Source organism: uncultured Stenotrophomonas sp., assembly GCF_913778665.1.
Lineage (GTDB): Bacteria > Pseudomonadota > Gammaproteobacteria > Xanthomonadales > Xanthomonadaceae > Stenotrophomonas.
The window spans coordinates 113686-168995 of record NZ_CAJYVQ010000008.1; the positions used below are offsets into that span (position 1 = coordinate 113686).

The 55310-nt window shown below is 67.6% G+C and carries 52 protein-coding genes and 1 pseudogene (2 of these 53 only partly in view); 25 read left to right on the top strand and 28 right to left on the bottom strand.

From position 1 onward, the window contains the following. From fhuE to QZ853_RS09285, 3 genes are all read right to left on the bottom strand, one after another. On the bottom strand, positions 1 to 1249 hold the 5' portion of the coding sequence (gene fhuE, locus QZ853_RS09275; protein ID WP_295572236.1) for a ferric-rhodotorulic acid/ferric-coprogen receptor FhuE. The gene continues 893 nt to the left of window position 1, outside the view; 1249 of the gene's 2142 nt are visible here — the first part of the coding sequence; it begins with the start codon at positions 1247 to 1249; the stop codon falls past the left edge of the window. 174 nt (positions 1250 to 1423) lie between these two features. Beyond that, positions 1424 to 1975 (bottom strand): M23 family metallopeptidase, encoded by a 552-nt coding sequence (locus tag QZ853_RS09280; RefSeq protein ID WP_295572238.1) that lies wholly within the window; start codon positions 1973 to 1975, stop codon positions 1424 to 1426. A 77-nt stretch (positions 1976 to 2052) separates the two neighbouring features. Next, complete coding sequence (locus QZ853_RS09285) at positions 2053 to 2535, bottom strand: Lrp/AsnC family transcriptional regulator (protein WP_295573462.1); 483 nt, start codon at positions 2533 to 2535, stop codon at positions 2053 to 2055. A gap of 72 nt (positions 2536 to 2607) precedes the next feature. Between QZ853_RS09285 and QZ853_RS09290 the strand changes: the two are divergent. Further along, positions 2608 to 3483, top strand: a pseudogene (locus tag QZ853_RS09290) (EamA family transporter). Positions 3484 to 3540: 57 nt separating this feature from the next. Here QZ853_RS09290 and QZ853_RS09295 read toward each other — a convergent pair. The 4 genes from QZ853_RS09295 to QZ853_RS09310 all read right to left on the bottom strand — a co-directional run bounded on the left by QZ853_RS09295 (position 3541) and on the right by QZ853_RS09310 (position 6828). Further along, positions 3541 to 4278 carry an endonuclease/exonuclease/phosphatase family protein gene (locus QZ853_RS09295; RefSeq protein WP_295573467.1) on the bottom strand — a complete coding sequence of 246 codons (738 nt, stop codon included), beginning with the start codon at positions 4276 to 4278 and terminating at the stop codon, positions 3541 to 3543. Between the two features lie 53 nt (positions 4279 to 4331). Beyond that, entirely contained in the window at positions 4332 to 5165 is an 834-nt protein-coding gene (locus QZ853_RS09300; RefSeq protein WP_295572240.1) for a thiol:disulfide interchange protein DsbA/DsbL, read from the bottom strand. 106 nt (positions 5166 to 5271) lie between these two features. After that, the gene (locus QZ853_RS09305; RefSeq protein WP_295572242.1) at positions 5272 to 5922 is read right to left on the bottom strand and encodes a thiol:disulfide interchange protein DsbA/DsbL; all 651 of its coding nucleotides are present in this window, start codon (positions 5920 to 5922) and stop codon (positions 5272 to 5274) included. A gap of 105 nt (positions 5923 to 6027) precedes the next feature. Beyond that, a complete protein-coding gene (locus QZ853_RS09310; RefSeq protein ID WP_295572244.1) occupies positions 6028 to 6828 on the bottom strand; it encodes a c-type cytochrome in 801 nt (266 codons plus the stop codon). Positions 6829 to 6984: 156 nt separating this feature from the next. On the opposite strand from QZ853_RS09310, the gene yihA reads away from it, so the two are divergent. Further along, positions 6985 to 7587 carry a ribosome biogenesis GTP-binding protein YihA/YsxC gene (yihA, locus tag QZ853_RS09315; RefSeq protein ID WP_295572246.1) on the top strand — a complete coding sequence of 201 codons (603 nt, stop codon included), beginning with the start codon at positions 6985 to 6987 and terminating at the stop codon, positions 7585 to 7587. A gap of 97 nt (positions 7588 to 7684) precedes the next feature. On the opposite strand, the gene QZ853_RS09320 is transcribed toward yihA, so the two are convergent. The 3 genes from QZ853_RS09320 to QZ853_RS09330 form a co-directional block, all read right to left on the bottom strand. Then, on the bottom strand, positions 7685 to 8659 hold the full coding sequence (locus tag QZ853_RS09320; protein WP_295572248.1) for an MBL fold metallo-hydrolase: 975 nt from the start codon (positions 8657 to 8659) through the stop codon (positions 7685 to 7687). 537 nt (positions 8660 to 9196) lie between these two features. Next, entirely contained in the window at positions 9197 to 10021 is an 825-nt protein-coding gene (locus QZ853_RS09325) for a helix-turn-helix transcriptional regulator (RefSeq protein WP_295572250.1), read from the bottom strand. Continuing rightward, positions 10018 to 10722 (bottom strand): VIT family protein, encoded by a 705-nt coding sequence (locus tag QZ853_RS09330; RefSeq protein ID WP_295572252.1) that lies wholly within the window; start codon positions 10720 to 10722, stop codon positions 10018 to 10020. Before QZ853_RS09330 ends, QZ853_RS09325 begins: the two co-directional genes overlap by 4 nt. Before the next feature lie 152 nt (positions 10723 to 10874). Here QZ853_RS09330 and QZ853_RS09335 point away from each other — a divergent pair, with 152 nt between their 5' ends. Then, positions 10875 to 12239, top strand: a complete 1365-nt coding sequence (locus tag QZ853_RS09335) for a glutamate--cysteine ligase (RefSeq protein WP_295572254.1) — start codon at positions 10875 to 10877, stop codon at positions 12237 to 12239. A 91-nt stretch (positions 12240 to 12330) separates the two neighbouring features. Here QZ853_RS09335 and QZ853_RS09340 read toward each other — a convergent pair whose 3' ends face one another. Then, a complete protein-coding gene (locus QZ853_RS09340) occupies positions 12331 to 13389 on the bottom strand; it encodes an NAD(P)-dependent alcohol dehydrogenase (RefSeq protein ID WP_295572256.1) in 1059 nt (352 codons plus the stop codon). A 107-nt stretch (positions 13390 to 13496) separates the two neighbouring features. On the opposite strand from QZ853_RS09340, the gene QZ853_RS09345 reads away from it, so the two are divergent. Beyond that, entirely contained in the window at positions 13497 to 14381 is an 885-nt protein-coding gene (locus tag QZ853_RS09345) for a LysR family transcriptional regulator (protein WP_295572258.1), read from the top strand. 91 nt (positions 14382 to 14472) lie between these two features. On the opposite strand, the gene QZ853_RS09350 is transcribed toward QZ853_RS09345, so the two are convergent. Further along, on the bottom strand, positions 14473 to 14889 hold the full coding sequence (locus QZ853_RS09350; RefSeq protein WP_295572260.1) for a VOC family protein: 417 nt from the start codon (positions 14887 to 14889) through the stop codon (positions 14473 to 14475). A 114-nt stretch (positions 14890 to 15003) separates the two neighbouring features. Between QZ853_RS09350 and QZ853_RS09355 the strand changes: the two genes are divergently transcribed. Continuing rightward, complete coding sequence (locus QZ853_RS09355; protein WP_295572261.1) at positions 15004 to 15681, top strand: SMI1/KNR4 family protein; 678 nt, start codon at positions 15004 to 15006, stop codon at positions 15679 to 15681. Between the two features lie 50 nt (positions 15682 to 15731). Here the strand turns inward: QZ853_RS09355 and QZ853_RS09360 are convergent, their stop codons facing one another. Then, positions 15732 to 16835, bottom strand: coding sequence for an alkene reductase (locus tag QZ853_RS09360; protein WP_295572263.1), 1104 nt, complete (start codon positions 16833 to 16835; stop codon positions 15732 to 15734). A gap of 129 nt (positions 16836 to 16964) precedes the next feature. On the opposite strand from QZ853_RS09360, the gene QZ853_RS09365 reads away from it, so the two are divergent. From QZ853_RS09365 to QZ853_RS09390, 6 genes are all read left to right on the top strand, one after another. Further along, a complete protein-coding gene (locus tag QZ853_RS09365; protein ID WP_295572265.1) occupies positions 16965 to 17870 on the top strand; it encodes a LysR family transcriptional regulator in 906 nt (301 codons plus the stop codon). 69 nt (positions 17871 to 17939) lie between these two features. Next, the gene (frmR, locus tag QZ853_RS09370) at positions 17940 to 18215 is read left to right on the top strand and encodes a formaldehyde-responsive transcriptional repressor FrmR (protein WP_005411009.1); all 276 of its coding nucleotides are present in this window, start codon (positions 17940 to 17942) and stop codon (positions 18213 to 18215) included. A 58-nt stretch (positions 18216 to 18273) separates the two neighbouring features. Then, positions 18274 to 19383, top strand: a complete 1110-nt coding sequence (locus tag QZ853_RS09375; protein ID WP_295572267.1) for an S-(hydroxymethyl)glutathione dehydrogenase/class III alcohol dehydrogenase — start codon at positions 18274 to 18276, stop codon at positions 19381 to 19383. A gap of 8 nt (positions 19384 to 19391) precedes the next feature. Next, positions 19392 to 19736 carry a YqcC family protein gene (locus QZ853_RS09380; protein WP_295572270.1) on the top strand — a complete coding sequence of 115 codons (345 nt, stop codon included), beginning with the start codon at positions 19392 to 19394 and terminating at the stop codon, positions 19734 to 19736. Between the two features lie 22 nt (positions 19737 to 19758). Beyond that, positions 19759 to 20589 (top strand): S-formylglutathione hydrolase, encoded by an 831-nt coding sequence (fghA, locus tag QZ853_RS09385; protein ID WP_295572273.1) that lies wholly within the window; start codon positions 19759 to 19761, stop codon positions 20587 to 20589. 94 nt (positions 20590 to 20683) lie between these two features. Continuing rightward, the gene (locus QZ853_RS09390) at positions 20684 to 22129 is read left to right on the top strand and encodes a GGDEF domain-containing protein (protein WP_295572275.1); all 1446 of its coding nucleotides are present in this window, start codon (positions 20684 to 20686) and stop codon (positions 22127 to 22129) included. Between the two features lie 59 nt (positions 22130 to 22188). Here the strand turns inward: QZ853_RS09390 and QZ853_RS09395 are convergent, their stop codons facing one another. Further along, positions 22189 to 22629, bottom strand: coding sequence for a universal stress protein (locus QZ853_RS09395; RefSeq protein ID WP_295572278.1), 441 nt, complete (start codon positions 22627 to 22629; stop codon positions 22189 to 22191). 141 nt (positions 22630 to 22770) lie between these two features. Between QZ853_RS09395 and QZ853_RS09400 the strand changes: the two genes are divergently transcribed. The 4 genes from QZ853_RS09400 (at position 22771) to QZ853_RS09415 (ending at position 27940) form a co-directional block, all read left to right on the top strand. Beyond that, a complete protein-coding gene (locus QZ853_RS09400; RefSeq protein ID WP_295572280.1) occupies positions 22771 to 23679 on the top strand; it encodes a LysR family transcriptional regulator in 909 nt (302 codons plus the stop codon). Between the two features lie 231 nt (positions 23680 to 23910). Next, positions 23911 to 25425 (top strand): MFS transporter, encoded by a 1515-nt coding sequence (locus QZ853_RS09405; RefSeq protein ID WP_295572282.1) that lies wholly within the window; start codon positions 23911 to 23913, stop codon positions 25423 to 25425. Positions 25426 to 25448: 23 nt separating this feature from the next. Beyond that, entirely contained in the window at positions 25449 to 26531 is a 1083-nt protein-coding gene (locus tag QZ853_RS09410) for an HlyD family secretion protein (RefSeq protein ID WP_295572285.1), read from the top strand. Then, entirely contained in the window at positions 26528 to 27940 is a 1413-nt protein-coding gene (locus QZ853_RS09415) for an efflux transporter outer membrane subunit (RefSeq protein ID WP_295572288.1), read from the top strand. The genes QZ853_RS09410 and QZ853_RS09415 overlap by 4 nt, the downstream gene beginning before the upstream one ends. 36 nt (positions 27941 to 27976) lie before the next feature. Here QZ853_RS09415 and QZ853_RS09420 read toward each other — a convergent pair whose 3' ends face one another. The 5 genes from QZ853_RS09420 to QZ853_RS09440 form a co-directional block, all read right to left on the bottom strand. Then, positions 27977 to 28315, bottom strand: coding sequence for a hypothetical protein (locus QZ853_RS09420; RefSeq protein WP_005414449.1), 339 nt, complete (start codon positions 28313 to 28315; stop codon positions 27977 to 27979). 77 nt (positions 28316 to 28392) lie between these two features. Continuing rightward, positions 28393 to 29334 (bottom strand): DegV family protein, encoded by a 942-nt coding sequence (locus tag QZ853_RS09425; RefSeq protein ID WP_295572290.1) that lies wholly within the window; start codon positions 29332 to 29334, stop codon positions 28393 to 28395. A gap of 94 nt (positions 29335 to 29428) precedes the next feature. After that, positions 29429 to 30061, bottom strand: a complete 633-nt coding sequence (locus tag QZ853_RS09430; RefSeq protein WP_295572292.1) for a 2-hydroxychromene-2-carboxylate isomerase — start codon at positions 30059 to 30061, stop codon at positions 29429 to 29431. Between the two features lie 19 nt (positions 30062 to 30080). Then, complete coding sequence (locus tag QZ853_RS09435; protein ID WP_295572294.1) at positions 30081 to 31343, bottom strand: amidohydrolase family protein; 1263 nt, start codon at positions 31341 to 31343, stop codon at positions 30081 to 30083. Next, a complete protein-coding gene (locus tag QZ853_RS09440; protein WP_295572296.1) occupies positions 31343 to 32752 on the bottom strand; it encodes an amidohydrolase in 1410 nt (469 codons plus the stop codon). Before QZ853_RS09440 ends, QZ853_RS09435 begins: the two co-directional genes overlap by 1 nt. 248 nt (positions 32753 to 33000) lie before the next feature. On the opposite strand from QZ853_RS09440, the gene QZ853_RS09445 reads away from it, so the two are divergent. From QZ853_RS09445 to QZ853_RS09455, 3 genes are all read left to right on the top strand, one after another. Next, positions 33001 to 36390, top strand: coding sequence for an autotransporter serine protease (locus tag QZ853_RS09445; protein WP_295572298.1), 3390 nt, complete (start codon positions 33001 to 33003; stop codon positions 36388 to 36390). Positions 36391 to 36513: 123 nt separating this feature from the next. Further along, positions 36514 to 37290 (top strand): AMP nucleosidase, encoded by a 777-nt coding sequence (locus tag QZ853_RS09450; protein WP_049415280.1) that lies wholly within the window; start codon positions 36514 to 36516, stop codon positions 37288 to 37290. A gap of 43 nt (positions 37291 to 37333) precedes the next feature. Continuing rightward, the gene (locus tag QZ853_RS09455; RefSeq protein WP_295572301.1) at positions 37334 to 37873 is read left to right on the top strand and encodes a DUF924 family protein; all 540 of its coding nucleotides are present in this window, start codon (positions 37334 to 37336) and stop codon (positions 37871 to 37873) included. 108 nt (positions 37874 to 37981) lie between these two features. On the opposite strand, the gene grxD is transcribed toward QZ853_RS09455, so the two are convergent. Further along, complete coding sequence (gene grxD / locus QZ853_RS09460; RefSeq protein ID WP_295572303.1) at positions 37982 to 38908, bottom strand: Grx4 family monothiol glutaredoxin; 927 nt, start codon at positions 38906 to 38908, stop codon at positions 37982 to 37984. A gap of 59 nt (positions 38909 to 38967) precedes the next feature. On the opposite strand from grxD, the gene QZ853_RS09465 reads away from it, so the two are divergent. Further along, a complete protein-coding gene (locus QZ853_RS09465; protein WP_295572306.1) occupies positions 38968 to 39747 on the top strand; it encodes a polysaccharide deacetylase family protein in 780 nt (259 codons plus the stop codon). Between the two features lie 153 nt (positions 39748 to 39900). Here the strand turns inward: QZ853_RS09465 and QZ853_RS09470 are convergent, their stop codons facing one another. The 3 genes from QZ853_RS09470 to QZ853_RS09480 are packed head-to-tail and all read right to left on the bottom strand — an operon-like array spanning position 39901 to position 42514. Beyond that, positions 39901 to 40614 carry a class I SAM-dependent methyltransferase gene (locus tag QZ853_RS09470; protein WP_295572309.1) on the bottom strand — a complete coding sequence of 238 codons (714 nt, stop codon included), beginning with the start codon at positions 40612 to 40614 and terminating at the stop codon, positions 39901 to 39903. A gap of 4 nt (positions 40615 to 40618) precedes the next feature. Then, entirely contained in the window at positions 40619 to 41236 is a 618-nt protein-coding gene (locus QZ853_RS09475; protein ID WP_295572312.1) for an SGNH/GDSL hydrolase family protein, read from the bottom strand. A gap of 3 nt (positions 41237 to 41239) precedes the next feature. After that, positions 41240 to 42514 carry a pyridoxal phosphate-dependent aminotransferase gene (locus tag QZ853_RS09480; RefSeq protein WP_295572315.1) on the bottom strand — a complete coding sequence of 425 codons (1275 nt, stop codon included), beginning with the start codon at positions 42512 to 42514 and terminating at the stop codon, positions 41240 to 41242. 123 nt (positions 42515 to 42637) lie between these two features. Here QZ853_RS09480 and rsgA point away from each other — a divergent pair, with 123 nt between their 5' ends. Together rsgA and QZ853_RS09490 are read left to right on the top strand one after the other, a co-directional pair. Beyond that, complete coding sequence (rsgA, locus tag QZ853_RS09485; RefSeq protein ID WP_295572317.1) at positions 42638 to 43738, top strand: ribosome small subunit-dependent GTPase A; 1101 nt, start codon at positions 42638 to 42640, stop codon at positions 43736 to 43738. Positions 43739 to 43861: 123 nt separating this feature from the next. Beyond that, a complete protein-coding gene (locus tag QZ853_RS09490; protein WP_295572319.1) occupies positions 43862 to 45115 on the top strand; it encodes a flavohemoglobin expression-modulating QEGLA motif protein in 1254 nt (417 codons plus the stop codon). A gap of 449 nt (positions 45116 to 45564) precedes the next feature. Here QZ853_RS09490 and QZ853_RS09495 read toward each other — a convergent pair whose 3' ends face one another. The 5 genes from QZ853_RS09495 to QZ853_RS09515 form a co-directional block, all read right to left on the bottom strand. Next, the gene (locus QZ853_RS09495) at positions 45565 to 47868 is read right to left on the bottom strand and encodes a TonB-dependent receptor (protein ID WP_295572322.1); all 2304 of its coding nucleotides are present in this window, start codon (positions 47866 to 47868) and stop codon (positions 45565 to 45567) included. Between the two features lie 144 nt (positions 47869 to 48012). Further along, positions 48013 to 48141, bottom strand: coding sequence for a hypothetical protein (locus QZ853_RS09500; protein WP_295572325.1), 129 nt, complete (start codon positions 48139 to 48141; stop codon positions 48013 to 48015). Between the two features lie 125 nt (positions 48142 to 48266). Beyond that, a complete protein-coding gene (gene phbB, locus QZ853_RS09505; RefSeq protein ID WP_012481221.1) occupies positions 48267 to 49007 on the bottom strand; it encodes an acetoacetyl-CoA reductase in 741 nt (246 codons plus the stop codon). A gap of 24 nt (positions 49008 to 49031) precedes the next feature. Continuing rightward, on the bottom strand, positions 49032 to 50360 hold the full coding sequence (locus tag QZ853_RS09510) for a CitMHS family transporter (protein WP_295573469.1): 1329 nt from the start codon (positions 50358 to 50360) through the stop codon (positions 49032 to 49034). Positions 50361 to 50435: 75 nt separating this feature from the next. Then, on the bottom strand, positions 50436 to 51575 hold the full coding sequence (locus tag QZ853_RS09515; RefSeq protein WP_295572328.1) for a porin: 1140 nt from the start codon (positions 51573 to 51575) through the stop codon (positions 50436 to 50438). 222 nt (positions 51576 to 51797) lie between these two features. Here QZ853_RS09515 and QZ853_RS09520 point away from each other — a divergent pair, with 222 nt between their 5' ends. The 4 genes in view from QZ853_RS09520 to QZ853_RS09535 are tightly spaced (at most 60 nt apart) and all read left to right on the top strand, a layout consistent with a single transcriptional unit that may run on beyond the window. After that, a complete protein-coding gene (locus QZ853_RS09520) occupies positions 51798 to 52487 on the top strand; it encodes a response regulator transcription factor (RefSeq protein ID WP_295572331.1) in 690 nt (229 codons plus the stop codon). Next, the gene (locus QZ853_RS09525) at positions 52480 to 53871 is read left to right on the top strand and encodes a sensor histidine kinase (protein ID WP_295572333.1); all 1392 of its coding nucleotides are present in this window, start codon (positions 52480 to 52482) and stop codon (positions 53869 to 53871) included. The genes QZ853_RS09520 and QZ853_RS09525 overlap by 8 nt, the downstream gene beginning before the upstream one ends. Then, entirely contained in the window at positions 53868 to 54923 is a 1056-nt protein-coding gene (locus QZ853_RS09530; protein ID WP_295572336.1) for an ABC transporter substrate-binding protein, read from the top strand. Before QZ853_RS09525 ends, QZ853_RS09530 begins: the two co-directional genes overlap by 4 nt. Before the next feature lie 60 nt (positions 54924 to 54983). After that, positions 54984 to 55310 carry the 5' portion of a response regulator transcription factor gene (locus QZ853_RS09535; protein ID WP_099820992.1) on the top strand. It continues 330 nt past the right edge of the window, so the window shows 327 of its 657 coding nt (coding positions 1-327); the start codon lies at positions 54984 to 54986; the stop codon falls past the right edge of the window.

Consider the following 55310-nt stretch of genomic DNA (forward strand, 5'->3'; position numbering starts at 1 on the left):
GGAAGCTGCCGGTCCAGGTGAGGTAGTTGTCCAGCGGCGCCCAGGCCGACTGGAAGTCGCCGGTGTTCACGTACTCGCGCTTGTTGTAGCTCAGGCCGGCCATGAACTGGTGCTCGCGGCCAAACAGCTGGAACGGGCCATCAACGTAACCATCGACGCCATCCACCTTGCGGTGGGTCTTGTAGTAGCCGGCCATCGGCAGCACGCCGGCGCCGGTGGTCTTGTTGAAGCCGCCGCCGTAGAACGGATAGAACAGCTTGTCGTCGGCATCGGTGCGGTCGTGGGTGGCGCCGATCTTGAACTTCCAGCCGTTGCCGAAGGCGTGCTGCAGGGTGGCGAAGGCACGCTTGCTGGTGGTGTCCCAGAAGGTCCAGTCCGGCGACGGATTGAACGAGGTCGGGTAGTTGGTTTCGGTGCCGTCGGAGAACCACATCGGGAAGCCGCCCCAGGTGGGGGCGGCGGCCTTCTTGTGCTGGTAGTCGTAGCCCACGCTCAGCTGCGTGTCCGGGGTCAGGTCGGCGTCGATGACCGCATAGCCCAGGGTTTTGCGCTGGTTGTAGCGGTCGACCTGCGAATCGGTATCCAGATAGCTGCCGATCACGCGGCCGCGCACGGTGCCGCTGGCGTTGAGCGCGCTGCCCACGTCCACGGTGGTGCGGGTGCGGCCCCAGCTGCCGACGTTCACCGACACGCTGCCGGCCAGCTGGGCGCTGTCGGCGTGCTTGCGGATCAGGTTCACCGATGCGGACGGATTGCCGGCACCACTGAGCAGGCCGGTGGCGCCACGCACTACTTCCACGCGGTCGTACAGCGCCAGGTCCAGGCCGGAGTCACCATAGCTCCAGTTCTGCACCATCTGCGTGGGCAGGCCATCGAACTGGTAGGCATCGATGTAGAAACCACGCGCGTAGAACTCGGTACGCTCGCTGTCGGACTGGGTGCTGGTCACGCCGGTGGTGTTGGCCAGCACGTCGATGATGTCGTCCAGGTTCTGATCTTCGATGCGCTGGTGGCTGATGATGCTGATCGACTGCGGGATCTCGCGCGGCGCCAGGTCGAAGCGGGTACCGGCCGAGGTGCGGCGCACCGAATAGCCTTCGGCGCGCTCGCCCTTCACCACGACCTTGTCGAGGGTGGTCGGGTCGGCAGCGGTCTCGGCGGAGACGGCCGGGGCCACGGCGCAGAGGGCAACGAGCACGGCAACGGACAGCCGCTGCGGCTGCAGGTGACGGGAAGCGGAACGGGTCATGGGAGTCCTGGACGGGCACGCGCTCCGCCGGTATCCAGGAGGCGAGGCGCTACGGAGTGGGGATAGGACAGGCAGGCCGTCCTGGCGCTACCGGAAACGAAAGAATCGTAATACGAACTATTCCCATTTACAAATCATGAACGCGCCGACCGGCTGTTCACCGAGCCGGGTGGGTCAGTGCAGCAGCGGCAGCGGGTCGCGTGCGCCATCGGCGCCGTAGATGCCCCAGTGCAGGTGGGGCGGGGTGCCCTTGGCGTTGCCGCTGTCGCCGACATGGCCGAGCAGGTCGCCGGGCTGCACCACCTGGCCGCGTGCCAGTCCTTCGGCCCAGTCGTCCAGATGGGCGTAGTAGTAACGCTCGCGGGCCGGCCCGATCACCCAGACCTGGCGCCCGCCCAGTCCGCCTTCACGGACGTCGGCGATGACGCCAACCGTGGCGCTGCGCACGGGGGTGCCACGGCTGGCGAAGATATCGATGCCGGCGTGCGAGCGATCACGGCCGCGTGGTGCGCCGAACGTATCGGCGATCTGCCGTGGGCGCACGCCCTCCACCGGTACCGGCAGCTGCGTGGCCGGCGGCATCCGTGCCAGTGACCAGAGCATTCGCGGCGCGGCCGCCCACGGGCTGTTCCACAATGCCATCGCCGCAACGATAGCGATGGCCAGGAACAAGCCACGCAGCAACCAGCGGCGCAGGCGATGGGCGGGGGACGGTGTTGTGCTCATGGTTTTCGATTGTAGAGTCGAGCCATGCTCGATGCCGGTCGCATTGCGATCAGAAGGCAGTCGAGCACGGCTCGACTCTACAGGCCTGGCAGCAGCGGCACCTCAAAGCTCCGCTTCAATGTGCCCAGTGCCACCGACGTGCGGAAGCGCTCGATGTTGTCATCGCCGCCGAACAGGCGCTCGGTGATTGTTTCGTACTCCTCCATCGACGCGGCCGAAAGCAGCAGCAGGAAATCGCCGTCGCCGGTGATCGAGTAGCACTGCTGCACAGCGGGGTCGTCCTGCACGCGGCGCTTGAACGGCGCAAGGCGCTCGCGCTGTTCACTGACCACGCGCACTTCGACGATGATGGTCAGTGGCCGCCCGACCATCGCGGCAGCAACCACCGCCACGTTGGCGGCGATCACGCCGCTGTCCTGCAGACGCTTGATCCGGCGCTGCACGGCCGGGGTGGACAGGTGCACGGCCTCGGCGATTTCGCGTTGCGGCAGGGTGTTGTTCCGCTGCAGCAGCTCCAGGATGGCGCGGTCGAAACTGTCGAGCACGGGGGCGGTGGCCATGGCGAGCAGAAGTTTCACAAACGGGCCCTCAATTGAGCCAAGTGCTCGGCGCCGGCGCAATAGACTTCGCCCATGCAGACCTCACGATTCGCGCCGATGTTGCCGGCGCTGGCGGTGCTCGGCTCGGTCACTTCGCTGGCCATCGGCACGTCCTACGCAAAACAGTTGTTTCCGCTGATCGGCGCGCAGGGCACCAGCGCGCTGCGCGTGGGCTTCTCGGCGCTGTTGCTGCTGCTGTTCTGGCGGCCGTGACGCTGGAAGACCAGCCGCCCGGATGCGATCACCATTCTGCGCTACGGCCTGACCCTGGGCCTGATGAACCTGCTGTTCTACATGGCGCTGCGCACGATTCCCTTCGGCATTGCGGTGGCCATCGAGTTCACCGGGCCGTTGACGGTGGCGATGCTGTCGTCGCGGCGGCCGATCGATTTCCTCTGGGTGGGCTGCGCGGCAGCGGGGCTGCTGTTGCTGCTGCCGATCGGCGGTGGCCCGGCGCTGGATCCTGCGGGCGTGCTGTACGCGTTGGGTGCGGCGGCGTGCTGGGGCCTGTACATCGTGTTCGGCAAGCGCGCCGGCCACCTGCATGCGGGGCATTCGGTGTCGCTGGGCCTTCTGGCCGCATCACTGGTGGTGGTGCCGGTGGGTGTGGCGCATGCCGGTGCCGCGCTGCTCGATCCGAAGATCCTGGCGGCCGGCCTGCTGGTGGCGCTGGTGTCCAGTGCGATCCCGATGTCGCTGGAGATGATGGCGCTCAAGCGCCTGCCGAAGGAGACCTTCGGCATTCTGATCAGCATGGAACCGGCAGTGGCCGCGCTGTGGGCGATGCTGCTGCTGCACGAGCACCTGCATGGGCTGCAGTGGCTGGCGATCGGATGCACGGTGCTGGCCTCGGTGGGCAGCACGATGACCGCGCGGCGGTTGAAGGTGCCGGCGGTTCAGGCAGGGTAGCGCCGGGCCATGCCCGGCAAAGGCATGCCAACCCAGGTTGGCACCCACCAGGCGCGGTCAGCGCAGGGCGTCAGCCGGGACGTCGATCTGCATTGCCAGGGCGAGGTGATCGGAGAACGCGGCCGGTACGGCTTCCACCGTGCGGGTCTGCAGGCCGCTGCTGACCAGGATGTGGTCGATGGCGCGGTCCGGGCGCCAGCTGGGGAAGGTCGGCACGACGCAACCTGGCGGCTGCAGCCGGGTCTTCTGGTACAGCACCTGCATTTCCGGGCGCTCGGCCAGGCAGTTGAAATCGCCCATCAATACCGCGTTCGGGTGGTCGGACAGCAACTCGGCGATGAAGCCCAGCTGCGACATCCGCGAGCCCGCTCCCAGCGACAGATGCGCCACCGCCACCGCCAGGCCATCGGCCCCATCGCCGAACTTGGCCAGCAGCACGCCGCGGCCGCCGATGCGGCCGGGCAGGGCGTGGTCCTGCACTTCCACCGGTTCCAGCTTGCTCAGCAAGCCGTTGGCGCTGGAGGCGACCCCGCCCATGCGCCGGTTCGGCTGGTGGCTCCAGTAATTGAAGCCGGCGCGCTGGGCCAGGTAATGGGTCTGGTTGGTGAAGCCCGAGCGCAGGCTGCCCGGGTCGGCCTCCTGCAGGCCGACGATGTCGTGTTCGCGTGCCAGGCTGGCGATCGCGTCAAGGCTGCTGCGCTTGCGTCCCGCCGGCAGCGCATGTGACCAGCTGCGGGTCACATAGTCGCTGTAGCGGCGGGTACTCGAGCCGGCCTGGATGTTGGCCGTCAGCAAGCGCAGGGTCCGTGTACGGGGGGAATTCACGGCCGGGAACAACGTCCTTTGGATCAGTGAGCCTGGGCGGCACCGCGTTCGCGGGCGATCAGGTGGTCGGCAATGCGCAGCATGTCCGGGAAGCTCTTGCCCTTCACCAGGTACTTGCCGTTGACGATGATCGACGGCGTGCCACTGATCTGGCTGCGCTGGGCGAACTGCTTGGCCGAGTTGGTCTTGGCGTTCACCGCGAAGCTGCCCATGGTGGCGGCGAACTGCTTCGGGTCCACGCCGTAGGCGCTGTAGAACTTGGCGATGTCCTCCACCGAGTCACGGCCACGCTCGCCCTTCAGGGTCTTCTGCGAGTGGATGGCGGCGTACAGCGCTTCGTGGGTCTTCTCCTGCACGCCCAGGGTCTGCGCGGCGTAGAAGGCACGGGCGTAGTCATCCCAGGTGCCGCCGAACATGGCCGGCACGTAGACGAAGTTCACGTCGCTGGGCAGGCCGGCCTTCCACGGGCCGACCAGCGGCTGGAACGCGGCGCAGGCCGGGCAGACGTAGCCGAAGATCTCGGTCACTTCGATCTTGCCGGCGGCCGGCTGGAACGGCTGGCCGTTCGGGATCACCTGGTAGTCGGCGCCTTCCACCGGGGCCGGGCCAGTCAGGGCGGCGGTCGTCGGCGCCGGCGCGGCGGCCGGAGCGGCTTCAGCCGCGGCCTTCTCGCCTTCGGCAGCAGCCGGTGCAGCGCCTTCGGCGCCCGCGGCAGCCGCCGCCGGTTCGGTGCTGGCCGGCGCAGCGGCCGGTTCGGACGGAGCCGCAGTGGTGTTGGCGGTGCCGTCGTCGGCCTTGCAGGCCGCCAGGATCGGCAGCAGCGCTGCAAGGGCGAGGGCGGCGAAACGGGTCTTCATGGAAACGTCTCCAGCATCTGGAAAGGTGGGGCCGGCACCGGAGGCCGGCCAGAGGGAAATGATGACACGTGGCGGCGACAGCGCCGTGTCGAGGGTGGGTGTTGGTTCAGCGGCCGCGGGCGGCGCGGGCTTGGGCGATCAGCGCCGAGGCGATGCGCAGCTGGTCGTCGAAGCTGTTGCCACGCACCAGGTACTGGCCGTTGATGATGATGGCCGGGGTGCCCGGCACCTTTGTGCGCTGGGCGAAGGCCCGTGCGGCATCGACCTTTTTCTGTACCGCGTCGCCACGCAGGGCCTGCAGGTAGCGGTCCGGGGTCACCCCGTAGGCCTTGTAGAAGGTGGCGAGCTCATCGGCCGAGACGTTCTGCATCGGCAGCGTTCCCTGTTCATGCAGGGCCTTGAACACGGCCGCGTGGCTGCGCTTGGCCACGCCCACCTCGTCGGCGGCGTAGTAGGCCAGCGCCCAGGCATCCCAGGCACCGCCAAAGGCGGCCGGGACCGGGGTGAAACGCACGTCGGCCGGCAACTTGGCCGCCCAGGCTTCCAGCTGCGGTTCGAAATGAGCGCAGTGCGGGCAGGTGTAGCCGAAGACTTCAACCACCTCGATCTTGCCGGCCAGCGGCTGGAACGGGCCCGGCTGGGCGATGCGTTCGTAGTCTTTGCCTTCCACCAGCGGCGCGTTGGCGGGGGCGGCGGCGCTGGCAGCCAGCGGCAGCAGGACCAGCAGGGACAACAGCAGGCGGGAAATCAACCTCATCGACACGCATCTCCGTTGAAAAAACAACGCCGGCGCAGTCGCCGGCGTGAAGGAAACATACCGCAGCCGCGGGCCGTCGTCGCGGCCCGGGCCGACCAGTGGTGGTCAGGGGGCGGCAGCCGGTTGTACCGGCGTGGCCGCAACGGCGACGTCGTCGGCCTTGTTGTGCAGGCCCTGCAGGTAGCTCGACAGCGCCTGTACTTCCTGCTCGCTCAGCTTCTGCGCGACGCTGGCCATGATCTGGAAGTGGGTCTTGTCGGTCTCATGGGTCTGACCGGCCTGGTACTCCTGCAGGCGGCGCGCGACATAGCTGGCGTGCTGACCGCCGATGTGCGGATAGGCCGGCCCCGGATTGCCCGCGCCGCTGGGCCCGTGGCAGGCCATGCAGGCGGGCAGGCCGCGCTTGGCATCGCCGCCGCGGTACAGCTGCTGGCCGATCTCGTAGAACTTCATGCCCTTGTAGGGGCCGTCGGCGACCGCCGTATCGTCGGCGATGCCGGCCGTGGCCTTCTGCGTGGCGAAGAACGCGCCGATGTCGCGCATGTCCTGCGGGGTAAGGTTCTGCACGAACGGCACCATTGCCACGGCGGCGCCGGAGCTGCGCTGGCCGTTGGCGATCAGGGCCATCTGCTGGGCCACGTAGCGCTCGCTCTGGCCGGCGATGGACGGGTACATCTCGACCGTGGAGTTGCCGTCGGCGCCATGGCAGGCCGCGCAGGCCGAGGCCTTGGCCTGCCCAGCCTTGGCATCGCCCCAGTGGGTCTTGCTGAAGTCCACCTCCAATGAGGCGGTGTTGATCGGCCCGTTGTCGGGCAGCGGGGTCAACGTGGTCTGCGCGAACGCAGCAGCGGCAACGACAACAGCAGTGGCAAGGGCGGATACGGCAAGAACGCGAGCGTGGCGCATGCTAAAGCTCCGTATGGACCGGGCCGGGCGGTGGCCGCCGGCATCGCCTGGATTATCAACGGCGTTTCCGCGCACGGTCAACGCAGCAGTGCAGCAAAATGCCCGCAGCGGCTGCCGGAACGGGCGCGCGGCGCCGCAACATGCGATCCTAGGCACATGTCATTGCTCATCGAACGCGCCCGTTACCACCTCTCGGCCCACAACGTGCGGCAGCTGCCGCCCGATGAAGGCGCCGAAGTGGCCTTCGCCGGCCGCTCCAACGCCGGCAAGTCCAGTGCGCTCAACGCGCTGACCCGCCAGAATTCGCTGGCCCGTGTCTCCAAGACTCCGGGCCGTACCCAGCAGCTGGTGTTCTTCCAGATCACCCCGGACGCGCATCTGGTCGACCTGCCCGGTTATGGCTACGCCAAGGTGCCGCTGGACCTGCAGGCCCACTGGCAGGCCTTCATCGACCGCTATTTCCGCACCCGCGAGGCCCTGAAGGGGCTGGTAGTGGTGATGGACATCCGCCATCCGTTGAAGGACTACGACCGGCAGATGCTGTCCTACGCCGTACAGCGCGGCATGCCGGCGCATGCGTTGCTGACCAAGGCCGACAAGCTCAGCCGCAGCCAGCAGATGCAGACCCTGCAGAAGGTGCGCAAGGAACTGCATTCGGCCTACGGCGACAGCGTCAGCGTCCAGGTGTTCTCCGGCGAGGACCGCACCGGCGTGGACGAAGCCCGCGGCGTGATCGGCGGCTGGCTGGGTCTGGCGTAAGGCGTCTCCGGTCGCCCGCCTGGCAGCCGGGCGCTACCCCTCTGCGGCCGCGCAGTAGCGGCCGCTGGCCGGCAACGACACCATGCCCGGCGACATTTCATTTCAACGGCGAATACTCCGCCGGCACCCACGCATAGGCCTCGCCTTCGCTGCGCAGATGGCCCAGGCCGGGGAACGGCAGGTGCGCACCGGCCACCCACCAACCCTCGGCGGTTGCCCGCTGCAGCACGCTGCGACGGCTGGCGGTGGCCGCCTTGCGGTCCGAATCCGCCTCAAATGCCGCCTCGGGGTGCGCAAACTGCACCGCATGGAAATGCAGGACGTCGCCCCACACCAGCAACGACTGGCCCTGGCTGTCGAACCGATAGGAGACGTGGCCGGGGGTATGGCCGTGGGTATCCATCGCCACGGCGCCGCCGGGCAAGGCATCGCCGGGGCGGAAGGTGCGCAGATGACCGCTGGCCCGATACGGCGCCACCGCATTGCGCGCCAACGGGAAAGCGAAGCGTACGCCCTGCGGCGCGCCGGCCTCGCTGGTGGGATCGAGCCAGTAGTCGGCATCGGCCTTGGACAGCCACACGGTGGCGTTGGGGTAGGCCGGCTTGCCCTGGGCGTCGAGCACGCCGCACAGGTGGTCCGGATGGGCATGGGTGAGCAGCACGTCGTCCACCTCGGACGGGTCCACGCCGGCGGCACGCAGGTTGCCCAGCACCTGGCCCAGGCCGGGGCCGAAGCACTGCGCGGTGCCGGTATCGACCAGGGTCAGGTGGTTGCCCTGGCGCACCAGGAAGGCGTTGACGGCGGTCTGCAGCCCCTTCCTGTCCTCCGGTACGTAGCGGCCGTCGAGCAGGCGGCTGACCAGGGTGGGGGACACATCGACCACTTCCTGCCGGCCCAGCGCGACCACGCCATCGAACAGGGCAGTGACCTGCAGGGCGCCAATGTGCTGGTGGTAGACACCGGGCACCTGCTGGGTGGGGGCGGGCGAGGTGGCTTCGGCCAGTGCGGCCAAGGGCAGGGAGGACAAGGCCAGCAGCAGGGTGGAGCGCAGCGGCAGGTGACGCAGGGTCATGGCGGTTCTCGGTGGATGACGGGGGTTCCGTTGGCCTAGCGTGCCGTGGCCGGCGTGCGCACGGCGCTCAAACCACTGCGCGGAATGCTCAGAGAGGGGGGGGCTGCAGGGCTGCGCCCTCACCCATGGGGGCTTGGCCGCGGCATTCATGCCGCGGACACTCCCGCGACCGGACCCATCCCGCCTTCGACAGATCTCCGCGATCTGTCGGAACAGCTCGTGGGGTCAGATCCGTTTTCCTACGGGAAACGGATCTGACCCCCGGAATTTCATTCGATATCTGAGAGATGTGTCGACCAAGGTCGACACCTACCAACAGCCGCCGGAATCTGTCAAAGGCGGGGCGGTGTGGGTGGGCAGGACCGTTGGCGCCATGGATGGCGCCATCGAGCCCCCATGGATGGCTTCACGGCGTGTCCTGCCCACCCACACCGCCCCGCCATCCCGCGGAATGCACGCTGTTGCTGTTGCTGTTGCTGTTGCTCCGGCTCTTGCACTCGCTTCGGCGGGTGCAGGGCGCAGCCCTGCCGAACCCCCTCAGATGTCTGTGGGAGCCAGTCCGTACTGCTCGGCGAAGCGCTTGCTGAAACTCGCCGTAGACCGGTAGCCCGCGCGTGCTGCGACAGTCTTCAGCGGCAGGTCGGTGGTGTACAGCAGCTGCATGCCATGTGCCAGGCGCGCCTCGGTCAGCAGTTGGCGCAGGCTGGTGGCCTCGGCGGCGAGGCGACGGCGCAGGGTCGCGCCGCTCAGCGCGAACTGTTCTTCCACATCGCGCGATTGCCAGTCCCGTGCCGGCTCGGCGGCGATGCGGTCGCGGATCAGTTCGCCCAGGCTCGGTGCGTGTGGCAACAGCAGGTTGCCGTGGCCTTGGCGGCACAAGGTCAGCACCAGCGTGGCCAGTGCCAGCCGCGCTTCACTGTAGCGGCCGTCCTGCAGCGACTGCCGCCACTGGCGCAGCACGGTGCCATGTTCGGCCAGTGGCAGCCGTGCCATCGCAAGGCCGGCGCTGGGCAGTTCCTCGCTCCACAGCGTGCGTGCAGCGGCCAGTACTTCGGCACACAGCGGCACGATCGCGCTGAGGTAACGGCCGCTGCGCGGATCAGGGCGGTTGACCACATCGATGCGGCAGCGCTGGGTCAGCAGCAGGATGTCGCCGGGCACGAATTCCAGTGATTGGTGCGCGGTGCGCACCTGCTTGCGGCCTTCCAGCAGGATCGCGAACTGCGGTTGCGGAATTTCCACCGAGCTGGCGCCATGCTCGCGGCGTGCGGTGATGCAGGCATAGCCTTCGGCGCGTTCGCAGCCGGCCAGGCTGGCCATTTCAGCCAGCAGCGCGGAGGCGGGCGGCAGCATGACGGTCATGACACGTGGGCGCCGAGCAGGTGGCCGACGCCGGCGGCGGCCGCCATCGCCAACGCGCCCCAGAACATCACCCGGATCGCGCCACGCACGGGCGGCGCGCCGCCGGCCTGCGCCGCCATCGCGCCGGTCAGGCACAGGCCGAGCAAGGTGCTGGCGGTGGTCATCGCCGCGACCCTGTCCACGGGTGCGAGCAGTGCGGTCACCACCGGCAGCGCGGCACCGCAGGTGAACGCGCCGGCCGAGGCCAGCGCCGCCTGCAGGGGACGCGCGCGCAGGGTATCGGTGATGCCCAGTTCGTCGCGCGCGTGCGCACCCAGCGCGTCGTGTGCGGTGAGCTGCTCGGCGACTTGTCGCGCCAGCGCCGGATCCAGGCCACGATGGCGGTAGATCGCACTCAGCTCTTCCAGCTCACTGTGCGGGTCGTCGTGCAGCTCGCGCTTTTCCATTGCCAGGTCGGCGTCTTCGGTGTCGGCCTGGGTCTGTACCGAGACATACTCGCCGGCCGCCATCGACATCGCGCCGGCCACGGTACCGGCGACCCCGGTGGCCAGGATGGTGCTGGCGGCGGCGCCGCTGGCGGCAACGCCGACCACCAGGCCGGCCACTGAGACGATGCCATCGTTGGCCCCCAGCACGGCGGCGCGCAGCCAGCCGACGCGCTCGGAGCGGTGCAGTTCGGGGTGTCGTGAATGGCGGCTCATGACCCAGAGTGTACGAGGGTCAAGAGGGCGTCGGTAGGATGCTGAAACCCGTCACCGTCGCATGACGCGGCGGAGTGCCACGCTATAGTGCGCCCTTGCGATGGAAGGCCCTGGGCCCCACATCCCCTGCCACTGTCCAGCGAGTTCTCCCCTTGTCGAGCCCCAGCCACGTCGCCGATACGCCCATTACCGACCGCTCGCAGCTGGTTGCGGAGATCGCCTCCGGCGAGAAGCCGCGTGCGCAGTGGCGCATCGGTACCGAGCACGAGAAGTTCGGATTCCGCCTGGATGACCTGCGCCCGCCGACCTTCGAAGGCGAGCGCGGTATCGAAGCGCTGCTCAAGGGCCTGGTCCGCTTTGGCTGGCAGCCGGTGCAGGAGAACGGCAACACCATCGCACTGCTGCGCGACGGCGCCTCGGTGACGCTGGAACCGGCCGGCCAGCTGGAACTGTCCGGCGCGGCGCTGGAAACCATCCACCAGACCTGTGTGGAGACCGGTACCCATCTGAACGAAGTGGCGCAGGTGGCCGGCGAGTTGCAGCTGGGCTTCCTCGGCATGGGCTTCCAGCCGAAGTGGTCGCGCGATGAGATGCCGTGGATGCCGAAGGGCCGCTACAAGATCATGCGCGCCTACATGCCCAAGGTCGGTTCGCTCGGCCTGGACATGATGACCCGCACCTGCACCGTGCAGGTGAACCTGGATTACGGCAGCGAAGCGGACATGGTGAAGAAGTTCCGCGTGTCGCTGGCGCTGCAGCCGATCGCTACCGCGCTGTTTGCCGATTCGCCGTTCACCGAAGGCAAGCCGAACGGCTACCTGAGCTACCGCTCGCATATCTGGACCGACACCGATGCCGACCGTACCGGCATGCTCGACTTCGTATTCGAGGATGGCTTCGGTTACGAGCGCTATGTCGATTATTTGCTCGACGTGCCGATGTACTTCTCGTACCGCGATGGCATCTACCACGATGCCAGCGGGCAGAGCTTCCGCGATTTCATGCAGGGCAAGCTGCCGGTGCTGCCGGGCGCATTGCCGACCCTGCGCGACTGGTCGGACCACACCACCACTGCATTCCCGGAAGTACGCCTGAAGAAGTACCTGGAAATGCGCGGCGCCGACGGTGGCCCGTGGAGCCGGCTGTGTGCGCTGCCGGCGTTCTGGGTCGGCCTGCTGTACGACGACACCGCGCTGGATGCGGCGTGGGATCTGGTGCGTGACTTCAGCCTGGCCGAGCGTCATGCGCTGCGCGACGGTGTACCAAAGCATGCGATGAACCTGCCGTTCCGCAGCGGCACGGTGCGCGACCTGGCCCGCGAGGCGGTGAAGATTTCGGTGGAGGGCCTCAAGCGCCGGGCCGCGCGCAATGCCGATGGCCAGGACGAGAGCAAGTTCCTGGACGTGCTGCAGGAAATCGTTGAATCCGGGCTGACCCCGGCCGAGCGCAAGCTGGCGCTGTTCCATGGCCGCTGGCATGGCGATGTCGATCCGGTGTTCCGCGAGTTCGCGTACTGACCGCCCTGCGGGGTTTCCGGCCAGCGGCCGGCACTACCAGAAGAAAAACCCCGGCATTGCCGGGGTTTTTCTTTTTCACACCTGCCTTGGATCAGGCCGCGTGCTTCATCGTCGCCATGTCGATCACGAAGCGGTAGCGCACATCGTTCTTCGCCATGCGCTCCCAGGCTTCGTTGACGTTCTTGATGTCAATCATCTCGACGTCGCTGACGATGCCGTGCTCGGCACAGAAGTCCATCATTTCCTGGGTTTCGGCCATGCCGCCGATCGCCGAGCCGGTCAGGTGCTTGCGGCCGAAGATCACGCTGCCACCGGTCAGCGGCGGGTCCAGCTCAGTCAGCACGCCGACCAGGCACATGGTCGCCTCGCGCTTGAGCAGGCCCATGTACGGGTTGGTGTCATGGCCGACCGGGATGGTGTTGAGCAGGAAATCGAAGCTGCCGGCATGTGCCTTCATCTGCGCGGCGTCGCGCGAGACCAGCACTTCGTCGGCGCCCAGGCGCTTGGCGTCGGCACCCTTTTCCGGTGTGGTGGTGATCATCACCACGTGCGCGCCGAGCGCCTTGGCGAACTTCACGCCCATGTGGCCGAGGCCACCCAGGCCGATCACGCCGACCTTCTGGCCCGGGCCGACCTTCCAGTGGCGCAGCGGCGACCAGGTGGTGATGCCGGCGCACAGCAGCGGCGCGGCGGCCTTCAGGTCGAGTGTGTCGGACACCTTCACCACGAAGCGCTGCTCGACCACCACGTGGTCCGAATAGCCGCCGTAGGTCGGCGCACCGCTCTCACGCTCGCGGCCGTTGTAGGTCCAGGTCGCCCCCTCGGCGCAGTACTGCTCCAGATCGTGCTCGCAGGCGTCGCAGTGGCGGCAGGAGTCGACCATGCAGCCGACGCCGGCGTGGTCGCCCACCTTGAAGCGGGTGACGTTGCTGCCGACCTCGGTCACGCGGCCGATGATCTCGTGGCCCGGCACCATCGGGTAGATCGAGCCACCCCAGTCGTCGCGGGCCTGGTGCAGGTCGGAGTGGCAGATGCCGCTGTAGAGGATCTCGATGCGCACATCGTCCGGGCCGACTGCGCGGCGTTCGAACTCGTACGGAATGAGCGGGTCGGTATGTGAATGGGCGGCGTAACCACGGGCGAGGGACATGGGGAATCCTTGGCAGGGTTTGTCGAAAGGCGTTTTACAATACGCGCCGCACCCAGCGGCAAGAAGCCCGGATATCGGCATGATTCATCAAGTGAAACTGCACAATCATGGCCACTGACAATCTCGCCCATCTGGCCGCCTTTGCCGCGGTAGCCCGCCATCGCAGCTTCCGCCGCGCCGGCGCCGAGCTGGCGCTGTCGACCTCTGCGGTGAGCTATGCGATCCGCGCGCTGGAGGAACGGCTGGGGGTGGGCCTGTTCCATCGCACCACTCGCAGCGTGGCCCTGACCGAGGCCGGGCAGCGCTTGCTGGAACGGCTGCAGCCGGCCTTGGGCCAGGTGCATGACGCACTGGAGGAGATGAACCAGTTCCGCGCCGCGCCGGCCGGCCTGCTGCGCATCAATGCCACCCGCGCGGCGGTGTCGACCCAGTTGGGGCCGCGGCTGGCGCGTTTCCTGCACGCGCATCCGGATGTGCGGGTGGAGCTGACCGAGAACGATGGCCTGGTCGATATCGTTGCCGAAGGCTACGACGCCGGCGTGCGCCTGCACGAGTTCGTGCCCGAGGACATGGTGGCAGTGCCGATGGGTCCGCCGCTGCGCGGGTTGATCGTCGGTTCGCCAGCGTATCTGCAGCGACGTCCGGCTCCCCAGCATCCGCGTGATCTGGCCGCCCACGAGTGCATCCGCTTCCGCTTTGCCAGCGGGCATCTGTACAAGTGGCAGTTCGAGCGTGACGGGCAGGCGCTGGAAATCGATGTGCCGGGACGGCTGACGCTGGGCGAGCAGGGCACCGTGGTCGGCGCGGTGCTTGATGGCATCGGCCTGGCCTATGTGCTGGAAGACACCGCGCGGCCGTACATTGAATCGGGGCAGATGGTAGCGGTGCTGGAAGACTGGAGTGAACCGTTCGCCGGCTTTGCACTGTATTACCCGAAGCAGCGGCAGATGCCCGGCGCGCTGCGCGCGTTCGTGGATATGCTGCGCGAGTGAATCACGCCAGGTGATGCAGGGCCGACCAACGGTCGGTGCCCACCACATTCGGGCCGGTTGATCCACGCCATGCGTGGATGAGGTTGGCTGTTCACTCCACCAGCGCGTCATACCCCAGGCCCACAAACTGGATCAGGCAGAAGCCATGCCCGAACGGATCGGCCAGCACCGCGATGCGTCCCCAGCGACGCTCGCGCACCGGATGCTCGACTGTTGCCCCGGCCGCGACCGCACGCGCCAGGGCGACTTCGATGTCATCCACCACCCAGTCCAGGTGCAGCGGTGTCCAGTGCCGCTCGTAGTCGCGCACATCGCCGTCTTCGGTGGCAGGCCTGCCGTGGTCGTTCTGCAGCAGGTACAGCGGGGTGGGGCCGCCCAGCAGTTCCACCACACCGGGCCCGAGGCGGCGGCCGATGCGCAGCCCGAAGGCTCGGATATAGAAGTCTTCGGCGGCGGCCAGGTCGGGCACGTCGAGGTTGACGATGAAGCTGTGGGCAGGGGCGTTCATGGCAGCGATGGGCGGCATCTGGGGGTCGCAGTCTAGTCCTGCCGCGTGCTGCTGCCGGTTCATCTGCTGCGCGCATTCGGGCAAGCTGGGCGGTCTCAATCGACAAGGACATCCATGAGCACGCTATCTGGCATCGAACAGGCCACCGGCCAGTCCTTCCCGCCGTTGTTCAGGCAACTGCAGGCAGCAGGCCGGTTGAGCTGGGGCAGTCCCCATCCGGAATGGTCCAAGGTGGTGTTTCCGACGCTGCAGGCGGATCCGCCGGTGCTGCTGTACGCCCAGGAATACGAACCACTGGAACACGATGCGCTGCTCGAGGCGTGGCAGGAACTGACCGCCGAGGATCATTACAACCCCCTGCGCGCGGACCTGCAGCTGCTGCCGTTTGCGCGGACGGGTGGCGGCGACAGCTACTGCTTCTGGAGCAACGCGCCCGGTTTTGCCGAGCCTCCCGTGGTGCTGGTGTGGCATGACGATGATCGTGCCGATGTGCTGGCCGCCAGCTACCAGGATTTCCTGTTCCGCAAGATGGTCGAAGCCGTTGCCGACTACCAAGCGCCGTATACGCTGCTTTCGCATGGCGAGCTGGCCAGCAACCTGCAGCGCTGGCTGCAGAGCCACCAGCCGTTCCTGCGTGATGACCAGTACGCAGCCTTGCAGCGGCTGTTCGCCCGTGTTGACGAGATCGCTGAAGGAAACATCAGCGAAGACGACGTACAGGCCATCGTCGCTGAGGTGATCGGCTTTGCGCGGCTGGACGAGTCGTTTGCCTACGTGCGCGAGGGCGCCTGAGGGCATGGGTCGGAGTCCCGCCACCGGCGGGGCTCCGACCACGCACGGCATCAGCCTGCGGCCGGGTAATCCAGGTAACCGGCTTCACCGCCGCCGTAATACGTGCTGCGATCGGGCGTGGCCAGCGCAATGTCGTGCTGCAGGCGCGCGACCAGATCCGGGTTGGCGATGAACGGCTGACCGAACGCAGCCAGGTCGATGGTACCGGCCTCGACCAGCTGTAGCGCGCGTTCGCGGGTCATGCCACCGGCCACGATCAGGGTGCCACCATAGGCCTGCTTGAACTGCTGCAGGAAGGCCTTGCCCAGCACTGACTGGCCTGCCTGCAGGTTGTCATTGAGATGCACATAGGCCAGGCCGCGCTTGCCCAGTTCCTCGGCCAGGTACAGATAGGTGGCTTCGTTGTCAGGGTAGAACGGCATGTCGAAGGTGAGATTGTTCGGTGCCAGGCGCACGCCGATCCGCTGCGCGCCGATCCGCTGCGCCATCGCATCGACGGTGTCCAGGATCAGCCGCGCACGGTTCGGCAGCGAGCCACCGTAACGGTCCTGGCGCTGGTTGATGAGCGGGTTGAGGAACTGTTCGAACAGATAGCCATTGGCGGCATGCAGCTCGATGCCGTCGAAGCCGGCGGCGATCGCATGCTCGGCGCCACGCACGAAGTCGTCGACGATGCCGGGAATCTCTGTGGTATCCAGTGCACGCGCCGGGGTCGGATCGGCATGGCCGCGGCTGCCATCGGCCAGGTACACGAACGAGGTGTTCTTCGGTGCGCTGGCCACCGGGCGCGTGCCGGCGCTGACCGGCTGGCCGCCGTCGGGCTGCAGCGAGCTGTGCGACATGCGGCCGACATGCCAGAGCTGGGCGAAGATCGTGCCGTGCGCGGCATGGACCGCCTCGGTCACGAGCCTCCATCCGGCCACCTGCTCGGCCGACCAGATGCCTGGCACGTCGATGTAGCCCTGTCCCTGCGGCGAGACTGGCGTGCCTTCGCTGATGATCAGGCCGGCGCTGGCACGCTGCCGGTAATACTGCGCGGTGAGTGCGTTGGCGACGGTGCCAGGATTGCGGGCGCGCGTCATTGGAGCCATCACGATGCGGTTGCTCAGGGCGGTGCCTGCCAGGTCGAACGGCTGGAACAGGGCGGCGGTCATGTCGGTCATCTCGGTGCGGGGGAGGGCGCCAGCGGCGCGATGCACACAGGATGGGGTTGACATGCAGGTGCATAAAGCGCTTCGATTTCCCTCGGTGCGGGAATATTTGTCCCCAATCGGGTGCTGAAAATGCTGCCACTGGAACCCCTGAACGGCCTGGTGACCTTCGTGACCACTGCGCGCTCCGGTAGCTTCACCGAAGCCGCCGATGCGCTGGGCATTTCGCGTTCGGCGGTGGGCAAGGCCATCGCCCGGTTGGAAACGCGGCTGGGCGTGCGCTTGTTCAATCGCACCACGCGGCGGATCGCGCTGACCACCGACGGCGAGGCCTACTACGCTTCGTGCGCGGCGGCGCTGGAAGAGATCTCCGCCGCCGAAGCCTGTCTCGGCTCGGGTGGCCTGCCCAGCGGGCGGCTGCGCATCGACATGCCGTCTTCGTTCGGGCGGCTGGTGGTGCTGCCGGTGTTGCTGAAACTGTGCCGGCAGTACCCGGACCTGCAGCTGACGATGACCTTCACCGATCACTTCGTCGATCCGGTCGAGGAGGGCATCGACCTGCTCATCCGCTTTGGTGGATTGCATCACGCCGAGCACCTGGTGGCGCGACGGCTCGGGCGCCAGCGCCTGGTCACCTGCGCATCGCCGGAGTATCTGCAGGCGCATGGCGTTCCGCAAACCGTGGAGGAACTGGCGCAGCACCGCAGCATCGTCGGCTTCCGCCATGGCCAGCCGGTGGCGTGGCGGGTCGGCAGCGATGAGGCAGAAGGGACATTCATCCCGAATGCCACCTACCAGCTCAACGACGGCGACGCGGTGATCGAGGGTGCCCTTGCCGGCCTCGGCATCTGCCAGATGCCGGCTTCACTGCTGCGCAGGCACCTTGAATCCGGTGCACTGCACTCGGTGCTGGATGCGCACATGCAGCGCCATATCGACATTCACGCGCTGTGGCCGCCAACACGTCACCTGCGGCCAAAGGTGCGCTATGTGGTGGACGAACTGGCACGGCTGGCAGGCCAGGGCGCATTTGACTGAGGCCGCGGATTGAGTCCGTAACGTCGCTGTGTATACTATCCCCCAGTATAGTTCCGAGGTGGCCCGGCCATGCCCCACTCCCCTGAAGAGAAAAAGAAGGTCCTGGCCCGCGTGCGTCGCATCCGCGGCCAGTGCGATGCGCTGGACCGCGCGTTGGAAGCCGGCGCTGACTGCGGGCCGGTGCTGCAGCAGATCGCGGCCATCCGTGGCGCGGTCAACGGCCTGATGTCCGAGGTGATGGAGGCTCATCTGCGCGAGGAGTTCGGCCAGCCCGCAGCCTCCGATGAACAACGCGCCGAACGCGTGCGCGACATGAGCGCGTTGATCCGCTCTTACCTGAAGTAAACGACGGCGCAACATTGCACCGTCCATCCTGTTACTGCCTGTCTTTGGAGAGTCCACCATGAAGTCCCGCGCCGCCGTCGCCTTTGGTCCCGGCCAGCCACTGCAGATCGTCGAAATCGACGTCGCCCCGCCGAAGGCCGGCGAAGTGTTGGTCAAGATCACCCACACCGGTGTCTGCCACACCGATGCATTCACCCTGTCCGGCGACGACCCGGAAGGCCTGTTCCCGGTGGTGCTGGGCCATGAGGGTGCCGGCATCGTGGTGGAGGTGGGCGAGGGCGTGACCAGCGTCAAGCCGGGCGACCACGTGATTCCGCTGTACACCGCCGAGTGTGGCGAGTGCCTGTTCTGCAAGAGCGGCAAGACCAACCTGTGCGTGGCCGTGCGCGCCACCCAGGGCAAGGGCGTGATGCCCGACGGCACCAGCCGCTTCAGCTACAACGGCGAGCCGTTGTACCACTACATGGGCTGCTCGACCTTCAGCGAGTACACCGTAGTGGCTGAAGTGTCGCTGGCCAAGATCAACCCGGATGCCAACCCGGAACACGTCTGCCTGCTCGGCTGCGGCGTGACCACCGGCATCGGCGCGGTGCACAACACTGCCAAAGTGCAGGAAGGCGACAGCGTGGCGGTGTTCGGCCTCGGCGGCATCGGCCTGGCCGTCATCCAGGGCGCGCGCCAGGCCAAGGCGGGCCGCATCATCGCGGTGGACACCAACCCGTCCAAGTTCGAGCTGGCGCGCGAATTCGGTGCCACCGACTGCATCAATCCTAAGGATTTCGACACGCCGATCCAGCAGGTCATCGTGGAAATGACCGGCTGGGGCGTGGACCACAGCTTCGAGTGCATCGGCAACGTCAACGTGATGCGTGCGGCGCTGGAATGCGCACACCGTGGCTGGGGCCAGAGCGTGGTGATCGGCGTGGCTGGCTCGGGCCAGGAGATTTCCACCCGTCCGTTCCAGCTGGTGACCGGGCGCAAGTGGATGGGCACCGCCTTCGGTGGCGTGAAGGGCCGCAGCCAGCTGCCGGGCATGGTCGAGGACGCGATGAAGGGCGATATCGAGCTGGCGCCGTTCGTGACCCACACCATGGATCTGGACAGGATCAACGACGCCTTCGACCTGATGCATGAAGGCAAGTCGATCCGTTCGGTGGTCCACTACTGAGCCGCGGCATGGGCTGGTTCGATGCCCTGCGCAGGCCGCGCGCGGATGACCCGCGCGCGGCGCTGGTCGAACCGATCGAGCAGGCACTGCGTGCGCTGGGCTGGGTCGACGGGCCGGTCGGGCCGCCGCGTGCCGTGGATTCACCCTTCGGTATCGATGAGATGCCGTTCGAGCACTGGTTGGGGCAGGTGTTCCTGCCCCGCCTGCACGAAGCGCGTGCCGACGGCCAATGGCCGCCGCGCAGCAACGTGGCGGTGGCCGCGTACCGCAACCTGGACGGCCGGCCCGGCGTCGAACCGCTGCTGCGCCTGCTGTCGCAGCTGGATGAATTGATCAACACACGTGGCGGCTGAAGCCGCCACGCAGGAGAGTTCCATGGAACGCATCGAACATCGCGCCTGTTTCGGCGGTTGGCAGGACGTCTACCGTCACCGCTCGGCCACGCTGGGCTGCGACATGCAGTTCGCCGTGTACCTGCCGCCGCAGGCGGAAACGCAGACGCTGCCGGTGCTGTACTGGCTGAGCGGGCTGACCTGCACCGAGCAGAACGTCATCACCAAGGCCGGTGCGCAACGCTACGCGGCCGAGCACGGGGTGATCATCGTCGCGCCCGATACCAGCCCGCGCGGCGATGACGTGGCCGATGCCGAAGGCTACGACCTGGGCAAGGGTGCGGGCTTCTATCTCAACGCCACCGAGCCGCCGTGGGCGAAGCACTACCGCATGCATGACTACGTGGTGCAGGAGCTGCCGGCGCTGATCGAAGCCCACTTCCCGGTAACCGGCGCGCGGGCCATCAGCGGGCATTCGATGGGCGGCCACGGTGCGTTGGTGATCGCGCTGCGCAACCCCGGGCGCTACCGCAGCGTGTCGGCGTTCTCGCCGATCGTCGCGCCCAGCCAGGTGCCTTGGGGGCAGAAGGCATTCACTGCCTATCTGGGCGACAATCCGGCCGATTGGGCGCACTGGGATGCCTGCGTACTGCTGGCCACTGCCGAAGAGCGCCTGCCGCTGCTGGTTGACCAGGGCGCGGCCGATGAATTCCTGCAGACCCAGTTGCAGCCCGAACGCCTGCAGCAGGCCTGCGAGGCGGTTGGCCACCCGCTGACCCTGCGCCTTCAGCCGGGGTACGACCACAGCTACTACTTCATCGCCAGCTTCATCGGGGAGCACATCGCCCACCACGCCCGCGCCCTGCACGGCTGACCCGCTCCGTCCCCTTTTTCAGCGTTGGATCACACCATCGTGGCGCCCCGCCGGGCTATTGTGCGCGCGTACGGCCTTGCGGATCGGGGGATGCATGCCGGTAGTGCTGGCGCTGCTCTATGTACTCTGCCACGGCCTGGTCCTGGCCCTGTGGCCGGGACCGGCGGGTGCGGGATCATTCGTGTTCCTCACCGCAGCACCGCTGCTGGCCGCCGCCGCCTGCCTGTGGCGGGCGCGCCGTGACGGTGCCGCGCTGGGCTGGCGCGCCACCGCATTGGCCCTGCTGCTGTGGGCGGGCGGCATGGCCTTCAACATGATCGACGCGCTGGGCGCCGGTCGTGCCGATGTCACGCCACGAGTCAGCCTGCTGCTGTATGTGCTGTACGGCGTGCCGCTGGTGTTCATCCTGGCCCGTGCCCGGCGCGAGCGGCTGAGCATCAGCCTGATCGACGCGGCGATGGCGGCGCTGCTGGGTGTGCTGTTCTTCGTGCACACGCAGTCATTCGCCAGCCGCATCGACATCGACGATCACGCGATGGCCAACATGCAGCGCATGTTCGACATCCAGAACCTGTGCATCGCCGCGTTTGCGGTGGTGCGCTGGCTGGTCGGCGATGTGTCCGAGCGTCGCAGCTTCTTCCGCGCGCTGGCCAAGTATGCCGTGGCCTATCTGCTGGTGGCGTACTACATCAATCACTACACCGAGGAGCAGTCGTTTGGTGCCTACAACGATCTGCTGATCGACCTGCCGTTCCTGCTGCTGGCCCTGCTGGCGCTGAGCCAGGCCCCGGCGCCCAGCCTCGTGCTGCATCCACGCCTGGCACGAACCGTGCAGGCGGCTGGCCCGATGATCCTGCCGCTGCTGCTGCTGGTGGTCGGCACGCTGGTGGTTGACCATGCGCGCCCGCTGGCGGTGGCCGGTTTCGTGGTCGCAACACTGGGCTTCGGCCTGCGCAGCATCCTGCTGCAGGTCGACCTGATGGAGCGGCAGGCGTCGCTGGACCAGCTGGCGCGCCAGGATGGCCTGACCGGTGTCGCCAATCGGCGCCAGTTCGATGCAGTACTGCAGGCCGAATGGAACCGCGCCCGCCGCAGCGGCAGTGAGCTGGCCCTGCTGCTGGTCGACATCGATCACTTCAAGGCGTTCAACGACCAGCACGGTCATCCTGCCGGAGACCGCTGCCTGCAAGCGGTGGCGACGGCGTTGAAGGCCACCGCCGGTCGCGCTGGCGACAGTGTCGCGCGTTATGGCGGCGAGGAATTCGCGGTGATCGTGTCCGGAAGCGCACTGTCGGGCGTGCTGGCGCTGGCCGAGCGGCTGCGCGAGGCGGTGGAGGTGCTGCCGCTGCCTGAAGGGTCAATCAGCATCAGTGTCGGCGTGGGCTACCTGCATCCCCCTGCGCTGGCCAGCGCCGACCAGTTGCTGGCCGATGCCGATGCCGGCCTGTATGCGGCCAAGCGTGCCGGGCGCAATCAGGTGGTGCTGCACGCGCATGTGCTGGATGACGAAGGAAACGAGCACGGCACGATGGATTGTTGAGTGCGCCGGCGGCGCCGGTAGTTGCCAACCAGGGTTGGCGTCCATCCGAGCGGGGCAGGTCAGCGGTTGCCGGTCTCCACCAGTACCGGGCACGGTGCGTGATCCAGCGTCCATTGCGCCACCGAGCTGTCGAGCAGGCGTTGCAGGCGGGACAGGTGGCGGTGGCCGATCACGATCAGGTCGCACTTCAGCCGCCTGGCCTGTTCGCTGATCACTTCGCCGGGTTCGCCGGAGGGAATCTGCGCGATGGCATCGACGCCGCGCTCGCGCAGCTCGGCCAGCGCTTCGGCCAGCACCGCTTCGGCACGCGAGCGCTGGCGCGCGGCTTCCGGGTATTCGATGCGGTCGGCCTCGCTGGCATCGGCGGCCAGCGCGAATTCGGGGTCGAGCACGCACAGCAGGTGCAGGCGGCTGCGCGGGCCGGCGATGGCCGCAGCCAGGTCCAGCACGCGTGCATGCTGGGGGCCGCCGTCGAGGGCGACCAGCAGGGTATGGAACATCGATGTCTCCTTGGCAGGCCGGGGATGGTCGCCGATGTCACCGGGCGCACCCATGCCGTGCGGCGCAGGAAATACGTGCACAGCATGCAATCGACCTTGTCTGAGAGTGTCGTAGAGTCATTCCACCCGCTGGAGACTGATATGCCCCTGCCCGACCTGAACCTGCTGTTGGCCCTGGATGTCCTGCTGGACGAAGGCAGCGTCGCTGGGGCGGCCCGGCGCATGAATCTGAGCGCGCCTGCCATGAGCCGCACCCTGGGGCGGATCCGCGACGCGCTGGGCGACCCGGTACTGGTACGCGCCGGCCGCGGCCTGGCGCCGACCCCGCGCGCGCTGGAACTGCGCGAGCAGGTGCGCGACGTGATCGAGCAGGCTCATCGGGTGTTCAATGATGGGCGTGAGGTGGACATCCAGACCCTGGAACATACCTTCAGCATCCGCGCCAACGACGTGTTCATCGGCAGCTACGGCGGCCGCCTGCGCGAAGTGTTCCACCAGCAGGCGCCACGTTGCACGCTGCGGTTCATGCCTGAAGGTGACTCCGACGATGACGCGATGGTGCAGGGCCGGATCGACCTGTACATCAGCACGGCCGGCAAGCATACGCAGGAAACCAAGGTACAGAACCTGTTCACCACGGCACTGCTCGGCGCAGCCCGCGAGGATCATCCGCTGTTCGACGGCGATATCACTGCAGAGCGGTTTGCCGCCTGCGACCACATCGCCGTCTCGCGACGCGGCATCGCGCATGGGCCGATCGATGACGAACTGGCACAGCTGGGCCTGCGGCGGCGGGTGGCGATGGTCATCCCCACCTTCCACGGCGCGATCTTCGCTGCAGCCTCCTCGGACCTGGTGCTGCCGCAGATGCCCAGCGTGATGCTCGATCGGATTGCCTACATGGGACTGCCACTGCGCATGTTCCCGCTGCCGGTGCCAGTACGCACGGTGGCGTTGGTGCAGGCCTGGCATCCGCGCATGGACAATGACCCAGCGCACCGCTGGCTGCGCCGTACGATCAAGAGCATGTGCGACGCCGACGCGGTGTAGCGTCGAGCTGGCTCGACGCTACGGAACGGCATTGCATGGAGCGCGGGCAAGGCGTGGGCGACCAAGCGGCACCTCGTTGAGCACGGCAACCCGTGCGTTTCGTGCACGGCTGGCATCGCATCCACGCCATTTTTCGCAGCAGTGGGCCTGCCTAGACTGCGCTCCCCACATCCACGGAGCGCACGCCATGTCGCTTCAACTGCCGCGCGCTGCACGGATCGGCCCGCACCCATGAGCGCGATCAGCCTGCCACGGACCCCGGCAGTCCCCGTTGCCCCCACATTCGATCGCCGCATCGGGGTCGGTCTGTGCGGCGTGCTGCTGGTGGTACTGCTGTCGGGCTTCAACGAGAACGTCACCAAGGTCGCGCTGGCCGACATCCGCGGCGCGATGGGGTTCAGTGTCGATGACGGCACCTGGATCACCGGCATCTACAGCGCCATGTCGGTCAGCGCGATGGCCTTCGCGCCCTGGTGCGCGGCTACCTTCTCGTTGCGCCGCTTCGGCTTGGTGATGATCGCCGCCTTCATGGTGCTGGGCGTGCTGTGCCCGCTGGCACCGAACCTGCCGACCTTCCTGCTGCTGCGCGCGTTGCAGGGCCTGGCCGGCGGCGCCCTGCCACCGCTGCTGATGAGCGTGGCGCTGCGCTTCCTGCCGCCGGGTATCAAGCTGTACGGCCTGGCAGGCTATGCGCTCACTGCAACGTTCGGGCCGAGCATGGGCACGCCGCTGGCCGCGCTGTGGGTCGAGCACGCGGGTTGGCAGTTCGCGTTCTGGCAGATCGTGCCGTTCTGCGTGGCCGGCATGGTGATGGTCGGCTGGGGCTTGCCGCAGGACCCGATGCGCCTGGAGCGCTTTGCCCAGTTCAACGGTGTCGGCCTGGCCCTGGGCCTGCCGGCGCTGGTGATGCTGGTGCTGGGCCTGACCCAGGGTGCCCGCCTGAACTGGTTCGATTCGCCGCTGATCACGGTGTTGCTGGGCGGCGGCAGCGGCCTTCTGGTGCTGTTCTTCATCAATGAGTGGTTCCACCCACTGCCGTTCTTCAAGCTGCAACTGCTGGCCCATCGCAATCTCAGCTATTCGCTGGTCACCTGCGTGGGTGTGCTGTTCGTGCTGCTGGCCGTCATCTCCATCCCCTCCGGGTTCCTCGCCAGCGTGCAGGGCTACCGCCCGTTGCAGACCGCGCCGATGTTGTTGTGGGTGGCGCTGCCGCAGATCATCGCACTGCCGCTGGTGGCTGCCCTGATGAACCAGCGTGCGGTGGACTGCCGCTGGGTGCAGGCGATCGGATTGTTGCTGCTGGCGGCGGCGTGCTTCATCGGCGCGCACCTGGACGTGCAGTGGAACCGTGACACCTTCCTGTGGGTGCAGCTGCTGCAGGTCGTGGCGCAGCCGATGGCGGTGCTGCCGTTGCTGTTGCTGGCCACCACCGGCCTGGCCCCGCAGGACGGTCCCTTTGCCTCGGCCTGGTTCAACACCGTCAAAGGCTTTTCGGCGGTGTTCGCCGGTGGCGTGCTCGATGCGGTCGGGCAGTCACGGCGACACCTCCATTCGACCGCGCTGGTCGACCACCTGGGCAACCAGCCGTGGGTGCCGGCCAGCGCCGATCTGCCCGCACGCCTGCACGCCCAGGTGCAGGCGCTGACTTCGGCGGACCTTTATTGGCTGGTAGCGCTGGTAGCCCTGGGCTGCCTGCCGCTGCTGCCGTGGGCAAGCCGTGTCCATCCGCCACGTGCTGTGGCCTGACCTTTACCCGCAAGGACTCCCGCATGAGCCTCAACAAGACAACCCTCAACATCGGCCTTGCGCTGGGCGTGCTGGCCCTGGCCGTCGGCAGCTGGTTGCTGCTGCGCGACGGGCGCTACCAGCGCACCGACAACGCCTACGTCAATGCCGATTTCACCGTGGTCGCCCCGAAGGTGGCCGGCTTCGTCAGCAGCGTCGAGGTGCGGGACAACCAACCGGTAAAGGCCGGTGACGTGCTCGCCCGCATCGACGACCGCGATTACCAGGTGGCGTTGCAGGCAGCACGTGCCGACCTCGCCAATGCCCGCGCGCAACTGGCCAACGCGCAGGCCGCGCTGGCCCAGCAGGGCTCGTTGATCGAGCAGGCCAAGGCCAGTGTCGATGTCAGTCGCTCCGAACTGACCCTGGCCAGTGCCGACCAGCAGCGCTACCGCGAGCTGGCCCGCGATGGCGCCGGAACCGTACAGAACGCGCAGCAGGCGCAGTCGAAGCAGGCTGTAGCCAGTGCCCATCTGCAGCAGGGCCAGGCGGCCTTGTCGACCGCGCGTCAGCGCACCGACATCCTCAGTGCGGGTGTGCAGGCCGCGCAGGCTGCCGTGCAACGCGCGGAAGCGGCGCAGGCACGCGCCGAACTGGATCTGTCGCACACCGTGCTGCGTGCACCGATTGACGGCACGGTCGGTCGTCGTGCAGTGCGCGTGGGTGCCTACCTGACCCCGGGCACCCCCGTAGCCGCAGTGGTGCCGCTGAAGCGTGCCTTCGTGGTTGCCAACTTCCAGGAAACACAGATGACCCGCATGCAGGCCGGCCAGCAGGTCGAACTGAAGGTGGACGTGTTCCCGGGCAAGCCACTACGCGGGCACATCGACAGCATCGCGCCGGCCACCGGCGTCACCTTCGCCGCCGTCGCACCGGAGAATGCCACCGGCAACTTCACCAAGGTGGTGCAGCGCATTCCGGTGAAGATCGTGCTGGAGCCGGGCCAGCCGCTGCTGGACCAGCTGCGTGCCGGCATGTCGGTGGAAGCCCGCGTTGACCTGGATAGCCGCGTGCGCACACAGCGTGTGCAGCACGGTCCGGGCCCATCGGCCGGGGAGGGCGCATGAGCACGCTTACCGTGTTCCGTGCGTTTGTCGCGGCTGCTCTGTGCACCGCACTGGCTGCCTGCACGATGGGCCCGGACTTCGTACGCCCGCAGGCCGAACTGCCCAGCCATTGGCAGGGTGAGGCTGTCGCCGGCAACGCCATCGACCAGGACGCGGTCTGGTGGGCCGGTTTTGACGATCCGCTGCTGGGCCAGCTGGCCAGCCAGGTGCTGGAGGCCAACCTCGACCTGCAGCTGGCGGCCAACCGCGTGCAGCAGAGCCGCGCCGCACGCGGCATCAGTGCCGCCGACCGCCTTCCCAGCGTCGGCGCCAGCGCCAGTGGCACCCGCGCACGCAACAGCGAAGTGGGCCTGAACGATCCCTCCGGTAACGGCGGCCGCGATGATTACGGGCTGTTCCAGGCTGGGGCCGGCCTGAGCTGGGAACTGGATCTGTGGGGGCGCGTGCGCCGTCAGCTGGAAGCCGCCGATGCACGCGTGCAGATGGCCGAGGAGGATGCACATGCAGTGCGCATCGCGCTGCTGGCGGAAACCGCGCGTGATTACCTGCAATTGCGTGCAACGCGGCAGTTGTTGGCGATCACCGAAGACAACCTCAGCATTGCCCACGACATCAAGCGCCTGACCGAGGCACGCCAGCAGCAGGGCGTGGCCAGCACGCTGCAGGTGTCCAGCGCGGCGGCGCAGGTAGCCTCGTTGCAGGCTCGCATCGCGCCGCTGCGGCATCGTGAATCGCAGCTGCGCAATGCACTGGCGTTCCTGCTGGCACAGCCCCCGCAGGCATTGGATGCGCGGCTGCTGGATGCACGCCGTGACTGGCCGGCACTGCCGGCGGTGGCGGTGGGGCTGCCCAGCGAACTGGCCGAGCGTCGCCCGGACATCCGTCGTGCCGAAGCGGCGTTGCATGCCGCAACGGCCGGCATCGGCGTGGCCAAGGCCAGTTTCCTGCCGCGCATCACCTTGAATGGCGACGCTGGCTTCCAGGCCAAGCAGCTGGATGATCTGGATGGCTGGAACGCGCACCGCTTCAGCATCGGGCCGTCGATCAGCCTGCCGATCTTCCAGGGCGGACGGCTGAAGGCCAATCTCGCGCTGAGCAGGCTGCAGCAGCAACAGTCGGCCCTGCAGTTCCGCCGTACCGTGCTGCGTGCGTGGCACGAAGTGGACGATGCCATCGATGGTTACGCCGCCGAACAGCAGCGCACCGTGCAGCTGCACGTGGCGGTGGACGAAAGCGAGACCGCGCTGGGTGCGGCGCGCCGGCAGTACCAGGCCGGCGTGGTCGACATGCTGGACGTGCTGACCACTCAGCGCATCGCGCTGGACAACCAGGCCGCACTGGCCAACAGCCAGGCTACGGCGGCAATCGCGCGGGTGGAGCTGTACCGCGCGCTGGGCGGTGGCTGGTAGGGCAATGGAAACGCCGGGCCATGCCCGGCGGGCACCTCAACGCACGTCGCGCAGTTCCCAGTGGCTGCCGGCCAGCAGGCGCAGGCGCTGCTTGAACACATCACTGTCGATGCGGGTGGTGGCGACCAGGTTGATGCGCAGGTCTTTCTGCTCGCCGGTCACGGTGGCGTCCGGATCGGTCACGCCCCACTGCGGTTCCACCGCGTCCGGGTCGGGCTGCTTGGCCTTCCAGCGCTCGAACAGCGTGCCGCTGCGCAGGGCATCCTGCAGCTCTTCGGCGAAACCGGCGGCGCCCTGCGAGTGGAAGGACAGGTCAGGGTCATTGCCACGGGCCTTGGACGGGTCGGGCAGGCTGATGTGGTACTGCGCAGGCATGGAGTTCTCCTTGAAGTGCGGCAAGACTGGCACAGCCGCAGTGGAATCGATGTGCAGATTCCCGCCGCGGTCGGCCTTCATTCAAATCGATGTGGCCCATCGGCGAAGCCCACGGTGACCGCGCCCTTGCCGACGTTGACCATACCGGTCAGGCTCATCACCGATTCGTAAACGCTCACCCCATGGGCGGCGCAGACCTCTTTCAACTGGGCGTAGCCGGGCAGGCTGCGCAGTTCGTCCAGTTCACCGCCATAGCTGACGCAGACTGTCGGCGTCATCAGCCCGGCGCGCACGCGCTGGCCCACCACTGAAAACAGTTTCTGCACGGCGTTGTCGAAGCCCTTGATCTTGGCCACCGGCCCGGTCTCGCCGCGGTAGCCATGCAGCACCGGCTTGATGTCCAGCGCGCTGCCCAGCGCGGCGCTGAGCAGGCCGACGCTGCGGTCGCCCTTGTGCCGTGCACGCGCACGCATGTAGTACAGGTCGCGGGTGACCATGTAGCCATGCACATTGCCGGCCAGTTCCTCCAGCCGCTCACGGATCTGCTGCACGCTGGCGTTGCTGTCGCGCAGGCGCACGGCCTCGATCGCGGTCACGGCCTGCGCCGCAAACAGGTTCTGGGTGTCGAGCACGCGCAGCGCGAACGGCGAGTGGTAGCCCGCCGCCTGCCGCACTGGCTTGTAGTCGTTGAGGATCGCGAAACTGGCCTGCAGCGCGTGGTCATGGATCGGGCTGCGGGTCTTGGTGATGGTCATGCAGAACACGTGGTCGTAATCGATCACCAGCTGCTGCAGGAACAGGTCGCGGATCTGGTTGACGCTGAAGGGGATGGTTTCCGCTTCAGCGCCATGCTCGGCCACGTGGGCGTGCAGGAAGCTCAGTGTGGCCTGCTCATCGCGGTGATCGGCCAGCACGGCTTCGCCGATGCGGACGGTGATCGGCAGCAGCACGATGTTGTGCTCGGCAATGAAGTCCTGCGGCAGGTCGCAGGCAGAGTCGACGACGATTCCGATGCGCATCCGCGGCTCCCCCTCCAGGGCGGTTGTAGTTCGGAAATGTGAAATCTATCTCAAAACCTGGCGTGGCGCGCGAGGGGAACACGCCACGCCCTGTTCAGCGATTGCGCTGCACCGCCACCGGCAGGCTGTCCAGGCGTTGCCATTCGGGCTGCTGCAGCAGGGCCGGATCGGCCAGTACGGCCGCCATCAGCGGGTGGGCGTCGTTGCCCCAGAACAGGTCCTGGTCAATGGCCAGGGTCGGGACCCCGAACACGCCCGCGCCAATTGCGGCTTCCGTGTTGCGCCGCAGTTGCTCTTTTACCGCCGGACCGGCAATGGCGGTTGCGACATCTTCGATGCCCAGCTGCGCACCCGGTTCGCGCAGGGCCTCGGCGCTGTCACCGGCGCGGCCATCGCGCCAGATCCAGTCGAACAGCACGTCCACCGCCTGCGCGCTGGCACCGGCGGCCAGGCACAGGCGCAGCGCCGACAGCGGATTGAACGGATGGCCGGGCGGAAAGCGCATCGGGGTGCCCTCGGCCTGTGCGGTCCACTGCAGGTGGCGGTAGGCGAAGCGGCGCTTGGCGGGGATTTCCGCCGGGCCCAGGTTGCCGAGGTGATGCAGCACCGCGCCGAAGGCGATCGGCACCGTCTGGATCTGTGCGAACTGCGGCAGCTGTTTCAGCTTCTGCCAGTGCAGGTAGGAGTAGGGCGAGACGAAATCGAAGTACCAGCGCAGTGTTGCCATGGGGGGTGTTCCTATGCGGTCAGGGGCGCGCGTTGCGCTGCAGGTAGCGATCGCGCAGGTCGGTCTGGCGCGAGCGCATCGGCATCGCGCGGCCGCCCAGCCAGACCTGTTCGGCATAGTGCGCCACGTCCAGCGGGTCGCCTTCCCACAGCACCAGGTCGGCGCGCTTGCCCGGCTCGATGCTGCCGATCTGCTCGGCCACGCCGAACGCCTGTGCGGGAACCCGGGTCAGCCCGGCCAGACCGTCGGCCCAGGGCAGGCCGTTGGCCACCGCATTGCCGGCCAGCTGGCGCATCTTGCGCGCGTTGTGGGTGGCGTCGCTGCGCTGCACGAACGACACCGGCACGCCGGCGCGCTGCAGGCGTGCGGCGTTTTCCAGGGTGGCGCCGATCTGGTCGAAGCTGGCCGGCAGGTTGGCCAGCACGTCAACGAACACCGGCACCTGTGCCGCAGCCAGCTCCGGCGCGACCTGCCAGGCTTCGCCGGCACCGGCAATGGCGATCTTCACCTTCTCGCGCGCAGCCCAGCGCAACAGCTGGCGGATGTCCGAGGCACGATCGACCTCCACCACGATGCGGCCCTGGCCAGCCAGGTAGCGGCTGAGCGTGCGGCGCCCGGCCGGAGTCAACAGCGCGTGCGGCGAATCCGCAGCAACCTGGCCGCGTGCTTCGTCGACCATCTGCTGCAGCAGCATCCATTGCGCGGCGCGCGAATGCCCGGTCAGCTCCGATGCCGCCGCGCCCAGACGCAGGAACAGCGCGCGCGGGCCAATCGGGTCGACGCTGCCGTCCAACCGCATCACGCCGCCCTGGCCGGCCACGAAGCCGCCACCGGTGGCGGCCCCAAGTGCGGTGAAACCGAAACCCTCCAGCCGCGTCACCGGGATCAGCACTGAGGCCGGGTTGTAGGCCAGGGTGACGTCGAACTCCGGGCGCAACGGCTGCTGGCCGAGCTTCAGCGAACTGTCCACCGTGCTCGATTCACCCGAGACCTCTTCAATGCCGGTCTCGGTGATGCCTCCGAACAGGGCCGGGGTCAGCGGCCGGCCGTTGGCTTCGACCACAGTCGCTCCGGCCGGCGCGGACAGGCCGGGGCCGACCGCGCGGATGATGCCGCCCTGCACCAGCACGTCGGCGTTCTGCAGGCTGCCGCGCGCGCTGGCAGTGTGCACTGTCGCGTTGCGCACCAGCAGGTCCTGCGCCGATGCCGTGGTTGCCAGCAACAGCAATGCCGCCACGGTAGCGCCGGGCCATGCCCGGCGATGCTTGTTCAACGCACCCATCAGCGTATCTCCTGCCCAAGCTGGAAATCGGAACGCGGCGTGCTCGCCGGCGCGCTGCGGTCATACAGCCGGCGGCCATCAATGAAGACCTGCTCGGCCAGCGCATACGAACTGAAAGGGTTGCCGTTCCACACCACCACGTCGGCCATCTTGCCGGCCTCCAGGGTGCCGGTCTGGTCCTCGATGCCCAGCGCCCTGGCGGCGTTGGCCGTCATCCAGGTAATGGCATGTTCGGGCGTGATCTCCGGCATGCGTGCACGTCGCGCCGAGGCCATCACCTTGGCCGCCTCCTGGTTCAGGCGCTGGATGCCCTCGGGTGAATCGGAATGTACGATGGCGCAGCTGTTCTTCGGGCGGTCGACCAGCGCGATGTTCTCCTGGATGCCGTCGAAGGCTTCCATCTTGAAGCCCCACCAGTCGGCCCACAACGCACCACAGACGCCGTCGGCGGCCAGCCGGTCAGCCAGCTTGTAGGCCTCCACGCCGTGGTGGAAGGCGGCCACCTTGAAGCCGAACTCCTTTGCCAGATCGAGCATGGTGGCCATTTCGTCGGCACGGTAGCAGTGGATGTGCACGCGGATGTCGCCTTCGATGGCCCCGGCCAGCGTGTCCAGCTTGAGATCGCGCTTGCCGCCGGCATCACCGGCGCTGTCGCCCTTGTCGCTGCCGAACCAGCCCTTGCGCTTGGCCGGCTTGGGCGTGTTCTTGGCGATGTAGTCGGCGGCATCGATGAAGGCGGCACGGTAGCCGGCCACATTGCCCATGCGCGTGGCCGGGGCTACGCCCTTGCCTTCGCCGTAGACCCGCTTGGGGTTCTCGCCGCAGGCCATCTTCAGCCCCCACGGCGCGCCGGGAAACTTCATCGCCTGGTAGGTGATGGCCGGTACGTTCTTCAGAGTGACGCCGCGGCCGCCGACCAGGTTGGCCGAGCCGGGCAGCACCTGCATGCTGGTCACGCCGCCGGCCAGCGCGGTGGCGAAGCCCGGGTCCTGCGGCCACACCGAGTGCTCGGCCCAGACGTTGGCGGTGACCGGCGCGGTGACTTCGTTACCGTCGCTGTGCGCGCCGACGCCCGGGCTGGGGTAGACGCCCAGGTGCGAGTGCACGTCGATCAGGCCGGGGGTGACCCACTTGCCCTGCGCATCGATGCGGGTGATGCCGGCGTCGGCCTGCAGCTGGTGGCCGACCGCAACGATACGACCGTCGCGCAGCAGCACGTCGGCATTGTCCAGGCGCTGGCCGGTGCCGGTCAGTACGGTGGCGTTCTGGATCAGCACCGGCGCATCCGGATGCGCCTGGTAGGTGCTGGGGTAGGGGTCGGCGACGAAGCGCGAGGCGCCCACCGCAGGAGCGGTGCTCAGTGAGGCCAACGCCAGGCCAAGCCCGGCGCGCAACAGCGTGGATGGCATGCAGATTCCCCTGGCAGGCGCGTGAATCCACCGACGCTATCCGGCGCCGGGGGAGGTTGCCAAGTGACGTTGGGCACGGGCGGATGTAGGAATTTCCCTATACAGAAATTGTGAACGAAGCATTAATTTTTGATGACACCTGCGATGTTCGAACGCAGCAGCGTGTAGCTCTCCTCTTGCTGCCAGCCCTGTGCCAACGCGCACGGCTGGCATCGCACTTCCCATGGAATTCAAGGACGTACCTGTTGATGAGCGTTTCCACGTCGTACCGTACCGCCGCTGCGCGCCGCGCCTTCCTGCCCTCGCCGCTGGCTTCGGCCATTGTCGGCTCGCTGCTGGTGGCGGCCTCGCTGCCGGCCCTGGCTCAGGGCAGCAGTGATGATCTGTCGCGTTATCAGTTCCAGCGCAGCCTGCAGGCTGCCTTCGCCGCCCCGGCGCTGGTCTCTACCGCCACCCCGTCGCGTGCGTTTGCCACGACCGCCGAGGATGAAGCCGCCGAGCCGGTCATGGGCCAGGCTGGTGATGCCGCCAGCTGGCGCACCAGTGAATTCAACAATGACTGGGGCCTGGGCGCGATCAATGCCGATGCCGCCTATGCGCGCGGCCTGACCGGCAAGGGCATCCGCCTGGGCGTGTTCGACAGCGGCACCGGCCTTGAGCACGACGAGTTCGCCGGCAAGGACCACCGCAGCATCCACCTGGCTGACGTGCTGGCCGATGGCAGCCTGTGCAGCCGCGAAGTGCTGGACGGCCCGGATGCCTGCTTCGTCAGCGATGGCGACCAGGTCGCGGTGTCCTACCAGCTGATCGACCCGGACTGGGAGCAAGTGCTCAACAACAACGGCTTCTACGAAGGCCTGAGCTACAACCTGCACGGCACCCACGTGTCGGGCACCATCGCTGCCAACCGCGATGGCAACGGCACCCATGGCGTGGCCTTCGGTGCCGACCTGAGCGTGGCCCGCCTGTTCTCCAACAGCGTCACCTACCTTTCGGTGGTGCGCATCGGCAACAGCCTGTACCTGGACGAACAGACCGTGGCCGCGATCTCGGCCGCCGATTCGATCTATCCGCAGTTGTACGCGCAGATGAACGAACAGGGCGTGCGTGCGATCAACCACAGCTGGGGCCTGGCCAACGAGCCGGAGACCGCTGAAGACCTGGATTTCTACCAGTCGCACCCGGTGTTTGCCGAAAGCCTGGCAGCGATGGCCGAAGGTTCGCGCAGCAGCGGCCTGATCCAGGTCTGGGCCGCCGGCAACACCAATGCCGTCAATCCTTCGCCCGAAGAAGCGCCGATCGCCGGCATGTTCGCTTCGCTGCCGCGCGCCATCGCCGATATCGAGCCGTACTGGCTGGCCGTGGTCAACGTCAATGAAGACCTGGAGCTGAGCAACCGCTCGATGCGTTGCGGCCTGGCCGCCAACTGGTGCCTGGCGGCGCCGGGTTCGAACATCACCTCCACCGTATACGGCGACGATTCGGTGCTCGAAGGCGACCTGTACGACGACAACGGCAACCTGGTACTGGAACTCCTGAACCAGGATCCGACCTCGGCCTACGCTGACATGAGCGGCACCTCGATGGCGGCCCCGCACGTGACCGGCGCACTGGGCCTGCTGTTCGAGCGCTTCCCGTACCTGGACAGCGCGCAGGTGCGCGACGTGCTGCTGACCACCGCCACCGACCTCGGTGCCGCGGGCGTGGACGATGTCTACGGCTGGGGCCTGATGGACCTGGCCAAGGCGGTCGAGGGCTATGGCTCGCTGCGCGTGGACACCGACGTGGTGATGAACCAGAAGGCAGGTGGCCTGAAGGTGTGGGAGGGCGATGCATGGGACGACTGGACCAATGACATCGGCGGCCCGGGCAAGCTGACCAAGAGCGGCATCGGCTGGCTGCGCCTGAGCGGCGACAACCGCTTCAACGGCGCCGTGGTGCGCGAGGGCGTGCTGGAGCTGGACGGTGTCAACGCGCTGACCAGCGCCGTGGAAGTGACTGGTGGCAGCCTGGTGCTGAACGGCACGCTGGAACGCACCGCGCTGAATGCCAACGGTGGCGTCAGCTTCGTCACCAGCACCGGCGTGCTGGACGGCTCGGACCTGAGCGTGTCCGGCGGCGTCGTCTCGTTCAACGGCGTGCAGACCGGTGGCCAGACCTTCGTCGGCGCCAAGGGCACGCTGAAGGGCGTGGGCAAACTGGGCGACACCACCGTGTCCGGCATCATCGCGCCGGGCAACTCGATCGGCACGCTGACCATCAACGGTGATTACGTGCAGACCGCCAGCGGCGTCTACCAGGCCGAACTGGCTCCAGGCAGCCGCAGCGACCTGCTGCACGTCACCGGTACTGCCACCCTCGGCGGCTCGCTGGTGGCACTGCCGGAAGCGGGCACCTACTATCTGGGCGAGCAGTTCAACTTCCTGCAGGCCGATGGCGGCACGATCGGCCAGTTCGCGACCACCGATTTCAGTGCGTTCTCGCCGTTCATGCAGTTCAGCCTGGTCTATGGCGCCTCCGGTGCCCGGATCGAGGTGGCCCGCGGCGCCGCACTGGCCACCGCCGCCACCACCGCCAACCAGCGCGCCGTGGCTGGCGTGGCCGACACCCTGGCCTTCGGCCAGGGCCTGCCGCGTCCGCTGACCCTGCTGTTCCCGGAACAGGTGGGTGCAGCGCTGGACGGCCTGAGCGGCGAGCTGCACGCAGCCACCGCGGCAGCGCTGGTGGAAAGCAGCCGCAACGTGCGTGATGCCGCGCTGTCGCGCCGTGCCGGTGTCACTGCACCGGGCGCCAGCGATGCCGACGCGACCGGCGTCTGGGTGCAGGCCATTGGTGGCAGCACCACGCTGGACGGCAACGCCAACACTGCCCGCACCCAGGCCAACAACAACGGCCTGCTGGTCGGCGTGGATCGCGAGTTCGGCGGCTGGCAGGTGGGCGTGCTGGCCGGTACCGGACGTACCGACGTGAAGCAGCAGCAGGGCCGTCGTGCGCGCTCGAAGATCGACAACACCCACTTCGGCGCGTACGCCAGCCACAACTGGGGCGGCTTCGGCCTGCGTGGCGGCCTGGCGGTGAGCAACCACGACGTGGACAGCACCCGCGAGCTGGCGTTCTCCGGCTACACCGACACGCTGAGCGCGCGCTACGACGCCCGTACCCGCCAGGCGTTCATCGAAGCGGCCTACCGCTTCGGTGGCCGTGAAGCCGGCCTGGAGCCGTACCTGCAGGTGGCCCGCGTGGAAGTGGACACCAAGCACATCGACGAGCGTGGCGGTGCCGCCGCCCTGCAGGGCCGGGTCGATGACGCCCGCACCACCGTGGCCACGGCCGGTGTGCGCTTCGACAAGGGCCTGAAGGCCTCGTTCCAGCAGGACAGCTGGCTGCACGTGCGTGGTGCGGTGGGCTACCGCCGGGCCAGTGGCGACCGTGACCCGTCGGCGACGCTGGCCTTCGCCAGCGGCAGCGACGCGTTCGTGGTCAGTGGTGCGCCGATCGCTGACAATGCGGTGGTGGCCGAGCTGGGTCTGTCGGCCTGGCTGACCCCGCGCCAGCAGCTGGAACTGGGCTACAGCGGCCAGTACGGTGATGAGAGCCGTGACCACGGTGCCAACCTGCGCTGGTCGGTGCGCTTCTGAGGCAGGTGATTCCCGCGGGAATCAATGGGAGGGCGGCCGCAGGGCCGCCCTTCTTCGTTGCAGTCAGGTGTGGGGCGGCAGGCGCGCGCCTACAATGGCCCCCCACGCCGTTCCGGACCGCCCATGAAGAGCAAGCAGGAAATCGTCGACAACTGGCTGCCGCGTTACACCGGCGTGCCGCTGGACCAGTTCGGACAGCACATCCTGCTGACCAACTTCGGCGGCTACCTGCACACGTTTTCCGAGCTGACCGGTGCGCCCATCATCGGCCTGGACCGGCCGATGGCCAGTGCCACCATCGACGGCATCACCATGATCAATTTCGGCATGGGCAGCCCCAATGCCGCGATCATCATGGACCTGCTGTCGGCGGTGATGCCCAAGGCGGTGCTGTTCCTGGGCAAGTGCGGTGGCCTCAAGCGCAAGAACCAGCTGGGCGACCTGGTGCTGCCGATCGCCGCGATCCGGGGCGAGGGTACCTCGGGCGATTACCTGCCGCCGGAAGTGCCGGCACTGCCGGCGTTCGCGCTGCAGCGTGCGGTGTCGACCATGATCCGCGACCTCGGCCACGACTACTGGACCGGCACCGTCTACACGACCAACCGCCGGGTCTGGGAGCACGACGAGGCGTTCAAGGAACGGTTGCGGGCGATGCGCTGCATGGCCATCGACATGGAAACGGCCACGGTGTTCGCGGCCGGTTTCGCCAACCACATTCCCAGCGGCGCGCTGCTGCTGGTCTCGGACCAGCCAATGATTCCAGATGGGGTCAAGACCGAGGCCTCCGATGCCAAGGTCAGCTCCCAGTTCGTGGAAAACCATATCCAGATCGGCATCGAGGCGCTTAAGCTTATCCGGCGCAACGGCAAGTCGGTCCGCCACCTGCGCTTTGACGAATGACGATGATGGCCTGGCGCGGCGCGCGGGCCCTGGAGAGTAGGTGATGGACGTTGCCGCGCAAGTGGTGGAATTCTGGAAGGAGGCGGGCCCTGCGAAGTGGTTCGCCCGCGACGATGCGTTCGACGCGCAGTTCCGCCGGTTGTTCCTGGATGAGCATTTCGCCGCGGCGTCGCGCGCGCGCGAGCATTGGCTGGGCAGTGCTGAAGGCGCGCTGGCGCTGATGCTGCTGCTTGACCAGTTCCCGCGCAACTGCTTCCGCGGGACCGCCCATTCCTACGCCACCGATGGTCTGGCGCGGCATTACGCCATGCGTGCGATCGAGGAAGGCCTGGATCTGCAGCTGGTGCCCAAGCTGCGCGCCTTCATCTACCTGCCGTTCGAGCATTCCGAGGATCCGCTGGACCAGGACCGTTCGGTGGCGATGTTCGATGTGCTGGGTGACAAGGAATATCTGCAGTACGCCGAACTGCACCGCGACATCATCCGTCGCTTCGGGCGTTTCCCGCACCGCAACGCGGTACTGGGCCGCATTCCGACGCCGGAAGAACTGGATTACCTGGCCGAAGGCGGGTTTGCCGGGTAGATGCACGCCATGCGTGGATACAGAAAACGCCGGCGAATGCCGGCGTTTTCTGTGCGGGGGGTCGGAGCCCTTTCCTGCGGAAAGGGATCCGACCCCATGCCGGGAAGATCAGTACTTCGGCACGCCGTTGTCGACGTCTTCGGACCAGGCATTGATGCCGCCGGTGACGTTGAACACCTTGGTGAAGCCCAGCGCGCGGAACTGCTCGGCAGCCTGGGCGCTGCGGCCACCGTGGTGGCACAGGAAGGCCAGCGCGGTGTCCTTCGGCAGGGCTTCCAGCTCGGCGCGTCCGTTGCCGTCGAAGCTCTTGAACGGCACGCCGACGGCGGCGATGGCGCGCTCGTCGGCCGGTCGCACATCCACCAGGGTGATGTTGCCGGCGCGCACCAGGTCATCGGCATCGCGCACGCTGATTTCCTGCACCGGCTTGGGTGCGTTCGGGTTGTCGATGGCCAGGCCCTTGCCGCGGATGTCGTCCACCCAGTCGATGGTGATGCCGTTGGCGCGGCGGGCGCTGGCCAGGTCGAACTGCACGCGCAGGCCGTTGGACTCGGCAGCAATCGCGCCTTCGTCGTGCGGGGCCAGCTGGAAGTTCGGCTGGAAGCCGGCATCGATGCTCAGCTGCAGGGCAGCGCCCGGGGCGTCGGCCAGCGCGCTCTTGAGCATTTCCACGGCGGCCGGGGTGACGGTGATGCTCGGCGGGGTGCGGTCCGGCGCGGCCAGGCCCAGCACGCTGCTCAGCTCACCGCTGGCGGCCATCTGCAGCACGATGTCGCTGCCACCGACCAGCTCGCCATCGATGTACAGCTGCGGGATGGTCGGCCAATCGCCGTAGGCCTTGATGCCTTCGCGGATTTCCTGGTCGGCCAGCACGTTGACGTGGGCGAACTCGACGCCCAGGTCCTGCAGGGCGCCAACGGCCTTGGCCGAGAAACCACACTGCGGCATCGACGGCTGGCCCTTCATGAACAGCACGACGCGGTTGGCGTTGAGAATGGATTCGATGCGCGAACGCAGGGCGGGATCGAGGGACATGGACGTCGGGGTTCCGGGAATTCGAATCAGTAATTCTACCCCCCATGGCATCATGGGGGATGAGCATCGCAGGAACATTGCATCGCATCCCGGCCCGCCCCTGGCGCTGGCTGCCCTGGCTGCTGCTGTCGCAACTGGCCGTGATCCTGGTCTGGGTCCTGGCCGGCTGGCAGTGGGGCCTGCCCGTGATGGTGGCCAGCCATGCCCTGTTCATGGTGCCGGTGTTCCTGCCCAACAGCGGTTTCTACGCGCCGGTGCTGAGCCGGCTGGCGGAGAATGGCGAGGGTGTCTGGCTGACCATCGATGATGGTCCCGGCCCGGACACCCGCGCGGTGCTCGACCTGCTGGATCGCCACCAGGCCCGTGCCACTTTCTTCCTGGTAGGCGAGCGCGCGCTGGCGCAGCCGGAGCTGGTGCAGGAGATCCTGCGCCGCGGCCATGACCTGGGCAATCACAGTCTCAGCCACCCGCAGGCCCGCTTCTGGCGGCTGGGCCCGCGTGCGATGCGGGACGAGATCGAGGGCTGCCAGCAGGCGCTGCAGGCGGTTGGTGGGCGGCCGGTGCGCTGGTACCGCTCGGTGGTGGGCATGACCAATCCGTTCGTGGCGCCGGTGCTGAAGGCGTTGGGGCTGGTGCGGGTGGGCTGGAGCGCGCGCGGTTACGACGGCGTCGGCTGCACCCCGGACGGCGTGCTGGCGCGGCTGCTGCCGGACCTGCGCCCAGGGGCCATCGTGCTGCTGCATGAAGGCGCCGCCCACGGCCACAATCTGGTGATCATCGAGCGCGTGCTGCAGGCGCTGGACGAGCGCGGGTTGAAGGCGCAGCTGCCGGCCCCGTAACGGCGGGTTGTCGCCGCGTGCGGTCAGCCGAGCGTGGGCTCGGCGCTGCAAGGGCTGGTGATCGTCCTGTAGCGCCCGAGCCGCGGCTCGGGCGGCGCGCAGCGCAGGAACGCGCCGGAGAGCAGCCGAACCAATACCCGGGCGGGACCCACATCAGGGGCGTTCGGCCACCAGCAGCCAGCTGTTGAACGGGGTTCGCCCGTGCAGGGGCCGCGGGGCCGTCACCTGCAACCCGGCCGCGGCCAGCGTCGCCTGCACGATCTGCGGGTCGGGGTAGTGACGTGGCCGCATGCCCATCCAGCCCACCAGCCAGGCCAGCCGGTCCGCCACCCGGGTGGTGCGGTCGCGGCCATCGCCGGTGGCCAGTGGCGTGCGCAGCAGCAGCCGGCCGCCCACCGTCACGCGTGCACTGGCGGCAAGCAGCAACGCCGCCTGTGCGCCCGCATCCAGGTACTGCAGCACGTCCAGCAGCAGCACATGCCCGGCCAGTGCCGGCAGCGGTGCCTGCACATCCAGGCATTCGAAGTGCACATCGGGCAGGTCGGTAGCGGCGCGCTGGGCGCGGGCGATCTTGCCGGCATCCATGTCCACACCCAGGTAGCGCTGGGTACCGCCGCGCTGGCGCAGTACATGAGCGAACAGGCCCAGCCCGCAACCCAGGTCCAGTACCGGCTGCCCGTCGTCGGGCAGGTGTTGCAGCACGCCGTCATACAGCGGATCGCTGCCGAGTTTGCCGCGGGTGTAGTAATAGTCGCGACGGTTGCCCCAGGGGTGTGCCGGGCGGAAGGCCGCGGCAATCGAACGGGCCTGGAGTGCCGTCAGGGGCGAGCAGGGCAGTGGCGGGCCGTTCCGTGGCGTGCCGTCCATCGCCTCAGCCCGTGCTGCCGAGCAGATGCGCGGCAACCGGCAGCGCGCGCTCGCTCCACAACGCGTACATCCGCGCTGAAGGGTGCAGGCCGTCCCCGGCGATCATCGCCGGGTCGTCACCCTGGGCGCGGCTGATGTCGGTGATGTCGACGAAGGCCACGCCGTGGCGGGTGCTGATCACTTCGGCGGCGGCATTGAACGCATCGGTTTCGATTCCGATCGCGGCCAGGTCCCGGCCACTGCCAGCACCGAACGGGGTCGCGCCCCAATCGGGGAAGGACAGCACCAGCACGCGGTCGGGGTGGCCGCCGGCAAAGCCGATCGCGCGCTGCAGCAGCGCTTCAAACTGCTCGCGGTACTCATCCAGCGGACGGCCACGGTACTGATTGTTGACCCCGATCAACAGGCTGACGAAATCGAACGGCCCGTGCGGGGCGGCCGCATCGATGCCAGTGTCCAGTTCGTCGGTGGTCCAGCCAGTGGTGGCAATCGTCTGCGGGTCGGCCAGGTCCACGCCCTGCGCACGCAGCTGAGCGGCCAGCTGGTGAGGCCAGCGGCCCTCGATCGCAACCGCTTCACCGATGGTGTACGAATCGCCCAGCGCCAGGTAGGACAACGCCACGGGTCAGGCCACCGAGCGGCGCGGCTTCATCGGCACGACCTTGGTCGCGTCCTCGGCACGGCGTGCCAGCACGCGGTCGATGCGGGCGAACACATCGCGCATCACCGATGCTTCCGGCAGCAGGGTCACGCGGAAATGGTGGCGGTAGGGCACGTTGAAGCTGGAACCCGGTACTACCAGCACGCCTTCGTTGTTCATCAGGTCCAGCGCGAAGGTGTGGTCGTCGAAGCCCTTGGCGGCGGCCCCGACCACGGCGGGGAACGCGTACAGCGCACCGGCGGGCGCGACCAGTGACAGGTGCTCGCTGGCTTCGCACGCTTCGATCACCGCGCGGCGGGTTTCATGCAGCCGGCCACCGGGGGCGCACAGCTCGGAAATGGTGTCCGGGCCATTCACCGCAGCCTCGATGGCGTACTGCCCCGGTACGTTGGCGCACAGCCGCAGCGCACCGAGCAGGTCGAGCGCAGCGCGGAAATCGCCCAGGCGCGCGTCGTCGCCGCTGAGGTGGGCCCAGCCCACGCGCCAGCCGCAGGCACGGTGCACCTTGCTCAGGCCGCTGAAGGTCAGGCACGGGTGGTCGCCGGCCAGTGGCGCGACCGGCTGGAACACCGCATCGTCGTACAGGATCTGGTCGTAGATTTCGTCGACCAGCAACAGCAGGTTGTGGCGGCGCGCGATCTCGACCACGCGCTCCAGCAGTTCGCGCGGGTAGCTGGCGCCGCTGGGGTTGTTCGGGTTGATCAGCACGATGGCGCGCGTGCGCGAGGAGACCAGCGTCTCGATCTCGCTCGGGTCCGGCTGGAAGCCGTTCTCCGGTGCGCAGCGGTAGTACACCGGGCGGCCGTCGTTGAGAATGGTCGAGGCCGACCACAACGGGTAGTCCGGCGAAGGCACCAGCACTTCGTCACCCGGATTGAGCAGTGCGCGCAGCGACAGGTCGATCAGTTCGCTGACGCCGTTGCCGACGAACATGCGGTCCGGGTGCGCATCGGGTGCACCGCGACGGGCGTAGTAGGCCGCGATCGCTTCGCGTGCCACCGGCAGGCCCTGCTGGTGGGTGTACGGGTCGGTACGGCCCATGTCGTCGGCGATCGCGCGCTGCAGGTGCTCGGGTGCACGGAAACCGAAGTTGCCCGGGTTGCCGATGTTGAGCTTGATCAGCTTGCGGCCCTGCGCCTCCAGCTCCCGCGCTCGCCGGGCCAGCTCTCCGCGGATTTCGTAGCGCACTTCGGAAAGGCGCTCGCGGATGGCCAGGGGCTTGGGCGAGGGGGTGGACATGGGGAATGGGCCGTCGAAAGGCATGGGGCTTCCATCCTACCGGAATTGCTGCATTGCATGGCAAGGGCGCAGGGCTTGCGGTTGCTGGGCTGGGAGGGCATCAGCACAGGTAGAATGACGGCGATGACCCAGACCCCCGATTTCACCGCCCTGCAGACCATCGGCTGGCCCTGGCCGGGCCCGGCGCAGCAGGCCGACTGGCAGGCCGCGATGGCCGTGCACCCGCAGGCCCGCCCGGCGCGGGTGATCGAACAGCACCGCACCCACTATGTGGTGGCAGATGGCCCGGACGCATCGATCAAGGCCGAGTCGCTGCCGGAATGGCAGCGCCCGCGCTTCCCCAGCCATGAACGGCCGGCAGTGGGCGACTGGGTGCTGCTGGACGGCATCCGCATCGTCGCCCTGCTGCCGCGCCGCACCGCGATCAAGCGCGGCGCCGCCGGCGAGCATTACCACCAGCAGGTGATCGCGGCCAACATCGATACGGTGTTCATCGTCTGCGGCCTGGATGCTGACTTCAATCCGCGTCGCATCGAACGCTACCTGCTGCTGGTCGGTGGTGGCGGTGCCGAACCGGTGGTGGTACTGACCAAGGCCGACCAGACCGAATACAGCGAAGACGCGCTGGCGGTGCTGGAAGAGCTGGAGATGCAGGGCATCGCGCTGCATGCGATCAACGGCCTGGATGCGGAAAGCGTGGCCGTGCTGCAGCCGTGGCTGGGCCCGGGCCGCACCGTGGTGCTGGTCGGTTCCTCCGGTGCCGGCAAGTCAACGCTGACCAATACCCTGCTCGGCGAGCAGCGGATGAAGACCAATGCAGTGCGCGCCAACGACTCGCGTGGCCGCCATACCACCACCCATCGCGCGCTGATGCCGCTGCCGATGGGCGCGTGCCTGATCGACACGCCCGGCATGCGCGAGCTGAAACCGACCGGTGAAGAGACGCTGTCCGAAGGCGGCTTTGCCGATATCGAAGCGCTGGCGGCACAGTGCCGTTTCAACGACTGCAAGCACCAGCAGGAGCCGGGCTGTGCGGTGCGAGCGGCGATCGAAGCCGGCGAGATTGAAGAGAGCCGGCTGCTGAACTACTTCAAGCTGAAGGAAGAAGTGGCCGCCGCTGCTGCCAAGCTGGCCGTGCGCCAGGCCGAGACCGCGCAGGAGCGCGGCGGCAAGAAGGGCAAGGGCCAGCAGTTCCGCCCGGCCGGAAAGCCGCGCCGGCGCTGACAGTGCAGCCGAGCGCGGGCTCGGCGCTACAACGCTTGCATCCCGGGACACCTTGTAGTGCCCGAGCCAAGGCTCGGGCGGCGGCGCACTGCGCCAAATACGGCAGGGCGCTATAGTCCGCCCATGGAACCGACCGCAACGCTGGATCGTGATGTGGCCCACCATGCAGCGCTCGACGCGCGCCTGGTCGAGGCCGTCGGAGGCATCCGCCTGCTCGGCCTGACCAGTTGGCCGGCGACGGTACAGGCACCGTTCCTGGACAGCGTGGCGCGCGGCCAGCCGGTGCTGCCCAAGGTCGACTATCCGCGATTGGATTTCAGCGAGGAACGCCGCGCGCTGGCTGCGATCTCTGCCGACTGCGACGACAGCCATCCGCTGGGCCACTATGTACGGCAGTCGGCGCAGAGCTGGGACCTGGCCGCGCAGTTGCTGGAAGGGCTGGGCACTGCCGCCGTCGACACCTGTTCGGTGCAGCTGTTCGGCGCTCCCGAGCAACCGCTGCCAGGCAACGGCCCGAGTACGCGCGAAGCGGCGCGGCACTTCATCCAGATCGCCGCCGAACTGGACCACGAACTGCTGGCGCCGGAAGAGCAGGTGCCGGTCTCGGCCATCGCCCTGCAACTGCAGCTGCAGAACGACCTCGATGCGTTCTTCGAATCGCGCATCATCCAGGTGCAGCTGGACCCGGAGCTGGTCTCCAAGGCCGCCGCCGGCCCGACCCGCATCCGCCTGCGCACCAGCGCGCGCTTCAGCGCTTACGATCGCGCGCAGCTGTTCCATCACGAAGCGCTGGTGCATTCGCTGACCGCATTGAATGGCCGCGAACAGCCGGTGCTGCCCAGCCTGGCGTTGTCCTCGCCACGGGTGACGGCGACCCAGGAAGGGCTGGCCACGTTCGCCGAGCAGATCACCGGCAGCATCGATATCGAACGTCTGAAACGCATCAGCCTGCGCACCGAGGCGATTGCGATGGCACGCGAGGGGGCTGACTTCATCGAGGTGTTCCGCTACTTCTGTGATGCCGGGCAGAACGCGGAAGAAAGCTTCGCTTCGGCGCAGCGCGTGTTCCGCGGCGTGCCACCGAGCGGCGGCCTGGCCTTCACCAAGGACACGGTGTACCTGCGCGGTCTGGTGTCCGTGCATACGTTCTTCCGCCACATGCTGGCCGAGGATCGCCTGCAGGTGTGCCGCTGGTTGTTCGCCGGCAAGATGAGCCTGACCGATGCGATTGCGTTCGCGCCGTTGTTCGAGGCCGGCGTGTTGAAGCCGCCGCGCTGGCTGCCGCACTGGGTGAGCCGGGCGAATGGACTGGCCGGCATGCTGGCGTTTTCGCTGTTCGCCAACCGGATACGGATGGACCAGCTGGCGCCGGAATGAAAGGCGTTGGCGGGATGATGCGCTGGCGCCTCGATTGATATCGCTGGGCAGCGGTGGCGCACCCTGGCCAGGACACGCCGTAAACCCATCCATGGGGGCTCGATCGGCGCATCCATGCGCCTCACGGTCCTGGCCAGGGTGCGCCACCGCCGCCAGACAGTTTCCCGCGCGGGCGGCAGCACATCACCGCGCCGAAGGGATTGCGCTTGAAAAGCTTGAATAGCGAAGAGCCGGGCATTGCCCGGCTCTTCGCTTTTTGCTCTTGCTTTCCATTGCCTCCGCGCCGGCGCAGGAAATTGTCGAGCGAGGTGGGACGGGCCGAGGCAGGACACGCCGCAAGTACGTCCCTGTAGGCTCGGTCGGCGCATCCATGCGCCTCACGGTCCTGCCTCGGCCCGTCCCACCTCGCCCAGCTGCGGTACTGATGCGCCGCAGCGCCCGCTTCTGACTTAGAACTCCGCCGCCACCGTCATGAACACCTGCCGCGGCGCGCTCGCATGGATCGCATACCGCGTGCCCTTCGGATCGGTCGGCGCGAACGAGCTCAGCTGGCCGGCATAGCGCTTGTTGGTCAGGTTGGTCGCGTTCAACGACACCCGCACGTTGCGCAGGCCCAGGCCCGGGCCGAAGTCGTAGCCCGCACCGGCGTCGAAGGTGGTCACGCCCGGCACCGACTGGTCGTTGGTGTAGGTGTAGTAGCGCTTGCCGGTGTACTTGGCACGCAGGCTGGCGAAGAAGCCGTCGCGGCTCCAGCTGATCTCGCTGGAGGCCATGCGCTGCGGCGTATCCACCGTGATCTTGCCGGCCACCGGCACGATCGCGCCGCCCGAGGTGTAGTCATCCTCGTAGGTGGTCTTGTTCCAGGACAGCGCGTTGTACCACTGCAGGCCGTCGATCGGCTTGAGGATGAACGTCAGCTCGGCACCGTGGCTCTTCACCGAACCGACGTTGATGAAGCGCGTCACGCACTCCGGGCGCGTGCCCACTTCGATGCTCGAACACGGGTTCAGTGACAGCAGGCGGTTGTCGAACTTGACGTTGTAGGCGGCGATCGAGGCTTGGTACTTCTCACCGAAGGTGCGGAAGCCGGCTTCCAGGCTCTTCGACTTCTCCGGCTCCAGGCCGGCGCTGGCCGCGAACGATTCCGGTGACACCTGCAGCGGGCCACCGCTGCCACCACCGACGAACGCGGCGATGTTCTCGGCATACGAGGCGAACAGCTCGTTGTTGGCGTTGAGCCTGAAGCCCAGGCCCACCTGCGGCAGCACCGATTCCTTGGCGGTCAACGTGCCCGAGGCGATGCTGGTTTCCACGCCGGGCTTGGCGGTGGCGCGCATGCGGGTGTTCGGGCTCTTGATGCCTACGTCCACGGTCAGGCGCTGATCGAGGAAGCGCATGCGGTCCTGCACGTAGAACTGGCGCGTGCGGATATCGAAGTCCTGGTTGAACAACAGACGGTCCGGGTTCTTCAGGTACAGGTCGTCCAGGAACGGGCCGCTGATGTAGTAGAAATTGCGCGAGACGTTATGGTCGTTCTGCTCATACCACAAGCCGGCTTCCAGCTCGTGGATGCCCACCGTCCACGACAGCGCGGCGGTCAGGCCATCGCGGTTGATCGTGTAGTTGGTGCTGCGGATCGAGATCGGCAGCATCTTGTCGGTGCCCGGGTAGGACGGCTGGCCCGGTGCCCACCAGTGGCCCTGGCCACGGTTGTCATGGTGGTAGGCCAGCAGCTTCAGGCGGCCCTGCTCGCCCAGGCGCAGATCGGCGTCGACCGAGTACAGGTTATCGTCACGCAGCGCACGGCTCTGGTAGTAGGCATCGTCGATGCTGTTGACGCCGCCGCTGAACGCGCAGCGTGCCTTGTTGTAGGTGCCCGGCGCGCAGTAGGCGGCCGCCACGGCGCGGTCCCAGTCCGGCGCATAGATGTTCCAGTCATAGCCCAGGCCGCGTGCCAGCATGTCCTTGGACAGGTAGGCGTAGTTGGCCTGGCTGGCGCGCGAAGTCGCCACGAAGGCGCCGAAGCGCTGGTCACCCACGTTCCACACCGCCTTGGCGTTGAACTGGCGGGTAGTCTGGTTCTGGTACGGCGCGGCCCACATGTCTTGGTCCTGGTGCACGCCGGAGACATAGGCCGAGAAGCCATTGATGTCGCCGGTATCCACGCGCAGGTAGCCGCGGCGCTGGTTGTTGTCACCCACGGTGACGCTGGCGCGGCCGCCGAATTCGGTGGACGGGTCCATCGAGAAGTACTGGATGGTGCCACCGAGATTGCTGGTCGAGGCAACACCGAGCGATCCGATGCCCTGCGACAGTTCGGCGCCGGCCAGGTTCTCGGCGATGATCGCGCGGGCGATGCTCAGGCCGTTGTAGTTGCCGTAGCTGTTGTCACCCAGCGGAATGCCATCGAGCGTGTAACCGAGGCGGCTCTTGTCGAAGCCGCGCAGGCTGATGGTCTGCGACTCTTCGTTGGCGCCGAAGGCGTCGTTGGACTGCACCGACACGCCCGGCAGGCGGTCGAGGATCTTCTGGCCACTGGTGCCCGGCGGCAGCACCTGCTTGTCGACGGCGGTGATGCGCTGTACCTGGCGGGTCTCGCCCTGGCCGATCACGGAGACGGTATCCAGCGTCTGCGCGCTCAGCGCGGCTTCGGTGCTGGCGTTGGCGCCGGTGTCGGCCACGGTGGCGGCATGTGCGCTGGCGGCGGCGGAGAGCGCGATCGCCACGGCGATCGTCAGGTGTCGGGTCTGCATGGTGGTCCGTTGCATTGGGGGTGGTCACCGGCATGCGTGCGCGGTGCATGGCCACTATGCGAACAGAACATGAAACCTTCTTTACGAAAATCCAACGAACGAGGCACTGCAATCGAGTCGTGGTGTGCGCGGCCATGGCGCGGCTCAGTGCCGGCTCAGTTCGACCAGCCGGTCGGCCTGCATCTCATCGGCCATCGGCAACGCCGCCGGTGTTGCCGCCAAGCGCAGCGCGGGCAACAGCATCATCGCGATGGTCCAGCCCCAGCGCTGCATGCGCGCACTTCCGGTGCTTGGCTCGTTGCCCGTATAGCACGGGTGCGGTGCAGGCAGAAAAAAGGGGCCGGATTCCCCTCGCAGGCGAAGGTTCTCCGGCTCCGGCGCACTCCGTGGGGGAGGGCTTAGCCCATGTACAGGCCACCATTGACCGGATAGTCGGCACCGGTCACGTACGAGGCTTCATCCGAGGCCAGCCAGGCGCACAGGCCGGCCACCTCCTCGGGGCGGCCGAGGCGGCGCACCGGTACCGAAGCCGCCAGCCGGTCCAGCACGTCCGGCGGGAAGCTGCTGATCGCCTGGCTGGCGATGTAACCCGGCGACAGCGTGTTGACGGTGACGCCGCGCGAGGCGACTTCGGCGGCCAGCGCGCGGCTGAAACCGTGCATCGCGGCCTTGGCGGTGGCGTAGTTCACCTGGCCGATCTGGCCCTTGTGGGCGCTGACCGAGCCGATGTTGATGATGCGGCCCCAGCCCCGGGTGGCCATGCCATCGACCACCTGCTTGGTCAGGTTGAACAGCGAATTGAGGTTGGAGGCGATCACCGCGTTCCAGTCTTCCACCGTCATCTGCCGGAACAGCAGATCGCGGCTGCCGCCGGAATTGTTGACCAGCACGTCCACCTCGCCGACCTCGGCACGCACCTTGGCGAACGCGGCGCTGGTCGAGGCCCAGTCGGTGGCGTTGCCTTCCGAGGCGATGAAATCAAAGCCCTGCTCGCGCTGCTCGCGCAGCCAGTTGGCTTTGCGCGGCGAGTTCGGCGCGCAACCGGCAACCACGGTGTGGCCGCTGCGGGCCAGGCTCTGGCAGATGGCAGTGCCGACACTGCCCATTCCACTGGTGACGTAAGCGATTCGAAGCGTCATTGCAGAAGGCTCCTTGGCAAAGGGTCAGGCGGCGAGGGGATACAGGCCAAACAGCAGGCTGCCGATCATCAGCAGCATCGAGATGGCGATGGCCCACTTCAGCGTGAACTTCTGGTGGTCGGCGAATTCGACCTTGGCCAGGCCCACCAGCAGGTAAGTAGACGGCACCAGTGGGCTGAGCAGATGCACCGGCTGCCCGGCCAGCGAGGCGCGTGCCATTTCCACCGGAGTGATGCCGTAGTTGCTCGCCGCCTCGGACAGGATCGGCAGCACGCCGAAGTAGAACGCATCGTTGGACATGAAGAAGGTGAACGGCATCGATGCCACGGCGGTGATCACCGCCAGGTACGGGCCCCACGATTCCGGAATCACGGCGAGGAAGCTGTGCGACATCGCTTCGACCATGCCGGTGTTGTTGAGGATGCCGGTAAAGATGCCTGCGGCGAAGATCAGCGACACCACCGACAGCACGTTCCCGGCGTGGTTGACCACGCGGCGGCGCTGTTCGGCCAGGTTCGGGTAGTTGATCACCAGCGCGATGGCGAAGCCGACCATGAACAGCACCGGCATCGGCAGCACGCCGATGATCAGCGCGGTCATCAGCGCCACGGTCAGCGCCAGGTTCACCCACAGCAGCTTCGGGCGCTTGATGTCTTCGGCGTCCTCCACGGTCGGCAGCGCATTGCTGTCATCGGACATGCTGCTGTCCATCCAGCTGCCACCCTTGGGCAGGGTCACCACGCCGAGGCGGCGGCGTTCCTTCAGCCCCAGGTACCAGGCCAGCAGCAGCACGCCGGCACAGGCGATCACCATGGACGGGATCAGCGGCACGAACACATCCGCCGGGTCCACGTGCAGCGCGGTGGCCGCGCGTGCGGTCGGGCCGCCCCACGGGGTCAGGTTCATCACGCCGCCGGCCAGGATGGTCACGCAGGTCATGTTCAGCGCGTTCATACCGAGGCGCTGGTACAGCGGCAGCATCGCCGAGACGGTGATCATGTAGGTGGTAGAGCCATCACCATCGAGCGAGATCAGCATCGCCAGCACCGCCGTGCCGAGCACGATCTTCATCGGATCGCCCTTGACGAAGCGCAGGATCACCCGCACCAGCGGGTCGAACAGGCCCGCATCGATCATCACGCCGAAGTACAGGATGGCGAACATCAGCATCACGCCGGTGGGCGCGATCTTCTTGATGCCTTCCAGCATCATCTCGTCGATGCCGGCGCCGAACCCGCCGATCAGCGCGAACAGGATGGGGATGGTGATCAGGGCGACAAGCGGCGACAGGCGTTTGCTCATGATCAAGTACATGAACGTAATGACCATGCCAAAGCCGAGGATGCTCAGCATCATCTGCGGACTCCTTGCGAAAACAGGACGTGGGGGAGTGGAAGGGCCCCGGGCGGCGTGCCCGGGAATCCGGGCTTAGAAGTCGTACTGCAGGCGGCCGGTGACCGCGCGCGTGCGATCCACCGTCACCCCGGCCAGGCGGTCGCGGTTGCGGCTTTCGATGACATTGAGCATGAAGCGCAGGTTGTCGCGCAGGTACCAGTTGCCGCCCAGCGTCCAGGATCCGGTGCTGCTACGGCGCAGGTCAGGCGCGCCATCGAGATGCTGCGCGCCCCACATCTGGTCATAGCGCAGCGCTACTTCGAAGGCACCGGCCTTGTGGCGGATGTCCTTGATCCGTGCGAAACGGCCGGTCTTGCGGTCATAGGCGCGGCTTTCGCCGGTGACGAACCAGCTGACCATGCCGTAGGCGGCCATCACGTCGCCACGCTGCGCGCCGTCATCGAAGGTGGCACCGCTGAACTCGCCCTGCCACGACAGCGGGCCGCGCACCTGCGCGTACTCCAGCGACCACTTGTTGACGTCGGTATCGCGGCCGGCGGAGAAGTCGACCAGGGTCAGGCGGCTGTTGTCGGACAGGTGGCCGGCCGGGCGCGGGCGGATCTTCAGGCCCGGCACGCCATTTGCGCCGGGGTTGTCATAGGCCTCGCGGGCCAGCGACAGGCCCAGGTGCAGCACGTCGCCATCGCTGGGAGAGGGCGCCCAGGTGACGCGGCCACCAGCGGCGCGGCCCTTCACCTGCCAGGCATCGATGCTCTCCAGGCTGTAGACGCTGGCCGCCCAGGTGAAGTCCCCCGGATTGGTTTGCCACGACGCGCCCAAACGGTACAGCGGCGCCAGCGTGGTGCCGGCGTTGCCGCGCTCCAGGAAGCTGCCGTAGTTGGAGCTGGTGCGGTCATCCAGCGAGAAATACTGCTTGAACTGGCCGACCGTCAGCTTGCCGGCCTTGCCGAAGCTGCGGCTGAGGTAGACGTCCTTGGCCTCGACGCGGTCGCCGGAGAAGTCCGCTTCGGCCTTGTAGTCGACCACGAAGAACTTGCCGGATACGTCGACCCAGGCGCGGCGGATCTCGGTATCGTCCTTGTTCGGCGTGCCACGGTTGTCGTTGTCGAAGGTGGCGAAGTCCAGGTGCAGGCGCCCCCCCAGGGTGGCGGTGACCGGACGGTCGTCTTCGGCAGCGAAGGCCGGCGCCGACAAGGCTGCCAGCGCCATCATGGCGACAGGACGCCGCCAGGCAAACGTGAATTCCACAAACCCTCCCAGGTGCGCGCCAGGCGCGCGGCAATCGTGGGCACCGGACGGTGCGCGGCCGCAGTCTGGGTCGCCGTAGCTGTCATCGTCCTGTCAACGGTTTGTGCGGTGCAGCGTAAACCAGTGCCCGGCGGGCGGACCGTGCGCCATGCGGTAGCATTCGCTTCCCCTCCCACCGTTGTGCCCATGCGCCTGTTGCTGGTCGAAGACAACCCGGACCTGGCCGATGCGATCATCCGTCGCATGCGTCGCAGCGGGCATGCGGTGGACTGGCAGGCCGATGGCCTGGCCGCCGCCAGCGTGCTGCGCTACCAGAGCTTCGACCTGGTGGTACTGGATATCGGCTTGCCCAAACTCGATGGCCTGCGCGTGCTGGCCGGTATGCGCGAGCGCGGCGACAGCACGCCGGTACTGATGCTGACCGCACGTGACGGCATTGAAGATCGCGTGCAGGCGCTGGATGTCGGCGCCGACGACTATCTGGGCAAGCCGTTCGATTTCCGCGAATTCGAAGCGCGCTGCCGTGTGCTGCTGCGGCGCGCGCGTGGCCAGGCCAGCGAAGTGGTGCAGATCGGCGGCTTCCAGTTCGACAACGCCGCGCACCGGGTCAGCCTCGATGGCGAGGCGATCGAGCTGCCCAACCGGGAGTACCGCCTGCTGGAAATCCTGGTCGGGCGCCTGGGCCAGGTGGTGGGTAAGGACGAGATCGGCAACGGCCTGTTCGGCTTCGATGACGAAGCCGGGCCGAATGCCATCGAGCTGTATGTCGGGCGCCTGCGCAGGAAGCTGGCCGGTGCGCCGCTGCGCATCACCACCGTGCGCGGCGTTGGCTATCTGCTGGAAGCCAGCGACGGCAGCGCCGACGCCGATGGCTGACGCGCGCGCTGCGACTGCGGCACCGGGTTCACTGCGGCGCACGCTGTTGTTGTACCTCGGTGCATTGCTGGCGGTGTTCGCGGTGGCACTGTTGTTCGCCGCGCGCGACTACGGCCAGCGCGCAGCAAACCGCTCCTACGATCACCTGCTGGTGTCCTCGGCGCTGTCCATCGCCGATTCGGTGGCGCTGGTCGACGGCCAGTGGCAGGTCGATCTGCCGTACGCGGCGCTGGATCTGCTGGCGATGGCCCCGGAAGATCGCGTGTTCTATCGGGTCGCCGACAACCGCGGCGGCCTGATCACCGGTTATGGCGATCTGCCGGCGCCGCCGCGTCGGCCCGGTACGCAGCCGCAGCTGTTCGATGCCGCCTACAGCGGTGAGACGGTGCGCTTTGTGGTGGTCAGCCGCAGCTTCGCTGCTGCCTCGGCGCAGGGCGAGGTGCAGGTGCAGGTCGGCCAGACCCGGCGTGCGCGCGAAGCCGTCGCACAGGACATGGTCAATCGCGCGCTGCTGGCGATTGGGGTGCTGTCTGGCCTGCTGCTGGCGCTGGTGGCGTTCGGCGTGCATCGCGCGTTCCGGCCGCTGGTGCGGGTTGAGCGCGAGCTGTCGCGGCGCGAACCGTCCGACCTGAAGCCGCTGGACGCGCGCGTGCCGCGCGAGATGGACCAGATGGTGGCTGCACTGAACCGCTTCATGGAGCGCTTGTCCAGCAGCAATGAAACGCTGCGCGCGTTCATGGCCGAGGCCGCGCACCAGATGCGCACGCCGCTGGCGGCACTGCGCGCGCAGGCGCAGCTGGCACTGGATGATGATGATCCGGACGACATGCGCCGCAGCCTGCAGGCGATCGAGCGCAACGCCACCCATATGAGCCGCCTGCTCAACCAGCTGCTCAGCGACGCCAGCGTGATTCATCGTTCGCACCTGCAGCGCTTTGCCGCGGTGGACCTGGCCGAGACCGTGCACCAGGCCTTGCATGAAGCCCTGCCGCAGGCCGGCCCGGCACCGCGCGTGCAGCTGGCGATGACCGCCGAGCCGGTGCAGGTGCACGGCGACGCGCTGCTGCTGCGCGAGGCGATCAAGAACCTGGTCGACAACGCGCTGAAGTATGGCGGCGACGGCCCCTTGCAGATCGCATTGACCGCCGAGGGCGGGCAGGCGGTGCTGACCATCGCCGACCATGGCGCGGGCATCGCGCCTGCCGATGCCGAACGCGTGTTCGAACGCTTCGCGCGTGGCGAGGGGGCACCCTCTGGCGGTGCCGGGCTCGGCCTGGCCATCGTCAAGCGCGTGGTCGACAGCCACGGCGGCCGCATTGATCTGAGCAACCGCCCGCAGGGCGGCCTGGTCGCCACCATCCGCCTGCCCCGGAGCAGTTCATGATCCGCCTGCTTGCTGCCGTCGTCATCCTGCTGTTGGCGTTGCCGGTGCTGGCCGCGCCGGGCGACGTGCGCCGCTTCCCGGCGCAGGGGGCCGCGACGGCGCAGTTGCGCATCCACGGCACCACCGACATCGAAGTGTTCGCAGTGGTGATCGCCGATTACCAGCGCCTGCATCCCGGCACCGAGGTGGTGTACGAGGACATCATCACCCAGGACCTGTACACGCGTTACCTGCATGACCGTGCCGGGCCGGCGTCGCCGGACCTGCTGATCTCGAGTGGCATGGACCTGCAGACCAAGCTGGTCAACGATGGCCATGCGTTGCCACATCGCTCGGCGCAGACCGCCGCGTTGCCGGCCTGGGCGCAGTGGCGCAGCGAGGCCTTCGGCATCAGCTACGAGCCGGTGGTGATGGTCTACAACACCCGTGCGCTGAGCGCAGCGAAGGTGCCGCACACGCGCCGACAACTGCTGGACCTGCTGCGCGCGGAAGGCACGCCGTTGCGCGGCAGGGTCGGCACCTACGATATCGAACGCAGCAGCGTGGGTTACCTGCTGGCGACCCAGGATGCCCAGCGCGGCAGCATCGCCGGCGCGCTGCTGGGCGCACTCGGCGATAACGACGTGGTGCGCGAGGAGCGCACCGGCGTGCTGCTGGACAAGGTGACCAGTGGCCAGCTGTCGCTGGTCTACAACGTACTGGGGTCCTACGCGCAGGCGCGCATCGACGCCGGTGCGCCACTGGCCATCGTCGAGCCCGAGGACTACACGCTGGTGGTGCTGCGTACCGCAGTGATTCCGCGCACCGGCCCGCACCCGGAAGAAGCCCGGCGCTTCCTCGACTACCTGCTGTCAGCGCGGGGCCAGCAGGTGCTTTCACGCGAGGCACGGCTGATGCCGATCGTGACCGGCAACGCGCGCGGCGACGACGCCCCCGGCCGCAGCCGCCGCCCGATCCAGCTCGGCCCCGGCCTGCTGGTGTACCTGGACGCACTCAAGCGCCGCCAGTTCCTCGACGCCTGGCGCAGCAGCGTGGAGCCGGCAGGGCGCTGATGCCCTGGCAGCGCCGGCCAATGCCCAGCGTAGGCCGTTTGCTGCCCGTACAATGGCCGCATGAGCGAATACACCATCCTGATCGCTGACGACCACCCGCTGCTGCGTTCGGCGGTGGTGCAGTCATTGCGGCAGAGCCTGCCGCTGGCGCAGGTGCGCGAGGTCGCCAGCGCCGAAGCACTGGCTGCGGCGCTGGACGCACAGCCCGATGTGGATCTGGTGCTGCTCGACCTGACCATGCCCGGCGCACACGGTTTCTCAGCGCTGCTGCACGTGCGCGGTTCGCACCCGGACATCCCGGTGGTGATCCTGTCGTCCAACGATCATCCGCGGGTGATCCGTCGTGCCCAGCAATTCGGCGCCGCCGGTTTCATCCCGAAGTCGGCC

Coding starts and splice junctions, on each gene's coding strand:
- QZ853_RS09280 (WP_295572238.1), bottom strand. CDS start 1,975: ATGAGCACAACACCGTCCCCCGCCCATCGCCTGCGCCGCTGGTTGCTG.
- QZ853_RS09285 (WP_295573462.1), bottom strand. CDS start 2,535: ATGGCCACCGCCCCCGTGCTCGACAGTTTCGACCGCGCCATCCTGGAG.
- QZ853_RS09300 (WP_295572240.1), bottom strand. CDS start 5,165: ATGAAGACCCGTTTCGCCGCCCTCGCCCTTGCAGCGCTGCTGCCGATC.
- QZ853_RS09305 (WP_295572242.1), bottom strand. CDS start 5,922: ATGAGGTTGATTTCCCGCCTGCTGTTGTCCCTGCTGGTCCTGCTGCCG.
- QZ853_RS09310 (WP_295572244.1), bottom strand. CDS start 6,828: ATGCGCCACGCTCGCGTTCTTGCCGTATCCGCCCTTGCCACTGCTGTT.
- yihA (WP_295572246.1), top strand. CDS start 6,985: ATGTCATTGCTCATCGAACGCGCCCGTTACCACCTCTCGGCCCACAAC.
- QZ853_RS09320 (WP_295572248.1), bottom strand. CDS start 8,659: ATGACCCTGCGTCACCTGCCGCTGCGCTCCACCCTGCTGCTGGCCTTG.
- QZ853_RS09325 (WP_295572250.1), bottom strand. CDS start 10,021: ATGACCGTCATGCTGCCGCCCGCCTCCGCGCTGCTGGCTGAAATGGCC.
- QZ853_RS09330 (WP_295572252.1), bottom strand. CDS start 10,722: ATGAGCCGCCATTCACGACACCCCGAACTGCACCGCTCCGAGCGCGTC.
- QZ853_RS09340 (WP_295572256.1), bottom strand. CDS start 13,389: ATGTCCCTCGCCCGTGGTTACGCCGCCCATTCACATACCGACCCGCTC.
- QZ853_RS09345 (WP_295572258.1), top strand. CDS start 13,497: ATGGCCACTGACAATCTCGCCCATCTGGCCGCCTTTGCCGCGGTAGCC.
- QZ853_RS09350 (WP_295572260.1), bottom strand. CDS start 14,889: ATGAACGCCCCTGCCCACAGCTTCATCGTCAACCTCGACGTGCCCGAC.
- QZ853_RS09355 (WP_295572261.1), top strand. CDS start 15,004: ATGAGCACGCTATCTGGCATCGAACAGGCCACCGGCCAGTCCTTCCCG.
- QZ853_RS09360 (WP_295572263.1), bottom strand. CDS start 16,835: ATGACCGCCGCCCTGTTCCAGCCGTTCGACCTGGCAGGCACCGCCCTG.
- QZ853_RS09365 (WP_295572265.1), top strand. CDS start 16,965: ATGCTGCCACTGGAACCCCTGAACGGCCTGGTGACCTTCGTGACCACT.
- frmR (WP_005411009.1), top strand. CDS start 17,940: ATGCCCCACTCCCCTGAAGAGAAAAAGAAGGTCCTGGCCCGCGTGCGT.
- QZ853_RS09375 (WP_295572267.1), top strand. CDS start 18,274: ATGAAGTCCCGCGCCGCCGTCGCCTTTGGTCCCGGCCAGCCACTGCAG.
- QZ853_RS09380 (WP_295572270.1), top strand. CDS start 19,392: ATGGGCTGGTTCGATGCCCTGCGCAGGCCGCGCGCGGATGACCCGCGC.
- fghA (WP_295572273.1), top strand. CDS start 19,759: ATGGAACGCATCGAACATCGCGCCTGTTTCGGCGGTTGGCAGGACGTC.
- QZ853_RS09390 (WP_295572275.1), top strand. CDS start 20,684: ATGCCGGTAGTGCTGGCGCTGCTCTATGTACTCTGCCACGGCCTGGTC.
- QZ853_RS09395 (WP_295572278.1), bottom strand. CDS start 22,629: ATGTTCCATACCCTGCTGGTCGCCCTCGACGGCGGCCCCCAGCATGCA.
- QZ853_RS09400 (WP_295572280.1), top strand. CDS start 22,771: ATGCCCCTGCCCGACCTGAACCTGCTGTTGGCCCTGGATGTCCTGCTG.
- QZ853_RS09405 (WP_295572282.1), top strand. CDS start 23,911: ATGAGCGCGATCAGCCTGCCACGGACCCCGGCAGTCCCCGTTGCCCCC.
- QZ853_RS09410 (WP_295572285.1), top strand. CDS start 25,449: ATGAGCCTCAACAAGACAACCCTCAACATCGGCCTTGCGCTGGGCGTG.
- QZ853_RS09415 (WP_295572288.1), top strand. CDS start 26,528: ATGAGCACGCTTACCGTGTTCCGTGCGTTTGTCGCGGCTGCTCTGTGC.
- QZ853_RS09420 (WP_005414449.1), bottom strand. CDS start 28,315: ATGCCTGCGCAGTACCACATCAGCCTGCCCGACCCGTCCAAGGCCCGT.
- QZ853_RS09425 (WP_295572290.1), bottom strand. CDS start 29,334: ATGCGCATCGGAATCGTCGTCGACTCTGCCTGCGACCTGCCGCAGGAC.
- QZ853_RS09430 (WP_295572292.1), bottom strand. CDS start 30,061: ATGGCAACACTGCGCTGGTACTTCGATTTCGTCTCGCCCTACTCCTAC.
- QZ853_RS09435 (WP_295572294.1), bottom strand. CDS start 31,343: ATGGGTGCGTTGAACAAGCATCGCCGGGCATGGCCCGGCGCTACCGTG.
- QZ853_RS09440 (WP_295572296.1), bottom strand. CDS start 32,752: ATGCCATCCACGCTGTTGCGCGCCGGGCTTGGCCTGGCGTTGGCCTCA.
- QZ853_RS09445 (WP_295572298.1), top strand. CDS start 33,001: ATGAGCGTTTCCACGTCGTACCGTACCGCCGCTGCGCGCCGCGCCTTC.
- QZ853_RS09450 (WP_049415280.1), top strand. CDS start 36,514: ATGAAGAGCAAGCAGGAAATCGTCGACAACTGGCTGCCGCGTTACACC.
- QZ853_RS09455 (WP_295572301.1), top strand. CDS start 37,334: ATGGACGTTGCCGCGCAAGTGGTGGAATTCTGGAAGGAGGCGGGCCCT.
- grxD (WP_295572303.1), bottom strand. CDS start 38,908: ATGTCCCTCGATCCCGCCCTGCGTTCGCGCATCGAATCCATTCTCAAC.
- QZ853_RS09465 (WP_295572306.1), top strand. CDS start 38,968: ATGAGCATCGCAGGAACATTGCATCGCATCCCGGCCCGCCCCTGGCGC.
- QZ853_RS09470 (WP_295572309.1), bottom strand. CDS start 40,614: ATGGACGGCACGCCACGGAACGGCCCGCCACTGCCCTGCTCGCCCCTG.
- QZ853_RS09480 (WP_295572315.1), bottom strand. CDS start 42,514: ATGTCCACCCCCTCGCCCAAGCCCCTGGCCATCCGCGAGCGCCTTTCC.
- rsgA (WP_295572317.1), top strand. CDS start 42,638: ATGACCCAGACCCCCGATTTCACCGCCCTGCAGACCATCGGCTGGCCC.
- QZ853_RS09490 (WP_295572319.1), top strand. CDS start 43,862: ATGGAACCGACCGCAACGCTGGATCGTGATGTGGCCCACCATGCAGCG.
- QZ853_RS09495 (WP_295572322.1), bottom strand. CDS start 47,868: ATGCAGACCCGACACCTGACGATCGCCGTGGCGATCGCGCTCTCCGCC.
- QZ853_RS09500 (WP_295572325.1), bottom strand. CDS start 48,141: ATGCAGCGCTGGGGCTGGACCATCGCGATGATGCTGTTGCCCGCGCTG.
- phbB (WP_012481221.1), bottom strand. CDS start 49,007: ATGACGCTTCGAATCGCTTACGTCACCAGTGGAATGGGCAGTGTCGGC.
- QZ853_RS09510 (WP_295573469.1), bottom strand. CDS start 50,360: ATGCTGAGCATCCTCGGCTTTGGCATGGTCATTACGTTCATGTACTTG.
- QZ853_RS09515 (WP_295572328.1), bottom strand. CDS start 51,575: ATGATGGCGCTGGCAGCCTTGTCGGCGCCGGCCTTCGCTGCCGAAGAC.
- QZ853_RS09520 (WP_295572331.1), top strand. CDS start 51,798: ATGCGCCTGTTGCTGGTCGAAGACAACCCGGACCTGGCCGATGCGATC.
- QZ853_RS09525 (WP_295572333.1), top strand. CDS start 52,480: ATGGCTGACGCGCGCGCTGCGACTGCGGCACCGGGTTCACTGCGGCGC.
- QZ853_RS09530 (WP_295572336.1), top strand. CDS start 53,868: ATGATCCGCCTGCTTGCTGCCGTCGTCATCCTGCTGTTGGCGTTGCCG.